Source organism: Streptacidiphilus cavernicola (assembly GCF_042510955.1).
GTDB lineage: Bacteria > Actinomycetota > Actinomycetes > Streptomycetales > Streptomycetaceae > Streptacidiphilus > Streptacidiphilus cavernicola.
Window position 1 is genome coordinate 169,448 of record NZ_JBHFAB010000009.1, and the last position, 57,131, is coordinate 226,578.

General features: G+C 71.8%; 49 protein-coding genes, 1 tRNA gene, 4 pseudogenes and 1 riboswitch (2 of these 55 running past the window's edge). Of the genes and pseudogenes, 31 read left to right on the forward strand and 23 right to left on the reverse strand.

Annotated elements, in window-relative coordinates; all coding sequences use genetic code 11:
- On the reverse strand, positions 1-404 hold the 5' portion of the coding sequence (locus ACEZDE_RS14865) for a 4'-phosphopantetheinyl transferase family protein (RefSeq protein WP_380536465.1). The gene continues 520 nt to the left of window position 1, outside the view; 404 of the gene's 924 nt are visible here — the first part of the coding sequence; its start codon is at positions 402-404; the stop codon falls past the left edge of the window.
- 144 nt (positions 405-548) lie between these two features.
- Between ACEZDE_RS14865 and ACEZDE_RS14870 the strand changes: the two genes are divergently transcribed.
- From ACEZDE_RS14870 to ACEZDE_RS14890, 5 genes are all read left to right on the forward strand, one after another.
- Positions 549-1,361 (forward strand): TetR/AcrR family transcriptional regulator, encoded by an 813-nt coding sequence (locus tag ACEZDE_RS14870; RefSeq protein ID WP_380536467.1) that lies wholly within the window; start codon positions 549-551, stop codon positions 1,359-1,361.
- Positions 1,358-3,091: an acyl-CoA dehydrogenase family protein gene (locus ACEZDE_RS14875; RefSeq protein WP_380536470.1), complete on the forward strand. Its 1,734-nt coding sequence runs from the start codon at positions 1,358-1,360 to the stop codon at positions 3,089-3,091. The genes ACEZDE_RS14870 and ACEZDE_RS14875 overlap by 4 nt, the downstream gene beginning before the upstream one ends.
- 43 nt (positions 3,092-3,134) lie before the next feature.
- Positions 3,135-4,037: a hypothetical protein gene (locus tag ACEZDE_RS14880; RefSeq protein WP_380536472.1), complete on the forward strand. Its 903-nt coding sequence runs from the start codon at positions 3,135-3,137 to the stop codon at positions 4,035-4,037.
- Between the two features lie 243 nt (positions 4,038-4,280).
- On the forward strand, positions 4,281-5,933 hold the full coding sequence (locus ACEZDE_RS14885; protein ID WP_380536474.1) for a PKD domain-containing protein: 1,653 nt from the start codon (positions 4,281-4,283) through the stop codon (positions 5,931-5,933).
- A gap of 134 nt (positions 5,934-6,067) precedes the next feature.
- Entirely contained in the window at positions 6,068-6,919 is an 852-nt protein-coding gene (locus tag ACEZDE_RS14890) for a MerR family transcriptional regulator (protein WP_380536646.1), read from the forward strand.
- A gap of 49 nt (positions 6,920-6,968) precedes the next feature.
- Here ACEZDE_RS14890 and ACEZDE_RS14895 read toward each other — a convergent pair whose 3' ends face one another.
- Positions 6,969-9,515: a hypothetical protein gene (locus ACEZDE_RS14895; RefSeq protein WP_380536476.1), complete on the reverse strand. Its 2,547-nt coding sequence runs from the start codon at positions 9,513-9,515 to the stop codon at positions 6,969-6,971.
- Between the two features lie 307 nt (positions 9,516-9,822).
- On the opposite strand from ACEZDE_RS14895, the gene ACEZDE_RS14900 reads away from it, so the two are divergent.
- The 3 genes and pseudogenes from ACEZDE_RS14900 (at position 9,823) to ACEZDE_RS33760 (ending at position 11,858) form a co-directional block, all read left to right on the forward strand.
- Complete coding sequence (locus ACEZDE_RS14900; protein WP_380536478.1) at positions 9,823-11,007, forward strand: HNH endonuclease; 1,185 nt, start codon at positions 9,823-9,825, stop codon at positions 11,005-11,007.
- Between the two features lie 349 nt (positions 11,008-11,356).
- Positions 11,357-11,548: pseudogene (locus ACEZDE_RS14905) on the forward strand (IS5/IS1182 family transposase); the annotation flags it as partial.
- Positions 11,488-11,858: pseudogene (locus ACEZDE_RS33760) on the forward strand (DUF7919 family protein). The pseudogenes ACEZDE_RS14905 and ACEZDE_RS33760, both read left to right, overlap by 61 nt.
- Positions 11,859-12,221: 363 nt before the next feature.
- On the opposite strand, the gene ACEZDE_RS14910 reads toward ACEZDE_RS33760, so the two are convergent.
- From ACEZDE_RS14910 to ACEZDE_RS14920, 3 genes are all read right to left on the reverse strand, one after another.
- Positions 12,222-13,130: a YDG/SRA domain-containing protein gene (locus ACEZDE_RS14910; protein ID WP_380536482.1), complete on the reverse strand. Its 909-nt coding sequence runs from the start codon at positions 13,128-13,130 to the stop codon at positions 12,222-12,224.
- 334 nt (positions 13,131-13,464) lie between these two features.
- A tRNA-Ser gene (locus ACEZDE_RS14915) sits at positions 13,465-13,553 on the reverse strand.
- Between the two features lie 175 nt (positions 13,554-13,728).
- The gene (locus ACEZDE_RS14920) at positions 13,729-15,612 is read right to left on the reverse strand and encodes a S1C family serine protease (protein WP_380536486.1); all 1,884 of its coding nucleotides are present in this window, start codon (positions 15,610-15,612) and stop codon (positions 13,729-13,731) included.
- A 271-nt stretch (positions 15,613-15,883) separates the two neighbouring features.
- Positions 15,884-15,997, forward strand: a riboswitch (TPP riboswitch).
- Between ACEZDE_RS14920 and ACEZDE_RS14925 the strand changes: the two genes are divergently transcribed.
- The 4 genes from ACEZDE_RS14925 (at position 15,993) to ACEZDE_RS14940 (ending at position 20,236) form a co-directional block, all read left to right on the forward strand.
- Entirely contained in the window at positions 15,993-17,396 is a 1,404-nt protein-coding gene (locus tag ACEZDE_RS14925; RefSeq protein ID WP_380536489.1) for a purine-cytosine permease family protein, read from the forward strand. It overlaps the preceding riboswitch by 5 nt.
- A 78-nt stretch (positions 17,397-17,474) precedes the next feature.
- Complete coding sequence (locus tag ACEZDE_RS14930) at positions 17,475-18,293, forward strand: glycerophosphodiester phosphodiesterase (protein WP_380536491.1); 819 nt, start codon at positions 17,475-17,477, stop codon at positions 18,291-18,293.
- A gap of 360 nt (positions 18,294-18,653) precedes the next feature.
- The gene (locus tag ACEZDE_RS14935) at positions 18,654-19,157 is read left to right on the forward strand and encodes an ATP-binding protein (protein WP_380536494.1); all 504 of its coding nucleotides are present in this window, start codon (positions 18,654-18,656) and stop codon (positions 19,155-19,157) included.
- A gap of 92 nt (positions 19,158-19,249) precedes the next feature.
- Positions 19,250-20,236: a DUF5926 family protein gene (locus ACEZDE_RS14940; protein WP_380536497.1), complete on the forward strand. Its 987-nt coding sequence runs from the start codon at positions 19,250-19,252 to the stop codon at positions 20,234-20,236.
- Positions 20,237-20,465: 229 nt separating this feature from the next.
- Here the strand turns inward: ACEZDE_RS14940 and ACEZDE_RS14945 are convergent, their stop codons facing one another.
- A complete protein-coding gene (locus ACEZDE_RS14945) occupies positions 20,466-21,146 on the reverse strand; it encodes a bifunctional DNA primase/polymerase (protein ID WP_380536500.1) in 681 nt (226 codons plus the stop codon).
- A gap of 357 nt (positions 21,147-21,503) precedes the next feature.
- Between ACEZDE_RS14945 and ACEZDE_RS14950 the strand changes: the two genes are divergently transcribed.
- The 4 genes from ACEZDE_RS14950 (at position 21,504) to ACEZDE_RS14965 (ending at position 26,836) form a co-directional block, all read left to right on the forward strand.
- Positions 21,504-22,289 carry a glycosyltransferase gene (locus ACEZDE_RS14950; RefSeq protein WP_380536502.1) on the forward strand — a complete coding sequence of 262 codons (786 nt, stop codon included), beginning with the start codon at positions 21,504-21,506 and terminating at the stop codon, positions 22,287-22,289.
- Positions 22,290-22,564: 275 nt separating this feature from the next.
- Positions 22,565-24,019 carry a PP2C family protein-serine/threonine phosphatase gene (locus ACEZDE_RS14955; protein ID WP_380536505.1) on the forward strand — a complete coding sequence of 485 codons (1,455 nt, stop codon included), beginning with the start codon at positions 22,565-22,567 and terminating at the stop codon, positions 24,017-24,019.
- A gap of 307 nt (positions 24,020-24,326) precedes the next feature.
- A complete protein-coding gene (locus ACEZDE_RS14960; protein WP_380536648.1) occupies positions 24,327-25,751 on the forward strand; it encodes an aminopeptidase P family protein in 1,425 nt (474 codons plus the stop codon).
- 86 nt (positions 25,752-25,837) lie between these two features.
- A complete protein-coding gene (locus ACEZDE_RS14965) occupies positions 25,838-26,836 on the forward strand; it encodes a helix-turn-helix domain-containing protein (RefSeq protein ID WP_380536506.1) in 999 nt (332 codons plus the stop codon).
- Between the two features lie 19 nt (positions 26,837-26,855).
- Here ACEZDE_RS14965 and ACEZDE_RS14970 read toward each other — a convergent pair whose 3' ends face one another.
- Both ACEZDE_RS14970 and ACEZDE_RS14975 read right to left on the reverse strand, forming a co-directional pair.
- Positions 26,856-27,641 carry a MerR family transcriptional regulator gene (locus ACEZDE_RS14970; protein ID WP_380536509.1) on the reverse strand — a complete coding sequence of 262 codons (786 nt, stop codon included), beginning with the start codon at positions 27,639-27,641 and terminating at the stop codon, positions 26,856-26,858.
- A 76-nt stretch (positions 27,642-27,717) separates the two neighbouring features.
- The gene (locus ACEZDE_RS14975; protein WP_449341708.1) at positions 27,718-28,317 is read right to left on the reverse strand and encodes an ATP-binding protein; all 600 of its coding nucleotides are present in this window, start codon (positions 28,315-28,317) and stop codon (positions 27,718-27,720) included.
- 362 nt (positions 28,318-28,679) lie between these two features.
- Between ACEZDE_RS14975 and ACEZDE_RS14980 the strand changes: the two genes are divergently transcribed.
- The 8 genes from ACEZDE_RS14980 (at position 28,680) to pheA (ending at position 39,164) form a co-directional block, all read left to right on the forward strand.
- Positions 28,680-29,570: a hypothetical protein gene (locus ACEZDE_RS14980; RefSeq protein ID WP_380536514.1), complete on the forward strand. Its 891-nt coding sequence runs from the start codon at positions 28,680-28,682 to the stop codon at positions 29,568-29,570.
- A 92-nt stretch (positions 29,571-29,662) separates the two neighbouring features.
- On the forward strand, positions 29,663-30,457 hold the full coding sequence (locus ACEZDE_RS14985) for a YcnI family copper-binding membrane protein (protein ID WP_380536516.1): 795 nt from the start codon (positions 29,663-29,665) through the stop codon (positions 30,455-30,457).
- A 158-nt stretch (positions 30,458-30,615) separates the two neighbouring features.
- Positions 30,616-31,293 (forward strand): SCO family protein, encoded by a 678-nt coding sequence (locus ACEZDE_RS14990; RefSeq protein ID WP_380536518.1) that lies wholly within the window; start codon positions 30,616-30,618, stop codon positions 31,291-31,293.
- Positions 31,290-31,763, forward strand: a complete 474-nt coding sequence (locus tag ACEZDE_RS14995) for a copper chaperone PCu(A)C (RefSeq protein WP_380536519.1) — start codon at positions 31,290-31,292, stop codon at positions 31,761-31,763. Before ACEZDE_RS14990 ends, ACEZDE_RS14995 begins: the two co-directional genes overlap by 4 nt.
- Positions 31,764-31,771: 8 nt before the next feature.
- Positions 31,772-33,790, forward strand: coding sequence for a copper resistance CopC/CopD family protein (locus ACEZDE_RS15000; protein WP_380536522.1), 2,019 nt, complete (start codon positions 31,772-31,774; stop codon positions 33,788-33,790).
- Positions 33,790-35,187, forward strand: coding sequence for an iron uptake transporter deferrochelatase/peroxidase subunit (gene efeB / locus ACEZDE_RS15005; protein ID WP_380536525.1), 1,398 nt, complete (start codon positions 33,790-33,792; stop codon positions 35,185-35,187). Before ACEZDE_RS15000 ends, efeB begins: the two co-directional genes overlap by 1 nt.
- Positions 35,188-35,303: 116 nt before the next feature.
- The gene (locus tag ACEZDE_RS15010) at positions 35,304-38,129 is read left to right on the forward strand and encodes a PKD domain-containing protein (RefSeq protein WP_380536526.1); all 2,826 of its coding nucleotides are present in this window, start codon (positions 35,304-35,306) and stop codon (positions 38,127-38,129) included.
- A gap of 102 nt (positions 38,130-38,231) precedes the next feature.
- Positions 38,232-39,164: a prephenate dehydratase gene (gene pheA / locus ACEZDE_RS15015; RefSeq protein WP_380536529.1), complete on the forward strand. Its 933-nt coding sequence runs from the start codon at positions 38,232-38,234 to the stop codon at positions 39,162-39,164.
- Between the two features lie 55 nt (positions 39,165-39,219).
- Here the strand turns inward: pheA and ACEZDE_RS15020 are convergent, their stop codons facing one another.
- Positions 39,220-39,561, reverse strand: coding sequence for a hypothetical protein (locus tag ACEZDE_RS15020; RefSeq protein ID WP_380536532.1), 342 nt, complete (start codon positions 39,559-39,561; stop codon positions 39,220-39,222).
- 148 nt (positions 39,562-39,709) lie between these two features.
- Positions 39,710-40,561: a polysaccharide deacetylase family protein gene (locus ACEZDE_RS15025; RefSeq protein ID WP_380536535.1), complete on the reverse strand. Its 852-nt coding sequence runs from the start codon at positions 40,559-40,561 to the stop codon at positions 39,710-39,712.
- Positions 40,562-40,756: 195 nt separating this feature from the next.
- On the opposite strand from ACEZDE_RS15025, the gene serS reads away from it, so the two are divergent.
- From serS to ACEZDE_RS15040, 3 genes are all read left to right on the forward strand, one after another.
- The gene (gene serS, locus ACEZDE_RS15030; protein WP_380536538.1) at positions 40,757-42,034 is read left to right on the forward strand and encodes a serine--tRNA ligase; all 1,278 of its coding nucleotides are present in this window, start codon (positions 40,757-40,759) and stop codon (positions 42,032-42,034) included.
- Positions 42,031-42,864, forward strand: a complete 834-nt coding sequence (locus ACEZDE_RS15035; RefSeq protein WP_380536541.1) for an HAD family hydrolase — start codon at positions 42,031-42,033, stop codon at positions 42,862-42,864. Before serS ends, ACEZDE_RS15035 begins: the two co-directional genes overlap by 4 nt.
- A 116-nt stretch (positions 42,865-42,980) precedes the next feature.
- A complete protein-coding gene (locus tag ACEZDE_RS15040) occupies positions 42,981-43,748 on the forward strand; it encodes an SDR family oxidoreductase (protein ID WP_380536545.1) in 768 nt (255 codons plus the stop codon).
- Here ACEZDE_RS15040 and ACEZDE_RS15045 read toward each other — a convergent pair.
- Positions 43,745-45,043: an ion channel protein gene (locus tag ACEZDE_RS15045; RefSeq protein WP_380536547.1), complete on the reverse strand. Its 1,299-nt coding sequence runs from the start codon at positions 45,041-45,043 to the stop codon at positions 43,745-43,747. The two genes, ACEZDE_RS15040 and ACEZDE_RS15045, sit on opposite strands and share 4 nt — an antisense overlap.
- A gap of 113 nt (positions 45,044-45,156) precedes the next feature.
- On the opposite strand from ACEZDE_RS15045, the gene ACEZDE_RS15050 reads away from it, so the two are divergent.
- Positions 45,157-45,867, forward strand: coding sequence for a FadR/GntR family transcriptional regulator (locus ACEZDE_RS15050; RefSeq protein ID WP_380536550.1), 711 nt, complete (start codon positions 45,157-45,159; stop codon positions 45,865-45,867).
- 85 nt (positions 45,868-45,952) lie between these two features.
- The gene (locus tag ACEZDE_RS15055; RefSeq protein ID WP_380536553.1) at positions 45,953-47,314 is read left to right on the forward strand and encodes a CynX/NimT family MFS transporter; all 1,362 of its coding nucleotides are present in this window, start codon (positions 45,953-45,955) and stop codon (positions 47,312-47,314) included.
- Positions 47,315-47,492: 178 nt separating this feature from the next.
- On the opposite strand, the gene ACEZDE_RS15060 is transcribed toward ACEZDE_RS15055, so the two are convergent.
- From ACEZDE_RS15060 to ACEZDE_RS15100, 9 genes and pseudogenes are all read right to left on the reverse strand, one after another.
- Positions 47,493-48,173 (reverse strand): ABC transporter permease subunit, encoded by a 681-nt coding sequence (locus tag ACEZDE_RS15060; RefSeq protein WP_380536651.1) that lies wholly within the window; start codon positions 48,171-48,173, stop codon positions 47,493-47,495.
- 100 nt (positions 48,174-48,273) lie between these two features.
- A pseudogene (locus ACEZDE_RS15065) lies at positions 48,274-49,125 on the reverse strand (ABC transporter ATP-binding protein); the annotation flags it as partial.
- A gap of 75 nt (positions 49,126-49,200) precedes the next feature.
- The gene (locus ACEZDE_RS15070) at positions 49,201-50,130 is read right to left on the reverse strand and encodes an ABC transporter permease (protein ID WP_380536559.1); all 930 of its coding nucleotides are present in this window, start codon (positions 50,128-50,130) and stop codon (positions 49,201-49,203) included.
- Positions 50,123-51,070: an ABC transporter ATP-binding protein gene (locus ACEZDE_RS15075; RefSeq protein ID WP_380536561.1), complete on the reverse strand. Its 948-nt coding sequence runs from the start codon at positions 51,068-51,070 to the stop codon at positions 50,123-50,125. Before ACEZDE_RS15075 ends, ACEZDE_RS15070 begins: the two co-directional genes overlap by 8 nt.
- 118 nt (positions 51,071-51,188) lie before the next feature.
- Positions 51,189-52,163 carry a hypothetical protein gene (locus ACEZDE_RS15080; protein ID WP_380536563.1) on the reverse strand — a complete coding sequence of 325 codons (975 nt, stop codon included), beginning with the start codon at positions 52,161-52,163 and terminating at the stop codon, positions 51,189-51,191.
- A complete protein-coding gene (locus ACEZDE_RS15085) occupies positions 52,160-52,984 on the reverse strand; it encodes a hypothetical protein (protein WP_380536564.1) in 825 nt (274 codons plus the stop codon). The genes ACEZDE_RS15080 and ACEZDE_RS15085 overlap by 4 nt, the downstream gene beginning before the upstream one ends.
- A complete protein-coding gene (locus ACEZDE_RS15090) occupies positions 52,981-53,934 on the reverse strand; it encodes a hypothetical protein (RefSeq protein WP_380536566.1) in 954 nt (317 codons plus the stop codon). Before ACEZDE_RS15090 ends, ACEZDE_RS15085 begins: the two co-directional genes overlap by 4 nt.
- A gap of 89 nt (positions 53,935-54,023) precedes the next feature.
- Complete coding sequence (locus ACEZDE_RS15095; protein ID WP_380536568.1) at positions 54,024-54,920, reverse strand: hypothetical protein; 897 nt, start codon at positions 54,918-54,920, stop codon at positions 54,024-54,026.
- A 364-nt stretch (positions 54,921-55,284) separates the two neighbouring features.
- Positions 55,285-55,512, reverse strand: coding sequence for a hypothetical protein (locus ACEZDE_RS15100; protein WP_380536570.1), 228 nt, complete (start codon positions 55,510-55,512; stop codon positions 55,285-55,287).
- 154 nt (positions 55,513-55,666) lie between these two features.
- Between ACEZDE_RS15100 and ACEZDE_RS15105 the strand changes: the two genes are divergently transcribed.
- A complete protein-coding gene (locus ACEZDE_RS15105) occupies positions 55,667-55,834 on the forward strand; it encodes a DUF6790 family protein (protein WP_380536572.1) in 168 nt (55 codons plus the stop codon).
- Between the two features lie 57 nt (positions 55,835-55,891).
- Here ACEZDE_RS15105 and ACEZDE_RS15110 read toward each other — a convergent pair whose 3' ends face one another.
- Together ACEZDE_RS15110 and ACEZDE_RS15115 are read right to left on the reverse strand one after the other, a co-directional pair.
- Positions 55,892-56,284 (reverse strand): type II toxin-antitoxin system VapC family toxin, encoded by a 393-nt coding sequence (locus ACEZDE_RS15110; RefSeq protein WP_380536574.1) that lies wholly within the window; start codon positions 56,282-56,284, stop codon positions 55,892-55,894.
- Positions 56,281-56,562 carry a hypothetical protein gene (locus tag ACEZDE_RS15115; protein WP_380536576.1) on the reverse strand — a complete coding sequence of 94 codons (282 nt, stop codon included), beginning with the start codon at positions 56,560-56,562 and terminating at the stop codon, positions 56,281-56,283. The genes ACEZDE_RS15110 and ACEZDE_RS15115 overlap by 4 nt, the downstream gene beginning before the upstream one ends.
- A gap of 276 nt (positions 56,563-56,838) precedes the next feature.
- Between ACEZDE_RS15115 and ACEZDE_RS15120 the strand changes: the two are divergent.
- Positions 56,839-57,081, forward strand: a pseudogene (locus tag ACEZDE_RS15120) (LLM class flavin-dependent oxidoreductase); the annotation flags it as partial.
- Between the two features lie 47 nt (positions 57,082-57,128).
- Here the strand turns inward: ACEZDE_RS15120 and ACEZDE_RS15125 are convergent.
- Positions 57,129-57,131, reverse strand: partial view of a DNA-binding protein gene (locus ACEZDE_RS15125; RefSeq protein WP_380536578.1) — the final stretch only. 399 nt of this gene lie beyond the right edge of the window; 3 of the gene's 402 nt are visible here — the last part of the coding sequence; its start codon lies beyond the right edge, outside the window; the stop codon is at positions 57,129-57,131.

Below are 57,131 nucleotides of genomic sequence, written 5' to 3' on the forward strand. Positions count from 1 at the left end.
AGCTCCCGGGCGGGCATCCCGGTCGCCGAGCCGAGCAGGCGGCGCAGCGCGATGTGCGCCGCGGCGTAGCGGACCCGGTCGGAGTCACGGACGAAGGCGTCGGTGCGGGCCCGCTCGTCCTGGTCCAACTCGCCCACGGCCAGCGCCCCGACCGCCACCTCCGGCACCCGCAGCAACCACAGCCCCGCCCCGCCGACGGGGGGGCTCCCGGCCCGGTCAGCGGCGGCGCGGACGGGCGGGGCGGGAGGGGCGGCCAGGGCGGGAGGAGCGGGAGGAGCGGCCAGGGCAGACGGAGCGGCCGGAGCAGACCGGTCGAGCCCGTCGGGGTGCTCGGGCTGGTCGGGCTGGTCGGGGCTGGGCACGGTCTCCTCCTCCTGCTCCTCCTGGGCGATCGCTCCGCCCATCGTCCCGCACCCGCCCGCCGAGCGGCACCACCGGGCCCGCCGGGCCCGCACCTCGCCCCAGCACCTACCCGCCCGGTGGTTGCGTGGCTCGATCGCGGGTGGTTCAGTGGACAGAGGAAGACATGAATCGGGGTTCAGATCATCATGGCCTACCGACCCACCGCCCGCACCGAGGCTGCCCGCGCGGCCCAGCGCGAACGGCTGCTCGAAGCCGCCCGCGGGCTCCTCGCCGAGGGCGGCTATGCCGCCACCGGTGTGGTGGTGGTGGCCGAACGGGCCGGGGTGGCCACCGGCAGCGTCTACCGCCACTTCGCCTCCCGGCAGGAACTCCTCGCCGCCGTGTTCCAGCACGTCGCCGGGCACGAACTGGACGCCGTACGGGAAGCCGTCCGGGAAGCGGTACGCGCGCAGCGCGGGGCGGCCGAGCAACTGCGGGTCCTGGTCGAGGTGTTCTCCCACCGGGCGCTGCGCGCACCGCGCACCGCGTGGGCGCTGCTCGCAGAGCCGGTCGACCCGCTGGTGCAGACCGAACGGCTGGCCTACCGTCGCGGCTACCTCGCGCTGGCCAGGGAGGCTATCGCCGAAGGCGTGGCGACCGGCGAACTGCCGCCCCAGGAACCGTCGTTGTCCGCCGCCGCCGTGGTCGGCGCAATCGGCGAAGCACTGCTCGGGCCACTGTCCCCGGTCGGAGCACTCTCCCCGGCCGAGCCGCCGCACCCGTCTGCGGCACCGTCCCCGTCCACCGCGGCCGACCAGGCCGCCACGTCCCCCAAAACGCCGCGGGACCCGGCGGCGGAAACCCTGGCCGTGCAGGCCCTGGTGGCGCTGTGCCTCCGCGCCGTCGGCGCAACCGCCGTTGCCGTAACCGCCACTGCCGCAGCCGCCATTGCCGCAAACGCTGTCGAACCGCACACACCTCTCCGGCCCACCACCACCCGAGACAGGACAGCCCCGTGACCCCGACCGCCCCCAGCGCCTCCTCCCCGTCCCCGGCCAAGCCCCCGTCCGCGCCGCTGGGCGCCCCCGCCCCCGCCCCGCACCTCACCCACACCGTGGCCAACCAGGCCGCCCCCCGGGTCGACCTGGACGAATACGCCGCCAACCAGCCGCTGCTGGAAGCGGTCCGGGCGTACGGCGGCGGCTGGCGCGAGCCCGAGCTGCACGAGGTCGGCCGACTCGTCGGTTCGGCCCGCTTCCAGCAGTGGACCGAGCAGGCCCACACCGTCCTCCCGGTGCTGCGCAGCCACGACCGCTGGGGAAACAGGGTCGACGAGGTCGACTTCCACCCCGCCTACCACGAGGTGATCGCCGCGGCCGTGCGCCACGGCGCGCACGCCTCGGCCTGGGCCGACCCGCGGCCCGGCGCCACGGTGGCCCGTGCCGCGGTGTTCATGCTGTTCGGGCAGATCGAGCCGGGCCACGCCTGCCCGGTGTCGATGTCGCACGCGGTCGTCCCGGTCCTGCAGCGGGATCCGGAGGTGGGCCGGGACTGGCTGCCCGGCCTGCTCAGCCGCCGCTACGACCCGTCGCTGACCGCCCCTGCCGGAAAGCCGGGGCTGCTCTTCGGGATGGGGATGACCGAGAAGCAGGGCGGCTCCGACGTCCGCGCCAACACCACCCGCGCGGTCGCCGTGCCGTCCGACCCGTCCGGGCGGGCGCACCTGCTGACCGGGCACAAGTGGTTCTTCTCGGCGCCGCAGTCGGACGCCTTCCTGGTGCTCGCCCAGGCCGAGGCCGGGCTGACCTGCTTCCTGCTGCCGAGGGTGCTGCCGGACGGCACCCGCAACACGGTCCGGATCCAGCGGCTGAAGAACAAGCTGGGCAACAAGTCGAACGCCTCCTCCGAGGTCGAGTTCGACGGCGCCTGGGCGCAGCGGGTCGGCGAGCCGGGACGCGGCGTGCCGACCATCATCGAGATGGTCAACCACACCCGCCTCGACTGCGTGCTGGGCAGTACCGCGGGCATGCGCCAGTCGGTGTCCGAGGCGGTCTGGCACGCCGGGCACCGCAGCGCGTTCGGGGCCCGGCTGGTGGACCAGCCGGCGATGACCGCGGTGCTGGCCGACCTGGCGCTGGAGGCCGAGGCCGCCACCTGGACCTCGATCCGGCTGGCCCACGCCTACGAGGCCGACGCCGGCGAGGAGGAGCAGCTGTTCCGGCGGCTGGCCACCGCGGTGTCCAAGTACTGGATCTGCAAGCGCGGTCCGCACCACGCCTACGAGGCACTGGAGTGCCTCGGCGGCAACGGCTACACCGAGGACTGGCCGCTGGCCCGCCGCTACCGCGAGCAGCCGGTGATGGCGGTCTGGGAGGGCTCCGGCAACGTCATCGCCCTGGACGTGCTGCGCGGCATCGCCAGGACCCCGCGGTCGCTGGACGCGTTCTGGGCCGAGCTGGACTCCACCGCCGGCCTCGACCCGGTGCTGGACGCCCATCTGGCCCGGGTGCGCAAGGAGTTGGCGGCGGACCTGCGCGATCCCGAGGCCGCGCAGACCCGGGCCCGCGCCACCGTCGAGGGCATGGCGCTGGCGCTCCAGGCGTCGCTGATGCTCCGGCACGCACCCGCCCCGGCCGCCGAGGCCTTCGTCCGCGCCCGCCTCGGCGAAGACCGCGGCCACCAGTACGGCATCCTCCCCCGCGGCACCGACGCCGCAGCGATCGTGACCCGGCACGCGGACGCCCGCTGACGGCGGCAGCGGCGGCGCAGAGGGCTTCACAGCCGGTCAGACGGTGCCCAACCAGGTCATCGTCCCGATCGGCGACAAGGGCCAGGTCAACCTCTACAACGGCAGCAGCGGCACGGTCGACCTGATCGCCGACATCGCCGGCTACTTCACCCAGAGCGCCGCCAGCGGCTACAGCCCGCTCGCGCCGTACCGGGTCGTCGACACCCGCAGCGGCGTCGGCGCACCGAAGCGGCAGCTGGCCGCGGGGGCGTCCGTCGCCGTCCAGATCGCGGGCAACGACAAGAAGAAGCTGCCGAGCAGCGGCATCACCGCCGTCGCGCTGAACGTCACCGCCACCGGCTCGCCGAGCTCGGGCTTCCTGACCGCCTACCCGGACGGCAAGTCGCTGCCGACCGCGTCCAACGTCAACTTCAGCAAGGGCCAGACCATCGCCAACTCGGTGATCGTGCCGGTCGGCAGCGACGGCAGGATCCGCATCTACAACGGCGGCAAGAAGCCGGTCAGCGTCGTCATCGACGCCGTCGGCTACTACAGCGCCGCCAGCCGGAGCGCCTACCTGCCGATGTACCCGACCCGGTACCTGGACACCCGGGCCAAGACCTGGAAGTACGGGCCGCTGGAGGGCGGCGGCTACATCGACATGCCGCTCTCCTCCGACTACCCGGACGTCACCGGCTGGGTGCTCAACGCCACGGTGACCTCCACCAAGTCCAGCGGGTACCTCACCGTCTCCCCCGACCCCAACAGCTACCAGGCCTACCAGGGCGGTTGGGAGGTCTGGCCGACCAAACCCGGTTCCTCGTCGCTGAACTGGCTCCGCGGGCAGACCGTCCCGAACCTGGTCCAGGCGAGCACCGGCAGCACCGGGATCGTCGACTTCTGGAACACCGGCAAGGGCACGGTCAACCTCGTGGTCGACGCCTTCGGCTACTACCAGAACGACTGACAGTGTTCCGCTGAAATTCACCGGCGCCGACCCGGGGGAAGGGTCGGCGCCGGTCCTCTGCGACAAATCGCCCAATCTCCGGCGGAACTAGCACCAAAACAGATAGTTCTTCTACGAACGACATGCGGCCCCCGGTCCACGGTGCTCCGCCGCCTATGTATTCTGTGCAGGCTGTGCAATCCGCTCATCATCCTAAATTACTGAAAGACTGGGGGACTTGTGTCCTACCGCCGTCTCGCGACGATGACTGCCGCCGCCGCGGTCAGCGTCGCCTTGGTGCCGGGTCTGGCCTTCGCCGCCGCACCACACGCTGCCACCGCCGGCGCCGCCAAGGTGCTCCCCGCGACCGCCACTCCCAAGGTCGGTTTCGCCTCCGCGGGCGCCAGGACGTTCAGCAGCCCAGCCGCCAAGTCGGTCCGGGTGCGCACCGCCTCCGGCCGCGGCTCCGCAGCCGCCCCGCAGACCGTCGACCCCACCCTGGCGGTGGCCGTCGACGCGGCGAACACCACCGGTTACGGTGTCGCCCTCGACGTGAACGTCACCAGCGCCACCGGGATCGCCCTCACCGCCACCTACGACTGGGGCGACGGCACCACCCCCGGCACCGGTACGCTCAACGGCCCCGGCGCGCTCCAGCCGACCCACGAGTACGCGAAGCTCGGCACGTACACGATCACCGTGACCGTCACCGACGGCCAGGGCGACACCGTGAGCAACGGCGTCGACTTCATCACCCTCGGCTCGGACTACACCGCCTACGGGCCGACCCGACTGCTGGACACCCGCGCCGGCACCGGTGCCGCCAAGGCCAAGGTCGCCGCGCACGGCACCGTCCACCTCCAGGTCGGCGGCAAGGGGACGATCCCGGCCGGAGCGACCGCCGCGGTCCTCAACGTCACCGTGACCGACGCGGTGGCGCCCGGCTTCATCACCGCCTACGACCACGGTGACACCCGGCCGACCACGTCGAACGTCAACTTCGTCAAGGGTCAGACCGTCCCGAACCAGGTCATCGTGCCGATCGGCGCGAACGGCCAGGTCGACCTCTACAACGGCAGCAGCGGCTCGGTGGACCTGATCGCCGACATCGCGGGCTACTTCACCCAGTCGGCGTCCAGCGGCTACACCCCGCTCGCCCCGTACCGCATCGTCGACACCCGCAGCGGTGTCGGCGCGCCCAAGAAGCAGCTCGCCGGAAAGGCCTCCGTCGCGGCGCAGGTCGCCGGGAACGACAAGGGCAAGCTGCCGACCAGCGGCATCACCGCGGTGGCCCTCAACGTCACCGTGACGGGCTCGCTGAGCTCCGGCTTCCTCACCGTGTACCCGGACGGCAAGTCGCTGCCGACCGCGTCCAACGTGAACTTCACCAAGGGCCAGACCATCGCCAACTCGGTGATCGCGCCGGTCGGCAGCGACGGCAAGATCCGCATCTACAACGGCAGCGGCAAGGCCGCCAGCGTGATCGTGGACGTCGTCGGCTACTACAGCACCGCCAGCAAGAGCGTCTACGTGCCGGTCCCGCCGAAGCGCCTGATCGACACCCGGGCGAAGGGTGAGGGCGGCCCGCTGTCCGCCTACTCGTACCTCCCGCTGTCGTTCAGCGACGGCGAGCCCGACATCACCGCGTTCGCGCTCAACACGACGGTCACCACCACCAAGGCGAGCGGCTACCTCGCCGTCGCGCCGGACCCGAACACCCAGGCCCAATACGACAACCGCACGGCCAAGCCCGTGGCACTGCCCGCCGGCTCCACCCTGAACTGGCTCCGCGGACAGACCGTCCCGAACCTGGTCCAGGCGAGCACCGGCAAGAACGGCATCATCGACTTCTTCAACGCCAGCAGTGGCAGCTCCAACCTGATCATCGACATCTTCGGCTTCTACGGCAACGACTGACGCTCCGCCCGAACACCCAGAGCCGGTGCCGGCCCGCGATTCTCGCGGGCCGACACCGGCTCTGTCGGTGTGCTGGCATCCGCTGCGGTCTGCTTGACCCTGACACGGTGGGAGGGGTGAGACTCGGCAGCACCATGTTCACCATCGGAGACTTCGCCAGGCACGGACGCGTATCGGTCCGGATGCTCCGGCACTACGACGCCATCGGCCTGCTGCGCCCCGCGCAGGTGGACCGAGCCAGCGGCTACCGCCTCTACCGCGCAGCACAGTTGGCCCGGCTCAACCGGATCGTCGCACTCAAGGGCCTCGGCTTCACGCTGCAGCAGGTACGGACGATCCTGGACGAGGACGTCGGCGCCGAGCAGCTGCGCGGGATGCTGCGGCTGCGCCGTGCCGAGCTGGAGGCCGCGATGGCGGAGGCGGCGTCGGGCCTGCTGCAGGTCGAGGCGCGGCTCCGATCGATCGAGAGCGAGGGCCGCATGCCCCTGGACGACGTCATCGTCAGACCACTGCCCGCCGTCCGGCTGGCCGAACTGAGCGGCACGGCCACGAGCTTCGATCCCGGCCGGATCGGCCCGCTGATCGACGCGCTCTCGGCCGAGCTACGGCTGCGCCTCGCGGACGCGGGCGTCACGCCGACCGGGCCGCGCACCGTCTGGTTCGAGACACCGGGGGAGGAGGAGGATGAGGATCAGGACGGGTTCGGGATCGCGGTTCACGTCGGGTTCCCCGTCCCGGCCGGTGACGGCGGTGGTGGCAGCAGCGACGGTTTCCAGGTCGTGACGCTGCCTGCGGTCGAACGCGCCGCGGTGATCGTCCACCACGGTTTGGCGCACAGCTTTCTGAGTACCAGTCAGCTGATGGTCCGCTGGGTCGAGGCGCACGGCTACCGCTTCGTGGGCCACGCCCGTGAGATCACCCTCGACGAGTCCGACGGCCCCGAGTCGTGGGTCGCCGAACTGCAGGCGCCGATCGTCGCGTCCTGAGCTCGTTCAGGACGCAACGATCGGCGCCACGTTCAGCTTCGGGCAGGGGTTACCGCAGCAGCGCCGTGCCGCCCGGGGTCGCCGCCGTCCGACGGGTCGTCAGCCCGGTGCCGGTCGTCATCGGTGCCGAGTGCGCAGCCCCGGCCCGCGGTGTGGCTGCAGCCGAACCGCCTCCACCGCCGTTGCCGCTGGCAGCGCCGCCTCCGCCGGTGAAGTACCCGTACAGGTCGGCGATCAGGTGGACCGATCCGGCACGGTTGTAGAAGTCGACATAGCCGTCGTCGCCCACCCGCACCAGCGTGGCGTTGGCGATGGTCTCCCCCTTGCCGAAGTTCAGGTTGGAGGCGTTCGGCAGGCCGGAGCCGTCGGGGGCGGCCCCGGCCGGGGCGGCGTCCGGGTAGACGGTGACGAAGCCCGCCGCGGTCGGAGCCGTCGCCGTGGTGTTCAGCAGGAGCGAGCGGATGCCCCAGGCGCCCGGGTCGAGCCCCCAGGTGAGCAGTGAGTCGTTCGCGCCGAGCGGCGCCGGGTGGCTGCCGCTGCGGGTGTCCAGGATCCGCGTCGGCAGCCCGGTGACCAGCACGCCGTCCGTGGTCTGCCCGGTGGCGTCCGGGGTGAAGTAGCCGTCCACGTCCACGTCCACGATCACGGACACGGCGCCGCTGGAGCCGTTGTAGACGTCGACCGAGCAGCTGGTGCCGATGCGGGCGGTCACCGCGTCCGGGATGGTCTGCCCTGCGGTGAAGTTGAGGTTGGAGGCGGTCGGCCTGGCCTGCCCGTGCGGGTACACGGTGAGGAAGCCCGCTGCCTTCGGCCCGGTCGCGGTGACGTTGAGCGCGGCAGCGGTGGCCCCGGCCGGGACGCCCGCCCTGCCGCACAGGTCGACCGCGACGGTGCCGTGCGCCGCGACGGTGCCTGGAGCACCGGGGGTGCCGACCGTGCCGGAACGTGTGTCCAGGGCCCGGACCGGGGCGATGCCGGTGTAGACGGCGCCGGTGGTGTCCGGCAGGTAGTAGCCGGTGAGGTCGACGACCAGGTCCAGCGGCCCGCCGGTGCCGTTGTGGAGGACGACGCCCCCGTTGGCGCCGACGGCGACGGTGACGTTGTTGGCGATGGTCCGCCCGGCCGGGAAGTTGAGGTTGGACGTGCCGGGGTCGGCGCCGCCCGCCGGATAGACCGAGACGAAGCCGCCCTTGCTGGTGTCCGTCGCCGTGACGTTGAGGACGGCGGCCACCGCGCCGGACGGCACCGGGCCAGCGCCGGCGAGCTTCAGGGTCCTGCTGCCGTGGGCGGGGAGCGTGGGCAGTGCGGTGCTGGTGCGGGTGTCCAGGACCCGGCTCGGGGTCAGCGCGACATAGGTGCCGGCCGTGCCGAAGGAGATGTCGACCGGCTTGCCGAGGGACGTCCCGCCGGCGCCGAGCGTGTGCGTGCCGTTGACGTCGGTCACCGTGATCGCGACCGCGTACAGGCCCTCGGCGCAGCCGGTCGGCACGCTCGTGCCGCTCGTGCCGCTCGTGCCGCTCGTGCCGCTCGTGCCGCCGGTGTCGGCCGTGCCGGTCGCGGTGAACGCCAGGCTCAGCGAGACCGCCGCGCTGGTCGTCCCGTCCGGGGCGGAGGTGGCGGAGACGGCGGTGGAGGCGGTGGGGGTGCACCCGCTCGTCGGGCCGTGCGCGCTGACCGCGACCCCGGTCACCGGCGCGCTGTCGGTGACCGTGAAGCCGATCTTCGCGCTGCCGCCGGTGGACGGCACGGAGTGCTGGTAGGTCAGCGAGCCGATGGCGATGTCACTGGCCGGCTTGGGCTGGATCGCGATGGTCTCGGCGGCGGAGCCGGGGTAGGAGACCGCGTACTCGTTGTCGTCCGTCACCAGGACGTTGGTGACGGTGCATCCGCCGACGGCCGTCGTGGGCACGGTGATCGGCACACTCACCCGGTCTCCGGACCAGGTGAGTTGACTGACGTTCGCCCAGCAGTCGCCGGTCAGCTCCGGCTGGACCGCGGTGATGGTGCCGGCCGAGTCGGTGGCCGTCATGCTGAGGTTCACGGTCTGACTGGACGTCCAGTTGTTCACCGTCGTCCGGTCCAGTTGGAAGCCGGACGCCTGGAGCGGGTTCTGCGCGTCGACCAGTTGGGCGGTCGGGATCTGCAGCTGGGTGCCGAGGTCCGCGGTGATCGGCTGGTGGAACACGGAGCCGTCCGGCTGGGTGAGATCGACCGAGGTCATCTGCCAGTCCCCGGGCGCGCTCCCGACCGGGAAGTGAACGTTCACCAGGCAGTTGGTGTCCCCGGCGGCGGCGTTCTGACGGGCGCAGACGTTGACCGGGTCCCCGCTGCCGAAGGTCGCCGAGACGGACTGGGCGGCGTCCGCGACGGAGGTGAAGGTGACGGTGTCGGTCCCGGTCATGGCGCCGGTGCCGCCGACCACGAACCAGTACTGCATGTCCCCGCCGTCCGGCCGCAGGTAGACGCGGGTGTCCGCGGTCCACATGGCGCCGGTGGAGACCAGGCTGAAGTGCGGCCCGTCATCCGCCAACGCCGGGGCGGCAGCGACCGCCCCGGCAGCCACCACCCCGCCGAGCAGGACGAGGACGGCGAGCACGGCCCGAACGGGACGGCTGCGGAGAGCTCTCGATATCAAGGGCGATCGATCCTTCGAAAGAGTCAGGCCGCCCGACCGGCGGCAGCACCCCAGGCACGACCGCGATTCCCGGCAGCCGCCCTGACCCCCGGAAGCCTATCCGCCAGCTGTGACAGCCCGGCACCGTCGGCGACACCCCTGCGATGGCCCGATCACCCAGGCTCAGCAGCCCTGGAAACCGTTCTTCGAACGACCGGTGCCCGCACAACTCCCCAGCCAGGGTGTCAGTGCGGGCGTCTAGGATCCTCCCAAGGATCAGGGAGGCGCATTGTCCGTCAACATCCGCGAGCTAACCGACGCTTCAGCAGTTCTCCGGGCGATTAGCGAGTACGACACGCTCGGCCAACGAAGCTTCCTCAAACACTACGAGTACGGCAAAGCAAGCCAGTACTACCTGCGCCATCAAAATCGTCTCTACGACGCCAAGGCTATTGCTGGCGCCGCCTACGGATACCAGCACCGCTCAGTCGGGGCACCCGCAAAGGGCCAGTTTAGTGGTGGCGAGAGTCACTCCAACGCTGCCCTGCGCCAGCTTGGATTCACCGTGATGGATGGCCGCCCAGAAACCCTCGACGGTGAGAGCGAGTGGCGTCAAGCAGTCTGGGAACACCTAGTCGCCTGCCGCGACGCCAACGGACTAGTGACCCCCGACGACCTCCGCTCAGTGGGTGCCTACGGTGGTCAGCAGGGGATTTGGGTGGACAAGGACCGCACAAAGCGAGTTCACCCCAAGGGCCTCGCCGTAGGCCTGAAACACACCGGCACGGACTACCCCGACGAAGTCAGCGACAAGGGAGCTCTTTACCACTACCCCACCACCGCTCGAAGAGGGCAGGATGAAGCAGAGGTCGCGGCCGCTAAGCTGACAGCGCGGCTCAAGCTGCCAGTCTTCCTGATCTCCGAACGGGCAAACCTACGATCCGTAGACCTCGCCTGGGTAACTGGCTGGGAAGACCAAAGCAAGCTGCTTTTCGTCACCTTCAGCGCAGACGCTCCAACCCACCTGCTCGACAAAGACCACTCGGATGAACAGCCCTTCTCCTTGGAAGGTAACCGCCGCCGGCGAGGCCCCGGAACAGTGATCACTAGGCCTGATCAGGCACGCTTCAAGCTGGCAGTCTTCCAGCGCTACGGACCGGTCTGTGCCCTCTCAGGCGTCGCGGTTCCAGAGATGATCGAAGCTGCGCACCTACGCCCGGACGCCGACAACGGCTCCTCAGACGCGCGTAACGGACTTCCCTTGAATGCAGCACTGCATCGCGCGTTCGATGCCAATCTCTTCGCCATCCACCCCGACACACGAGAGATCCTGGTCAGGCCCAAAGGCCCCAGTCTCGCCCAACTCGGCATCATCAAGACTCACCTGAGTGATCTGGCGAAGCAGCCGCATCGAAGTGCGCTGGCTTGGCGCTACGACCGATGGCTGGAGAAAAACAATCTCAAGGGATCTTAGGTTCATACGGTTCGCGCAGGGACCCGTGGAGACTGACGAGTCACTGATCTGAACTCGAAAACCATCGACCCCCAACCAAATGAACGGCCAGGGGTCTGCTGGCTATAGAGAGCGGTGAATTCGAACCCTCGGCCATGGTTCCCCGTAGCAAGAACTTTCAAGGGAGTGCCGCGGTCGAGGCCCGACGCCTGTCTGAGCTGCCGCGTCGGCAGCCAACGGCCGGCCGTGGTCGCTTGCCTGAACACGCCTGCGACACAGCCTCGCTGGAATAGCTGAGCCCTGAGCTTGGGAATCACCACTGCTAAGGGCTGTCCCGTTAACTGTTGGCCGCAGATGAGATGATCTTGGTGTGGCTGGTGTGATCACGACGTCGGAGCCGTCCTGGATAGGTCCGTTCACGGGGTTGAGCCCGCGCTCGTTCGGCAAGCTGATGACGATGCTGCGCCGGGAAAGGGCTGACGTGCAGCGTCCGGGGCGGCCGTGGTCGCTGCCTTTGGAGGACAGGGTCCTGCTGGTTGCCGCCTACTGGCGGACGACTATTTGACCGGTCCAGTCGAAGCCAGCCTCGGTCGAGCCCTCACCTACCTGCTCCGGTTCCAGGTAAACGAGACACGCGGCGCTCACCGCTGCGTCTTCTGCGGCAGCAGCGCCGTTGAGATGGCCGACGACGACGGCAATCGTTGCCTGCTCGGCGCAGCCGAGATCCATGTGGACGGGGACGACGGCTCGACCTTCGCAGCCCATCCCTGATCGTTCACTACGTCCTGGAGCACGACTACCGTCCTCCGCAGCAGTCCCAGGCGGCGGCACTCGACTATGCGCGCTTCTACGGGTTCCAGTCGAGCACGTGAGCGAATAGGTCGTACCGTGCCGTCAGGTCATCTAAGTGGGAGCGAGCCGCCCTTCCGCTGACTTACGGGACAGCCCTTAGGGGCCGAATCGGCGCGCTGGGCCTGCGACGGTTGCCCGGCGACCCCTACCGCGTGAATCTCCGTTGCTGGCTGCCCCGTCTGGTGCGCGACTGCTGGCGAAGTGAGGGGGTGGGTCACGCCACCATTCCGGCCCCGAGGTGGCTCCCGGGGGCCATCCACTGCCACCCCGCTTGACTCCGCCGCTCTGACGCGAACCTGCAAGTCGCAACGTGGCCACGGTAGATACCGGCACTGACAGATCCCTGGCTTGGAAGAGTGATCCATCAGATCCTGCCTGTTCGCCTACTGCCTCCAGCGCTCGCGGTGCTGTCGTACACAGTCGAGGCTGATGCTGTGCTGAGGGTGGGTCCGCAGGGGGCCTACCTCGATGCCAGCCTTGATGACGGTGAAGTCGTCACTCAAGACGATGGCACCAGCATCGAGCATGACATGGCAGTTCGGGCAGAGGCACAGGACGTTTCCGGTGATGTCAGGTCCGTCGTGGGGACGGCCAAGTGCCTGGATGTGGGCGCCTTCGCTGTAGCTGCCGCCCGGCACCTCGATGCGAAGATCGCAGACCTGGCACCGATTGTCGTGCCATGCCTTAACCTGCCGCTTCACGGCAATGCTGCGCAGTATGCGCTGCATCGTGGTGGTGGCCCGCTCGGGGGTCTCGTTACCTACCGGGGTTCCTCCCGCGTCATCGGCGATCGGGAGTTCAGCGACCGTGTGTATGCTCTCGCGATCCGCGATGATCGGAAACGGAGCGCCTTCGTAGGCCTCCATGCGGAACTGCCAAATTCGGTAACCGTCGATGCCGAGCTTGCTTCCGTAGCTCGTAACGCGGAACAGGCCGTCATACCGGTAGCCCGACTTGGGTGCAAACTTGGAACCCTTGTGTGCGCCACGCAGCACGCGAACGAGCTGTCCTTCCAGGTAGCTCGTGACGAGGGCGGCATTCCCTGTGTCGTCAAGGGTCTGGTCGTTGACCTGGTTCCCGGAGCCATCCTGTCCGCCATGTCCGGTATATACGATTACTTCGCCGTAGTCCTCATCGTCCTTGTAGCCACCAGACAGGACGATGGACTCTGCGCCACTTGCCTTCGTTCCGCAGATTCCCGCCTGAATCGGCCGATGTACGCCGGCCTCATGTGCCAAACGGCGGCTGCTGAACTCCTGACCGACCTCTGCGTTGGGCGCTTCACCAATCATGGTCCTAGCCTCGCATGACGCACTGACAACCCACTCGCAAATATGTTCCCGCGGCTGGGCACCTACAGTTCCCAGTAACCACGATGTTCCCCTACCATCCCTTGACCACGAACGGCGGGACAGCGCCAGCGAGACCGTGGCTATCCCGGAGCCTGAGACCCCCGCCGAAAGCATGGTTCTGAAGGTTCCCGCTTCATGCCCTTCGGGGCCTATCCAGCGGCGCGCAGCCGCCACGCTAAGAGCGGGATGTGGCACACATTCTGAGACAGGAATCGAAAAGGCCCGGTATCGGAGCCTTCTCCTTTACCGGGCCTGACCTGCGTCTACTGACCTGCGGAGAGCGAGGGATTCGAACCCTCGGTCACGGTTCCCCGTGACGACAGTTTTCAAGACTGTTCCCTTAGGCCGCTCGGGCAGCTCTCCAGGCGCGGGGTGTGAGGTCCGCGCTCAGGGATCTTCTCATGAGTCGGGGGGCGTTGGGGAAGCATTCGGCCCCGTACGGCGTGGATGCCGTACGGGGCCGGATGGTTGGCGGGGGCGGACGGGGCTCGGCGGGGCGAGTGCCCGGGTGCCCGAGGCCGGGTGCCCGGCCCGGTGGTTACTGGTCGCCGACGCGGGAGCCCAGGGTGACGCTGGTGGTGTGGCTGGTGCCGCCTCGGGTGTAGGTGACGCTGACCACGTCGCCGGGGTGGTGCGACCAGATCTCGCTGACCAGGGTGGGGCCGCTGTCGATCTGGACGCCGCCGAGCTCGGTGATGATGTCGCCCGGCTTGAGGCCGGCCTTGTCGGCCGGGCCGCCGGGGGTGACCGCGGGGGTGCCCTGGACCGGTGCGGCGGCGATCTTGGCGCCGTCGCCCTGGTAGGTGTCGTCGCGCAGCACGCCGATGATCGGGTACGTCGGCTTGCCGGTCTTGATCAGCTGGTCGGCGACCCACTTGGCCTGGTTGATCGGGATCGCGAAGCCGAGGCCGATGCTGCCGGACTGGCCGCCGCCCGAGCTCTGGCCGGTCGACTGGATCGCCGAGTCGATGCCGATGACCTGCCCGGAGGAGTTCATCAGCGGACCGCCGGAGTTGCCCGGGTTGATCGACGCGTCGGTCTGCAGCGCGTTCATGTAGGACGTCTGCGCGCCGGTCTCGTCGCCGGAGGCGACCGGGCGGTTCTTGGCGCTGATGATGCCGGAGGTGACCGTGCCGGACAGGCCGAACGGGGCGCCGATCGCGATGGTGGTGTCGCCCACCGCCACCTGGTCGGAGTTGCCCAGTGCCAGCGGCACCAGCGGCTTCTTCGGGGTTCCGTCGATCTTGATGACGGCCACGTCGTAGCCGGAGGCGCGGCCGACGATGGTCGCCGGGTAGCTGGAGCCGTCGGAGAACTTCACCGACAGCTTGCCGCCGTTCTCCGAGGGCGCCACCACGTGGTTGTTGGTGAGGATGTGGCCGTCGGTGTCGTAGACGAACCCGGTGCCGGTGCCGGACTCCTGCGAGTTGCTCGCCGAGATGGTCACCACGCTGGGCAGCGCCTTGGCGGCGATCCCGGCGATGCTGTCGGGCGCCCGGCTGAGCGCCTTGGGGTCGACGCTGGTCGACACGGTGGTGCTGCCGGAGGAGCTGTCGTTGTTCTCCAGCGCGGCGCCGATGCCGCCGCCGACGGCGCCCGCGACGATCGCGGTCGCGGCGAGCAGCGCGATCAGGCCGCCGCGGCGCTTCTTGGGCTTCGCGGCCGGGGCGTACGGGTCCGTGCCGGGCGGCGGGTAGGCCGAGCCGGGGTAGCCGGCGTACGGGGGGAGGCCCCCGCCGTGGCCGTCGCCGGCAGCGTCACCGGTGTGGGCGGCACCGCCGTAGCCGGGCTCGCCGGAGCCGCCACCGCCGTAGGGCGGCTGGTGCAGGCTCTGCTGGGCGGGCGACTCGGCGCCGTATGCCGCCGCGGCGGCAGGAGCCGCCATCGCCGGAGCGGCCGGGGGCTGCTGCGGGTAGGCGGGGGCGTCGGCCGGGTACGCGCCCTGGACCGGCGCGTTGGCGGGCGGGAAGGCGGGTGCGGACGGCGCGGCAGGTGCGGTCGGCGCGGCAGGTGCGCCGTACCCCTGGCCCTGGGCCTGCTGCTGACCCTGGGCCTGCTGCTGGGCCGTGGGTGCGTCCTGGGGAGCCGATCCGGTGTAGGCGGTCGATCCGGTCTGGGCACCCTGGGCGCCCTGCCCGCCGTGGCCAGGCGCGACCGGCAGCACCTCCGTACGCGGCTCGGCGGCGGCCTGCGGCTCGGCGGCCTGCGCTGCGGCCTGCGGCGGCGCGGCCACCGGCGGCGGGAAGCCGGCGAGTGCCGGATCGGCCGGCGGCGCGACGGGCTGGACGACGGTGTCGTCCGTGACGCGTGCGTCAGCCGGCACGGCGCGCTCCTGCGCGTAGGGGAGCGGCCCCGCGCCCGTCCCTTCGGCGGGGGCGGGCTGCTGCGCGCCTGCGTTCCCGTCCTCGTGCTCGGTACTCACGAATGACCTCCTCCTGGGGACCTCGGTCCCAAGCATTGCCCGCCCGGTGTCCGGGCATCGTAAGGGTCAGTCATGCGCTACTTCCCCTGACCGAATCTATAGCGCACCCGTGTGAGAGCTTCCTTAGCCACCCCACAGCCTCGCTCATCCTCGGTTCAGGTCAGTTTCATCCCCATCAGCCCTACGCCGCCCGTCCGCGACCCGCCCACCAGCCATCCACGGCGTGGACGCGACCTTGGCCGGACGCCCGCCAAGCCCTACGATGACGCTCGAACTGATACGCGGGAGCTTGGACCGATCCAGGCTGAGAGGGTGCCGAACCGGGGTGCCGACCGCTTGAACCTGACCGGGTAATGCCGGCGTAGGGAGCTGAGAGCACCATGACGTCCGTTTCGCCTTCCCCCGTACCCCCGCCGCCCCCTTCTTCTTCCGCCCCGCTGCTCCATCAGGGGTCGGCGGGCCCCCGGGCCGAGGCGCCGCTGCTGCTGGACACCGCGCCGCCGCGCACCCTCGGCTTCCGCGACCAGGCCGCGTTCTGGACCAACCTGGGCGTCAGCCTGATCGGCTTCCAGAGCGCGGCGACCGTCCTGGTGGTCAACGGCGCGAACCTGTCCGTCCCGGCCGCGCTCACCGCGGTCGTGGTCGGGACGGTGGTCGGCTCGGTGATGCTCGGCATCGCGGCCGTGATCGGGACCAGGTCGGGCGCGCCCGCGATGGCGATCCTGCGCGGACTGTTCGGCACCCGCTTCTCCTACCTGCCGACCGTGCTCAACATCGTGCAGTGCCTGGGCTGGGGCGTGTTCGAGCTGACCGTGATCGCGATGGGCGCGCACACGCTGTTCGGCGGCGGCCCGCACTGGCTGTACGTGCTGGCGGCCGGGCTGCTCACCACCGTGATGACGATCCGTCCGCTCGGCGCGATCGCCGTGCTGCGGAAGTACGTGGCGGTCGCGGTCGGGCTGGCGATGCTGTTCTTCACGGTCGAGCTGCTGCGCCGCGGCGTGCCCGCGCCCGCGCACGGCAGCTGGAAGGGCTTCCTGCCGGCCACCGACGCGGTGATCGCGGTCTCCATCTCCTTCGTCCCGCTGGCCGCGGACTACACCCGGCACGCGCGCAGCACCCGCAGCTCGTTCTGGGGTGCGTTCACCGGCTACACGTTCTCCCAGGTGTGGTGCTACGTGGTCGGCATGGTGGCGCTGCTGCAGGTGGGCAACGACAGCGACCGGATCTTCAGCACCTTCATGGGGATCACCGCGGGCTGGGTGTTCTTCGCGGTGCTGGTGCTGCGCGAGGCGGACCAGTCCTTCGCCAACGTCTACTCGACCGCGATGTCGGTGCAGAACCTGCTGCCGCGGGTGGACCGCCGGGTGCTGACCGTGCTGCTGGGCGCACTGGTCACCGGGCTCGCGCTGCTGGTCACCGACTTCAGCGAGTACGAGGCGTTCCTCGGCCTGATCGGGGCGGTGTTCGTGCCGCTGTCGGCGGTGCTGGCGGTGGACTTCTTCTTCGGCGCGGGACGCCGCGAGGGCGGCTGGGACCTCTCGGAGGGGGCGCCGGCCCGCTGGCTGCCGCTGCTGCCGTGGGCGCTGGGGTTCGCGGTCTACCAGCTGATCTATCCGGCGGAGCTGACCGGCTGGGCGAGCGGGTGGACCACGTTCTGGGCGCACGCGCAGAACGCGCTGCATGTGCATCCGCAGGTGTGGACGTCGGCGTCGCTGTTCTCCTTCGCCGTCCCGGCGCTGGTCACCTGGCTGCTGACGCCGCTGCTGCGGCGGGGACGGTAGCGCCGGCGCGGATCGCGGTCGCCAAGTGTTCACCTGGGGTGACCGGGGTCCGCGGGCCGCGCGGATTATCGTGGTGGCGTGTCCCGTGTACACCCGACCCCGGTCGTCCTGCCGAACCGTGCCGCCACCCAGGTGGTGGCCCACCGCGGCGCCTCCGGCACCTTCGCCGAGCACACCCTGGCCGCCTACAAGCTGGCCGTCGACCAGGGCGCGGACGCGCTGGAGTGCGACGTCCGGCTGACCGCCGACGGCCACCTGGTCTGTGTGCACGACCGCACGGTCGACCGCACCTCCAACGGCCGCGGCGTGGTCTCGACGCTGGAGCTGGCCCAGCTGTCCGAGCTCGACTTCGGCTCCTGGAAGGGCGACCCGGTCGACTGGACCGACACCGAGCACACCGCCGTGCTCACCCTGGAGCGGCTGCTCGAACTCGCCACCGACTGCGGCCGACGGGTCGAGCTGGCCATCGAGACCAAGCACCCCACCCGCTACGCGGGCCTGGTCGAGCGCAAACTCCTGGAACTGCTGCACCGCTTCGATCTGGTCACCCCGAGCAGCGGCGAGCGCTCCCCGGTCCGGATCATGAGCTTCTCGCAGCTCTCGCTGCGCCGGGTGCGGGAGCTGGCCCCGGCCGTCCCCACCGTGTTCCTGACCGAACGGGTCCCGCTGCGCTTCCGCGACGGCAGCCTGCCGCACGGCGCGAAGATCGCCGGACCCGGCATCGAGCTGGTCCGGGAGAACCCCGGCTACGTCGCCGCGCTGCACCGCGCGGGGCACCGGGTGCACGTGTGGACGGTGGACGATCCCGAGGACGTGGAGCTCTGCCTGCGGCTCGGCGTGGAGGCCGTCATCACCAATCATCCGCGCCAGGTACTTGACCAGCTGGGCCGCCAGTAACGACCATACGAAGACCGGGACGACGGCCGGTGGCCGCGGGGCGAACGCGCGGCGACCCCCGACAGGCGCACGCGGGCGTGGATGAATGGCTGGAAAATCCCCCGGATCGTCATTCTTCACCACCCCCGATAAACCCTCAGTAACCAGGTGGCTACGCATAGTGAAATGCGTGCCGGGGGTTCGATTTGTGATGCCGAGAAGGCAGGTTGCGGTCCTTCTATTCTCGTTTCCGCTGTGCTCGCACCGGGCATTCACACCCTGGTTGACAGCTGAGGAGGAGGTCCGGGGGTGGCGCTGGTGGTAGCGCGAGATGTGCCGACTTCTTCGGCGACCATGGCCGTGCCGCATGGTCCTGAAAGCGTGAGCGCTGCACGACGTCGTCTTCGCAAGGACCTCGCCGGACAGCAGGTTCCGGACGTCGTCATCGATGACGCCGTCCTCATACTCTCCGAACTGCTGAGCAACGCGTGCCGCCATGCCCGGCCGCTGGAGCCGGTGCCGGACCTGGTCGAGAGGGACGCGCGGGCCGAGCCGGACCGGCCGGACGAACGCGCGGAACCGGCCGGGTACCGGGACGGCTACGTCGAGGACGGCCGGGTGGTGGTCGGCTGGGAGCTGCACAGCGACGGCCTGCTGACGGTCGAGGTGACCGACGGCGGCGGGCCGACCCGTCCCAGGCGCGGCAGCCCTTCGCTGACCGCCCGCGGCGGGCGCGGGCTCGGCATCGTCGGGCAGCTGGCCAGCGACTGGGGGGTACGGGACGCGCCGGGCGAGGTCACCGTGTGGGCGGTGCTGCCGGTACGCGCCCGGCACGCGCGCCGCGGCGACGCCGAGCACGGGGCGACCCAGATCGCCTTCCCCTGAACTGCCGCCCCGTCAGGCTGGCCGACCGGACGGCCCGGCGGCACTAGGCTCGGGGCGGAAGAGTGAGCCGCCCCCTCGGGAGAATCCGCACCATGGCCAAGAAGCCCGCCAAGAAGGCGCCCGCGCGCGCCCAGTCACCCGCCTCCGCCAGTGGGGAGATCCCGGTCGTCGGCGCGCGTGAGGCGTGCCCCTGCGGCTCGGGCCGCCGCTACAAGGCCTGCCACGGCCGCGAAGCCGCGCACGCCGTGCAGGAACTGGTGCAGCGTCCGTTCGAGGGGCTGACCGGCGAGGGCGACTGGGTCGCGCTGCGCGAGCTGGTCCCGGCGGCGACCGTGCCGCTGACGCTGACCGCCGAGGCACTGGCGGGAGCCACCGGCGAGGTCCCCTCGGTGACCCTGGCGACCGTGCTGCCGATGGCGTGGCCCGCCATGCGCCGGCAGGACGGCAGCGTGCTGCTCGGCCTGCAGACCCACAGCTCCTCCGGCGACATCAGCCGCGACCTGGCGGACGCGCTGGTCCAGGCGCTGGCCATGGAGCCGGGCAACCCCGTCCCGCCGCGCCGTCCGGCCGCCGACTCCGCGCGGCTGCAGGACCTGCTGGACTCCTCGGCGCCGTTCGAGCCGACGGTGCACACCGGGTTCGAGTTCTGGCTGGAGGACGCGGATTCGGCCACCGGCGAGGTCGCCGCCTCGCTGGAGCAGGCGAACGCGGCGGTCATCCCGACCGTCCGGCTGGGCTCGGTCGACACCGCCTACTGGTGCTCGGTCCCGGACCGGAACCACCTGCGCTGGGTGATGCCGCACGCCGAGGAGACGCTGCTGGACGCGCTGGCGCGGCTGGCCGCGGCCGACGAGGCCGGGCTCGGCGAGGGCACCAAGCTGGTCGGCTCGTTCCGGGCGCACGGGCTGACCGTGCCGGTCTGGGACCTCCCCTCGGCGATGACGGCGGACGACTGCGAGAAGCCCGCGGCGGCCTTCCTGGAGCGGCTGGCCGGCGCGCTGGCGCAGACCGCGCCGCTCTCCGCGGACGAGCGCCGGGCCCGCGCCGGACTGGTGAACCGTCAGGTAACCCTGGGATGAGCACGCTCCCATGACGGAGCGTCGACCCCCGGGAACATTCCGCCACTGATATCCGTGATATGCGTCACATAATCCTCTGAAGGGACGCATTCACAGCGTTCTGGGGTGTCTGGGGAATTTGCTTGCCGGGCAAAACTTGTTACGGTTTAAACAGCTCAGTCGCTGGTGCATCCCCCGTCGCCAGCGGCTGAGCCTTCATCATTTCCGGGCCCGTTCGGTGCGCCGGCGCTCAGTACGCCAGCCGCGCGCCGTCCGGCACCGCCGCGCTGGCGGCGACCAGGGCGCCCATCAGTTCGCCCACCGCCGGGAGCCACGGCGCGCCGTCCCCCGCCGGCTCGCGGACCCAGCGCACCGCCCCGGCCCCGGTCCTGGACGGCGGCAGCACCGCGTAGCCGCCGTCGCCGTGGTAGCGCAGGCTGGTCGGCACCCACTCCTGGGCCACCAGCAGCTCGCCCAGCTCCGGCAGCGTGTAGGGCGCGACCAGCAGCACGTACCGGGTCGGGGTGGCGATCACCGGGCCGGTCCTGATCCGCAGCGCGTCGAAGTACTCCAGCACCCGGACCCCGGCCGCGGCCGGGAGGCTCACCGCGGACACCCGGCCGCCGGTCGCGACCAGCACCGGCGCGTCCGGGCGGCGGCCCCACCACCACTCCACCATCCGCGGATCGGTGGTGGCCGCGAGCAGTGACGGATCGTCAGGGTGCGCGCCGGGGGTCGGGCAGTCGGGGCGCGCGCAGCGGCAGCCGTCCCGGTCGGCGGCGGCCCCGGGGAGCACCGGCCAGCCCCAGTCGGCCGCGCAGGCGGTCGCGGTCGCGAGCAGCAGGCCGCGCTCGCGGCGTACGGCGGCCCGGGGGCGCGCCGACAGCCGGGAGCGGAGCAGGGTGACGAGGGTGGTGCGGGTCCCGCGCATGAGCACTCGTTCCTTTCCGTGAGCCAGTCAGGGATCGGTACGTGACCTCGCGCAAAAAGAAGCGCACCACGCCCGCGCGCTGTGCGGAACCCGGCGAGGGGGTGGCGCAGGGTGGCGATTGAACCGCCGTCCTCACCGGGTTGTACCCCGGAAGCCGAGGGATCCCCCAGTATTTCCCGCGCGGATTCCAGCGTCGCGCATCGTCCGGATTGACGCAGCAGAACCGGCCCCGGTTCCACCGTTCGGGTCAGTACGGCTGCCCCTGGGGGCAGTTGCGGGGACGGCCGGGCAGGCCCTCGGGCATGGGCATGTCCGGAACGGTACGCACACGGGCCCCGGTGATCGTACGATCCGGGGATGGATGCGCAGCGGGAGTCCGGAAGCGACGGAGCCGACCGGATGCGGGGTGGCCGGAATACCGCGGCTGCCGCCGCGGACACGGCTTCTGACGCGCCGTCCGGAACCCCCGCGGTCGCCGTGGTGGTGCCGGCGCACAACGAGGCCTCCCGGATCGCGCTGACCGTGCTCGCCGCGCGTCGGCTGCCCGGGGTGGACCTGGTGGTGGTGGTCGACGCCGGGTCCACCGACTCCACCGCGCGGGTCGCCGAGGAGTCCGGGGCGGAGGTGGTCCGGCTCGGCGCCAAGGTCGGCCGGACCGCGGCGCTGCTGCGCGGCATCCGCCTGGTCGCCGACGCGGACCCGGCCGGAGCCGACCCCCGGCACCTGCTGCTGCTGGACGCCGATCTGCAGCAGAGCGCGGCCGAGGCGGTCCGGCTGCTGGAGCCGGTGCTGGCCGGGACGGCGGACCTGGTGCTGGCCGGGGCGGAGCCGGAGGCGGCCCGGACGGCGCGCGGCGCGGCCCGAGCGGCCCGGCGCGGGATCGCGCGGGCCACCGGCTTCGCCACCACCCGTCCGCTCGCCGCGGAGCTGTGTCTGACCAGGGCTGCCTTCACCGCCGCCGAGCCGCTGTCCGAGGGATCGGGGGCCGGTCCCGGTCTGATCATCGACCTGCTGCGGCAGGGCTTCCGGGTGCTCGAAGTCCCCGTCCCGTGGGACCACCGGGCCAGCCGCCGCGGCCTCCGGGCCCGGCTGCGGGAGGCCGCGAGACGGCGCGAGGTGCGCAGAGCACTGGCGTCGCGCTGACTCTGCGTCAGCGAAATCGCAAAACGAACGCCAGAACGATCACAGAGAGCGACGTTTTCGGCGGACGATTCGGGCAATGACACCAATCAACCGGCAGCTCGCAGTTCTGGACATCACCCGATCGGTATGTGTAGAAGTGAGTCATTAATTGCCGTAAGGCATGACATGGGGGTGCACAGTGACTGATTTCAGACAAATGAAGCACACGCCCCTCCTGGCTGCCCCTGTCGGCCATTCACTCTGCGTTACCCCACTTGGTGCGAAGGGCGTACGACATGGCTGAGTCACCCTCACCCCGCGCCGGTCGGACCCTCGACGGTCAGGCCTTCGACGGCCAGCCGCTCGGCTTCCCGGCCCCGACCGCGCCGCAGCCCGCCCCGTCCACACCGGGCCAGCGCGCCGCCGCGCTCGCCGAGCCGCTCGGCGAACCCCGGGTCGAACCCCTCGCCGAACCGCTCGCGGACCTCACCCTGCTCTGCGACCTCACCGAGCGGCTCACCGCCGCCACCGGCCTGGAGGAGGCGCTGCGCGCCGTGCTGCAGGCCGGGGCCGCCATCCTCGGCGCCCCGCGCGGCATGCTGCTGCTCACCTCCAGCTCCGACCCGCACACCCCCGCCCTCGGCACCGTCGACTCCCCCGGCAGCACCATCGGCCTCGGCCTGGACCGTCCCGCCCTCGGCGCACTGGAGACCGTGCCGCGCGACAGCGGCCCGTACGCCGGACTGCTGCACGGCGAGCCGGTGGTGATCGTCCCGGGGCCGATCACCGACGACTCCCGGTTCAGCGACGTCGCCGCCCACCTCGGCATCGGCGCCTCCTACGCGCTGCCGCTGACCGGCCCCGACGCGGGCGGCGAGCCGTTCGGCGCGGCGGTGTGGTTCTACGACGCCCCGACCGTGCCCGGCGAGCACGCGCAGCGGCTGGCCGGCCTCTACTGCTCCGCCGCGTCCCGGCTGATCACCAAGGAGATCGAACGGGACCGGCTCCGCCGCACCGCCGACGCGCTGCGCCGCGGGCTGCTCCCGGACCGGCTGCCGCGGGTCCGCGGACTGCGGCTCGCCGCCCGCTGCCTCCCGGCCGGGCTCGACCTCTCGGCCGGCAGCGACTGGTACGACGCCCTGGCCCTGCCCGACGGCGGGCTCGCGCTCAGCGTCGGCAGCGTCACCGGCGGCGGCCCCGACTGCGCCGCCGCCATGGGCAGGCTCCGGGCTGCGCTGCGCGCCTACGCGGTACTGGAGGGCGAGGACCCGGTGGCCGTGCTCGGCGACCTGGAACTGCTGCTCAAGGCCACCGAGCCGGCCCGCACCGCGACCGCTCTCTACGTCTACCTCGACCCGCGCAGCAGGCAGTTGTCGCTGGCCGGGGCCGGACAGTGCCCGCCGCTGCTGGTCACCTCGTTCGGCGCCAGCTTCGTGGAGACCTCGCTGTCCGCCCCGCTGGGCATGCTGAGCTGCTGGGAGGCCCCCGGGGTGGAGCTCCGCGCCGACCGCGGCGACCTGCTGCTGCTCTACACCGAGGGCCTGGCCCGCCGCTGCGGCAACTCGCTGCACGCCGGGCAGGCCAAGCTGCGGTCGGCCGCGGCGGCGGCCCCGCGCGAGACCCGGCAGGACCCGGAGCGGTTCTGCGCCCACCTGCTCAGCAGCTGCCTGGACGGCTCGGACCAGCAGAGCGCGGCGGGCGGCGGCTCGGGGGCGGACGACATCGTGCTGCTCGCGGCCCGCTTCGAGTAGCCGGTCCGCAAGGCCGCTCCACAGAGCCGCACCGCAAGGCCGGACCGCACAACCCGGCCACGGAGCCGAGCCGCAGCCGTCCGACCTGCGGCGGCGGGGCCGCACCCCTCCCGCTCACCCGTTCGCACGCCCTAGGATTGTAGGGACCGCCCACCCGTCTCACCCCTGACGCGCCGGGGCGGTCCCGTACGACGAGGAGGCGACACAGGTGAACGACGCGACCCGGGACGTGGATCCGACCCAGGCGGCAGCCGACACGGCCGCGGCCGAGGAGACCGACACGGACGCCGAGGCCGGGCAGCCGCCCATCAAGGCCCGGAAGAACGGCCTCTACCCGGCCCTCTCGGACGAGCTGGCCGAGGTCATGAAGTCCGGCTGGGCCGACACCGAGCTGCGCGACCTCGCCCCCGCCGAGCAGTCCGCCTACGCCGCCAAGCGCCGCGCCGCGCTGTCCGCGCGCTTCCCCGGCGACCGGCTGGTGATCCCGGCCGGCGGCCTGAAGACCCGCGCCAACGACACCGAGTACGCGTTCCGCGCCTCCAGCGAGTACGTGCACCTGACCGGCGACCAGACCGAGGACGCGGTGCTGGTGCTGGAGCCGCGCGAGGAGGGCGGACACGACGCCGCCGTCTACCTGCTGCCGCGCTCCGACCGGGAGAACGGCGAGTTCTGGCTCGACGGCCACGGCGAGCTGTGGGTCGGCCGCCGGCACAGCCTGGCCGAGGCCGAGGCCCTGCTCGGGCTGCCGACCAGGGACGTCCGCAAGGTCGTCGCGGAACTGGCGGTCACCGCCGACGAGAAGCCCGCGACCACCCGGGTCGTCCGCTCCTACGATGCCGCACTGGAGTCCGCGCTCGCCGAGCACACCACCCGGCACGGCGACGAGGAGCTGCGGATCTTCCTCAGCGAACTGCGCCTGGTCAAGGACGACTGGGAGGTCGCACAGCTGCAGGCCGCCTGCGACGCCACCGCCAAGGGCTTCACCGACGTGGTGCGCGAGCTGGCGCAGGCGGTGGCCACCTCCGAGCGCTGGATCGAGGGCACCTTCTACCGCCGGGCCCGGGTCGAGGGCAACGACATCGGCTACGGCTCGATCTGCGCCGCCGGACCGCACGCGACCACGCTGCACTGGGTCCGCAACGACGGCGCGGTCCGCCCCGGCGAACTGCTGCTGCTGGACGCGGGCGTGGAGACGCACACCCTCTACACCGCCGACGTGACCCGGACCCTGCCGATCGACGGCCGCTTCAACGACCTGCAGCGCAAGATCTACGACGCGGTGTACGACTCCCAGCAGGCCGGGATCGCCGCGGTGAAGCCGGGGGCGCGCTACCGCGACTTCCACGAGGCCTCGCAGCGGGTGCTGGCCGAGCGGCTGGTGGAGTGGGGCCTGGTCGAGGGCCCGGCCGAACGGGTGCTGGAACTGGCGCTGCAGCGCCGCTGGACCCTGCACGGCACCGGCCACATGCTCGGCCTGGACGTCCACGACTGCGCCCACGCGCGCACCGAGGCGTACGTCGACTGCGTGCTGGAGCCGGGCATGGTGCTGACCGTCGAGCCCGGACTCTACTTCCAGGCCGACGACCTGACCGTGCCGGAGGAGTACCGCGGCATCGGCGTCCGGATCGAGGACGACATCCTGGTCACCGCCGACGGCAACCTCAACCTCTCGGCCGCGCTGCCGCGGAGCTCGACCGAGGTCGAGGCGTGGATGGCGGGGCTGAGCGGCTGACGGCCGGTCAGGCGGCCGGCCCGGCCGGTCGGCCGCCGACCGGGCGGGCTGATGGCGGGATCCTGGTGAAGGCGTAGGATCCCGCCATGCTGACCATCGCCCCGCGCCCGCCGTCCGAGACCGCGCACACCGTCGCGGTGCTGGCCTTCGACGGCATGGCGCCGTTCGAACTCGGGGTGGTGGTCGAGGTGTTCGGGCTGCACCGGCCCGAGGTCGGCGACATCCCCTGGTACGAGCTGCTGGTCTGCGCCGAGCAGCCGGGGCGGGACCTGCGGGTGGTCGGCGGCTTCAGCGTCAAGGCCGAGCACGGCCTGGACGCGCTGGCCCGCGCCGACACCGTGATCGTGCCCGGAGTGGCCGACACCCGCGGCGAGGTGCCGCCCGCGGTGGTGGCCGCGCTGCGGGCGGCGCACGCGCGCGGGGCGCGGCTGGTGTCCATCTGCTCCGGCGCGTTCGCGCTGGCCGCGACCGGGCTGCTGGACGGACGGCGGGCCACCACCCACTGGCGCCACGCCGCGCTGCTGGCGGAACGGTACCCGGAGGTCGAGGTCGACCCGGACGTCCTCTACGTCGACGGCGGCGACGTGCTGACCAGCGCGGGCAGCGCGGCCGGTATCGACCTCTGCCTCTACCTGGTCCGCCGCGACCACGGCGCGACGGTCGCCAACACCGTCGCCCGCCGGTTCGTGGTGCCGACCCACCGCGAGGGCGGGCAGGCCCAGTACATCGAGGCGGCGGTACGGCCGGTGGCCGAGGAGGACGACGGGATCGCCCGCAGCATGGCCTGGGCGCTGGACCGGCTCGCCGAGCCGCTGACCGTCCCGGCGCTGGCCCGCGCCGCGCGCATGTCCGAGCGCTCCTACCTGCGGCACTTCGCCCGCCGCAACGGGACCAGCCCGATCCGCTGGGTCATCGCCCAGCGGATCTCGGCCAGCCTCCCGCTGCTGGAGGCCGGGGACGGCACGGTCGAGGAGGTGGCGGCTGCGGTCGGCTTCGACAGCCCGGCCACCTACCGCCACCACTTCACCCGCGCCCTGCGCACCACCCCGACCGCCTACCGCCGCGCCTTCACCCGCGCGGCCTGAGGCCCCGCGGCCACGGCGGCTACCGCTGCTCCGGCCCCGGCCGGGAGGCAGCTTCGCCGCGATCGGCGTTGGCGAGGACGGCGTCGTGGAACCAGGCCGCGCCGCCCTCCACCTCCTTCTCGTAGGTCGCCTGGAACCGCGGGTCGGCCAGGTACATCTCGGCCAGGCCGCGCTGCATCGCGTAGGAGCAGTCGTAGAAGTTGCGGCTGATGTGCTGCCGGTGCTCCTCGGCGACGTCCATCGCCTGCTCGCTGTCGGCGGGCACCCCGGCCCGCACCCCTTCGGCGATCCGGCGCATGATCGCGTCGCCCTCGGCCTTGATCCGGATCCAGTCGGCCTTGGTCAGCCCGGCCGCCTTCTGCCGGGACTGCTTCCAGGCGCCGGACTCGCCCCAGCGCTGCTCCGCCTCCGCCTCGTACTCCTGGTAGCCCTCGCCGAAGATCTCGAACTTCTCCTCGGGGGTCAGGTCGATGCCCATCTTTCGTGCCTCCATTGCCTGCTCCACAGCCGCCGCCATCTCCTGGAGCCGGGCGATCCGTCCGGTCAGCAGCGCGTGCTGGCGCCGCAGGTGCTCGGACGGACCGACCTCCCGGTCGTCCAGGACCGCGGCGATCTCTTCGAGCGGGAAGCCGAGCTCGCGGTAGAAGAGGACCTGCTGCAGCCGGTCCAGGTCGGCGTCGTCGTACCGGCGGTAGCCGGACGGCGTGCGCGCGCCAGGGGACAGCAGCCCGATCTCGTCGTAGTGGTGCAGCGTGCGCACCGTGATCCGGGCCAGACCGGCGACCTCGCCCACCGAGTAGCTCATGCGTTCTCGCTCCCTTCCGTGCCCCAGCCTGGGTCCTCACGTCGCGTGAGGGTCAAGCGCGGAGCCGGAGGCGTCCTCAGGAGGCGTGCTGGAGCGGGCGGTCGCGGTACTTCAGCACCTTGTCGAAGGAGACCACGGCGCCGCTGCGCGGGTGGTTGCGGAACTGGACGTGGTCCATCAGCGCCCGGATCAGGAACAGCCCGCGACCGCTGGTGGCGTCCAGGTCCGGCAGCTCCGTCCCGGCGTCGGCGGGGATGCCGTCGAACGGGAACAGGTCCTCGAAGGGCAGGTGGTCGTCGCCGAAGAGGTCGCAGTCGTCGAACGGGTCGCAGACCGCGAGCGGGACCACCGGCAGCGACCGGACCGGCAGCGGGGCGGGCCGACGGCGCCGGGCGCGGGCGGTGCAGGGGCCGGTGCGGGCGGGGACCGGCGGGGTGCGGGCGGGGTCGGTCGAGAAACCCGGTCCGTTGTCGGTGATCTCGACCCGCAGGCAGCCGTTCTCGATGGTCGCGGTGACCTGGAAGCCGCTGTCCTCGCCGGTCGCGGCGGAGTGCCGGGCGTGCTCGACGGCGTTGGCGCAGGCCTCGGTGAGGGCGACCCCCACCTCGTGCGAGATGTCCGGGTCGACGCCCGCGGACGCCATGGTCCCCAGCAGGATGTGCCTGGCGAGGGGCACACTGGCCGGCTCACGCCGAAGGTGCAGAGACCACCAGATGTCCACGGCAGGTTCCTCCTGGCTGCGGCTCCACATACCACTACCTATAACCGAGCGTCAGACGAATCAATCGCTCTGACGGAAACTTGTCACCCCGCCGGCGGAAGTGCGGAGGTGGAAGCACCCGGGGGAGCATCAGCGGGAGCGCGCACAGGGGCGCGTGCGCTGGCGTACGCTCCCGTCGCTCCGCGCCTTCCGGGACGGTTACGCCCGACCCAGCCGTTGACCGCTCCCGAGCCGGTGAGAGACTTGCCCCTGCCATGCATCCGTCCCCAGCCGCCCCGGTGCGCACGCCGGGCCGCCCCGCCCCACTGGACCTCCGCGTGTTGAGGGCACTGCCCTTCGCGGTGGTCTGCGTCGTGGTGTCCGCGCTGGGCCACCGGATGGCCGGCGGCGGGGCCGTCCCGCCCTGCGCACTGCTGGTGGGCGGCGCGGCCGTCTGGGTACTGGCGGCGGCGCTGGCCGGACGGGAGCGCTCGCTGGCCTCGATCGTGTCCGGCCTGGCCGTGGGCCAGCTCGGACTGCACCTGCTGTTCCACAGCGCCGTCCTGGGCGGCAGCGGGATGGCGGACATGCCCGGGATGGGCGGCATGACGGGGACGGGCGGCGGCGGCATGGCCGCGATGCCGGGGATGGCCGACATGCCCGGGATGGCGGGCATGGCAGGCATGTCCGGCATGGCCGGGACCGGCGGCGGCCACGGCGGGGCCAGCGCGCTCGCCGCGCTCGCGGCCAAGCTGCTGTGCGGGCCGGGCGGCGCGGCGTCCTCGGGGCTGACGCTGCCTCCGGGCACCACCGCGGCCCAGATCGTCAGCCGGGCCGGGATAGACCCGCACCTGGTCCTGGCCAACCCCCCGCACCTGCCGCTCTGGGCGCACGTCGGCTTCCTCGGGCTGACCCCGCTGATGCTGCTCGGCCACCTCGCCGCCGCGCTGGTGGCCGGTTGGTGGCTGCGCCGCGGCGAGGTCGCGCTGTGGCGGGTGCTGCGGGTCACCGCGCAGGTCACCGAGACCCTCGCCAGGACCTGGACCGCCCCGCTGCGCACCCTGCTCGCGCTCGCCGCGGCGCTGCTGCGCGGACTCCTCGGGACGCTCGGCCCGGAGGCCGCGGCCCGGTTCCGGCGGCTGGACCGCGACCGGCGGACACCCCTGCGCACGGTGCGGCTGCGGCACCAACTGGTCCGGCGCGGCCCGCCACCGGCCCTGGCCGCCTGACCCCGCGTCGCGCACCTCCGGAGAGGAGCGGCGGGACAGGTCGGCCACCCGTGCCCGTCCCCCTGTCCCTCCACCACTGGAGAGCTACTTCCATGCGCCGTACCTTCACCCTGGCCTCACTGGCCGCAGCGGGCGTCCTGCTGCTCGCGGTCCCGGCCTCCGCGCACGTCACCGTCAACCCGAACAGCGCCGCCCAGGGCAGCTACACGGAGGTGAACGTCCGGGTCCCCAACGAGCAGGACAAGGCCGACACCACCAAGATCGAGTTCTTCCTGCCGACCGACCACCCGATCGCCTCGGTCTCCACCGAGAGCGTCCCCGGCTGGACCGTCTCCGTGGTCAAGGCCAAGCTGGCCAAGCCGCTGACCACGGACGACGGGCAGGTCACCGAGGCGGTCTCGGAGATCGTCTGGAGCGGCGGGGCGATCAGGCCCGGCCAGTTCCAGGACTTCGCGCTGTCGCTCGGCCCGCTGCCCAGCGACACCTCCTCGCTCACCTTCAAGGCACTGCAGACCTACAGCGACGGCACGGTCGTGCGCTGGATCCAGCCGAGCGTCCCGGGCCAGCCCGAGCCGGACAACCCGGCGCCGGTGCTCAAGCTCACCGCCCCGGCCGCCACCGCCGACAGCAGCACCGGCGCCAGCGCCGGAGGCGGTACGAACGCCGCCGACGCGGGCGCCGGGGGCGGTGGCAGCAGCGAGGCCACCTCGCCGACGGTGACCACCGCGGCCTCGGTCAGCAGCAACAGCGACACCCTGGCCCGGGTGCTCGGCGGGATCGGCCTGGTGGTCGGCCTGCTCGGCATCGGATTCGGGTACCTCGGCTGGCGCCGCGGCGGCAGCGGGGGCAGCGGCACCGCCGGAACCGTCGGCAACAGCGGTCAGTGACCGTGCGCGGGGGCGGGCGGCGGCGTGACCGCGCCGGACCGCCCGCCCCCGCGCAACCGGCGGCCGTACCCGTACGCCGCAGCCCCGCGGTCAGCGAGCCCGCAGCTTCGCAGCACCGCACCCCCGCACCACCCCCGTCCCAGGAATGGATCACCCCGATGCCGCACCACCTGCGCCGCCGCTCCCTGCTCACCGGCGCCGTCGCCACCTCCGGCGCCCTGCTGCTCACCGCCTGCTCCTCCTCCTCGAACGCCTCGTCCTCCTCCGGCGGCGGGGACGCCGCCGCCCAGGTGGCCGGGCAGGGCGGCGCCAAGTCGCCCTACCAGGGCCTCAACCTGGGCCGCACCTTCGACAAGCCCGACGTGCCGTTCACCGACACCAGCGGCAAGCCGTTCAACATCGCCCGGCAGACCGCGGGCAAAGCGGTGCTGCTCTACTTCGGCTACACCCACTGCCCCGACGTCTGCCCCACCACCATGGGCGACGTCGCGGTGGCGGTCTCCGGGCTGACCAAGGCCGAGCAGGCGGAGGTCCAGGTGGTCTTCGTGACCACCGACCCGGCCCGGGACACCCCGGCCGCGATGCGCACCTGGCTGGACTCCTTCAACCCGGCCTTCATCGGGCTGACCGCCCCGATCGACACCGTCATCGCCGCCGCCAAGTCGGTCGGCGTCGGCGTCACCGCCCCGACCAAGGGCCAGGAGCCGGTGCACGGCGCGCAGGTGCTGGCCTACTCGGCGACCGACGGCAAGGCCCACATCATCTACACCAGCGGCACGATGGCGCCGACCTACCAGCACGACCTGCCGCTGCTGATCAAGGGGGTCGCGGTATGAGGCGGGCCGGTCTGGCCGCCGCGGCGGGCGCGACCGTGCTCGGCGTAGCGGCGCTGGTCGCCTGCGGAGCCGGCTCGTCCGGCAGCGGCGGGGACGGTTCGCCGGCCCGGATCAGCGTCAGCCACGCCTACATACCGCTGCCCGCGTCGCCGGACATGGCCGTCGCCTACTTCGACCTCAGCAACGGCGGCGGCAGCGCGGACCGGCTGCTCGGCGTCAGCAGCCCGTCCGTGCAGAGCGCGGAGCTGAACCAGTCAACCGCCACCTCGATGCACGCCGTCGACGGCGTGGACGTGCCCGCGCACGGCGAGGCGCACCTCGCCAGGGGCGGCACCCACGTGATGCTGATGGGGCTCAGCCCCGCGCCCAGGGTCGGGCAGACGATCGAGCTGAAGCTGACCTTCCAGCACACCGGCACGATCACGGTCCAGGCGACCGTCCAGCCGCTGACCTACCAGCCACCGGAGTGACCGCCGCCATGACGCAGACCGCCACCGCCACCGCCTCCGCCTCCCGCTTCCTCGGCCCGCGCCCGCGCCTGGGGGGCAGCAGCCGCGGCACCGCGCCGCGGGGCCGGTTCCGGGCCGCCGCGCTGCTGACGCTGCTCGCCGCGATGTTCGGGCTGATGCTCGCCGGAGCCACCGGTGCGTCCGCGCACGCCGCGCTGCTGTCCACCGACCCCAAGCAGGGGTCGGTGGTGCAGACCGCGCCGACCCAGATCGTGCTGCACTTCAGCGAGCAGGTCACGCTGGAGCAGGACGCCATGCGGGTGTACGACCCGGCCGGCAAGCGGATCGACACCGGCGGCACCGGGCACGCGGGCAGCGACGACACCACCGCCAGGGTCGCCCTCGTCCCCGGCCTGGCCGAGGGCACCTACACCGTCGCCTGGCGCGCGATCTCCGCCGACACCCACCCGGTGTCCGGCGCGTTCACCTTCTCCTACGGCCACGCCTCCGCCACCACCAGCGTCGCCGGGGAGCAGGCCACCAAGGGCAGCACCCTGGTCGGCGCCCTGTACGGGGCCTCCCGCAGCGTCCAGTACGGCGCGTACGCGCTGCTGGTCGGGCCGGTGGCGCTGGTGCTGCTGTGCTGGCCGGCCGGGGTGCGGCTGCGCGCGGTGCAGCGGCTGATGCTGGGCGGCTGGGCCGGGCTGCTGCTGGCGACCGTGGCGCAGCTGCTACTGCGCGGGCCGTACGAGGCGGCGAAGGGGCTGGGCGGATTCTTCGATCTGACGATGATTCAGCAGACCCTGCACGAGCACCTGGGCACGATGCTGGTGGTGCGGATCCTGCTGCTGGCGGCGGCCGGGGTGTTCCTGTCGCTGCTCGGCGGGCAGGCCGGGGTGGGCCTGCCGGAGACCGAGCGCACCGACCCGGCGGCGGAGCGGCGGCTGCGGGTCACCCTCGGCATCGCCGGGGCGGTCCTCGCCATCGCGCTGGCCTGCACCTGGGCGCTCGCGGACCACGCCTCGGTCGGCATGCAGGTCGACCTCGCGGTCCCGCTGGACGTGGTGCACATCCTCAGCATGGGCTGCTGGCTCGGCGGCCTCGCCGCGGTGCTGCTGGGCCTGCGGACAGCCGCCGCGGACGGCGGGATCGGCCCCGAGCAGGTGCAGCGGTTCTCCACGGTGGCGCTGTGCTCGGTCACCGCGCTGGTCGGCACCGGCGTCTACCAGGCCTGGCGCGGCCTCGGCAGCTGGGACGCCTTCACCGGCACGACGTACGGGCGGCTGCTGCTGGTCAAGATCGGCGCGGTGCTGGTGATACTCGCCGCGGCGTGGATGTCCCGCCGCTGGACCGCGATCCTGCGGACGGAGCCGCGCGGAGGGGACGCCGTAGGCGGGGACGTAGCCGCGGGCGGGGGCGGGGACCCGGGCGCGGGCAGCGTCCCGGCCACCGCCCCCGCGGACCCCGTGCGGGCGGCGCAGCTTGCTCGGCAGCAGGCGGCACGCCGTTCCGTCGCCGTGGCGCGGGCGCGGGAGGCGAGCCCGGCTCGCGGCATGCTGCTGCGTTCCGTCCTGCTGGAGCTGACCTTCGCGGTCATCGTGCTGGTCGTCACCACGCTGCTGACCAACGCCCCGCCCGGACGCTCCGTCACCGCCCAGGCGCAGGGCCGGTCCCAGACCGGGACGTCCACGCAGAGCGGCCCGGTCGACCTGAATCTGGCCTTCGACACCGGTGGCAGCACCGACAACGCCAAGGGCAAGGTCAGCATCGACATCGACCCGGCCCGGGTCGGCACCAACCAGCTGCACGCCTACGTCTACGACAGCAGCGGCAAGCCCGCGGACGAGCCCGAGCTGGATATCCGGGTCATCCTCCCGGCTAAGAGCCTCGGCCCGTTCGACGTCCAGCTCGACAAGCTCGACGTCGGCCACTGGGCCAGCTCCACCCTGCAGTTGCCGATGGCGGGAAGCTGGCAGCTGCAGGTGATCATCCGTTCCGACGACATCGACGAGACCACCGTGACCGCCCCCATGCAGGTGAGCAGCTGATGACGACCACGAACGACCGGGGCGGGTCCCGCCGCAACGCCCGCCCCGACGACGAAGCCGCCGCCACCGACACCCCCGCCGCCACCGGCAACACCGCCCCCAGCGTCTCCCGGCGGCGGCTCCTCGCCACCGCCGGGGCGGCCGGGGCCGCGGGCCTCGCCGTCGGCGCGGGCGCCCTCGCCGCGACCTCCGCCGCCTCCACCCCTGCCTCCACCCCCGGCGGCGCCGCCCCCGGCAACCCCGCCTCCGACAGCGCCGCCGGGGGCGCCCCCGCCCTCACCTCCCTCGGCGCGCACGCGTACCCGTTCCACGGCGCGCACCAGGCCGGGATCGTGCAGCCGATGCAGGCCCGGATGCTGTCCACCGCCTTCGACCTCACCGCGGGCACCGGCCGTCCCGGCCTCACCTCGCTGATGAAGCGCTGGTCGGCCGCCGCCGCGGCGATGGCCGAAGGCCGCACCCCGCCCGGCCTCACCGACGACGACACCGCGCTGGACGCCGGGCCCTCCTCACTGACCGTCACCTTCGGCTTCGGGGCGCCGGTCTTCGCCAAGGCCGGGCTGGCCGCCCGGCTCCCGGCCGCGCTCGCCCCGCTGCCGCCGTTCCCCGAGGACGCGCTGGACCGCCGCCGCAGCGACGGCGACCTCTGGGTGCAGGTCTGCGCCGACGACGCGCTGGTCGCCTTCCACGCGATGCGCACACTGCAACGGCTGGCCGCGGGGGCGGCCACCGTCCGCTGGCAGATGAGCGGCTTCTCCCGCAGCCCCGGCGCGACCGCGCAACCGCGCACCGGGCGGAACCTGATGGGGCAGATCGACGGCACCAACAACCCCAAGCCGACCGACTCCACCTTCGACGCCCGGGTGTTCGTCCCGGCGGAGCCCGACGCCGGGAAGGGTCAGCCGGCCTGGATGGCGGGCGGCAGCTACGCGGTGTTCCGCCGGATCAGGATGCTGCTGGACCACTGGGACCAGCAGACGACGGACCGTCAGGAGCAGGTGATCGGCCGTCACAAGGCCTCCGGCGCACCGCTCTCCGGCGGCGCCGAGACCACCCCGGTCGACCTGGCCAAGCTGACCCCGGACGGGGCGCTGGCGATCCCCGGCGACGCGCACATCCGGGTCGCCACCCCGGACGCCAACCAGGGCGCGGCGATGCTCCGGCGCGGCTACTCCTACCACGACGGCCTCCGCGCCGACGGCTCTCCGGACGCCGGGCTGCTGTTCGTCGCGTTCCAGTCCGACCCGCTGACCGGCTTCGTCCCGGTCCAGCGCAAGCTGGCCCGCGCCGACGCCCTCTCCGTCTTCATCGCCCACGAGTCCAGCGGCCTCTACGCCGTCCCCGGCGGAGCGGCCGACCCGAGCGGCTATGTGGGGCAGGCGCTGCTGGAGGGGTGAGTGAGCACACACTTGCCAAAGTACGTACCCGTAGGGTTATTCTCAGCCAGCCATTTCGGCACACCATCGATCGAGGTCACGGCGCACGCCTTCCTCCGCTCACAGAGGAACACGCCATGCCGCGCCGCCGCACGACGATGACCGCTGCCGCTGCCCTGACGCTGATCGTCGGCGTCCTGAGCACGGCGGGCGCCCACGCGGACGCCCCGTCAGCCACCGACCTCTACGTCAACCACAGTGCCCAGACCTGCGACGACGGCGGCCCCGGTTCCCTGGCAGAGCCCTTCTGCAGCATCCAGGCCGCGGCCGACCTGGTGACCCCGGGCCAGACCGTGCACATCGAGGCCGGCTCAGGGGCCGCGTACTCCGGTTTCACCCTCACCCGGTCCGGCACCACGGCGGCACCGGTGTCCTTCGTCGCCGAACCCGCGAGAGCGCAGATCTCGGTCAACGGCCCGATCACCGTCGACGGGGCCCACGACGTCTCGTTCACCGGGCTCGGCAGCACTGCCAACAGTTCCTTCCCCGGCCAGTCCGCGCTGAAGGTCACCGGCTCCCAGCGAATCGTCGTCAACGCCGCGAGGTTCACCGTCTACGCGGCCGACCCCGCCGCCGCGGTGTCCGTGGACGGCGCCTCGTCGGAGATCACCCTCTCCCGGCTGCGGATCACCCGGGGTGCGGGTTGGGGCATCGACGTCCAGCCGGGGGCGCGTTCGATCGTCGCCACCGGCGACATCATCACCTCGCTGGGGGTGGTCGCCCCCGCCCTGGGCGGAGTGCACGCCGACGGCGTCGCCGGGATCACGGTGACCGGCGACAGCGTCAACGCGCGCTGCGGATCCGCGATCAGCATCACCGGCGCCTCCTCGGGCTCCATCGAGAACGTCGTCGCCGTCGGGGCGGGCCTCGTGACCCAGTCCAGCTGCACTGCCGCGGGCTCCTCGGCCAGCACCGAGATCGAGGTCTCGGCCGCCGCCGCTGCCCAGGTGACCAGCGACTACAACGACGTGTACGCCAGCGGGTACGGCACCGCCTACAACTGGGCCGGCACCACCTACCCGACCCGCGCGGCGCTGCTCGCCGCCACCGGCCAAGGCGCCCACGACATCAGCTCGACGGTCGGCATCGACCCGGCATTCGGGTTCGTCTACCTGGAGGGATCGCCCGCCATCGACTCGGGTGACGCCGACGCCCCGGGCGAACTCCCCACGGACATCGACAACACCGCGCGCGTGGACGACCCGCTGGTGCCCGACACCGGCACCGGATTCGTCGACCGCGGCGCCGTCGAGTTCCCGGACCAGGCCCAGGTGCGGAACTGGACCGTCCCGCAGGCCTACGCCACCGTGCCCGCCGGCATCACCGCGAATGTGACCAACCCCTGGTCCACCCCGGTGACCTACCAGTACGACTTCGGCGACGGCACGGTCACCACCTCGTCGTCGGCCACCGTGACGCACACCTACGCCACCGCGGGCGTCGACCGGGTGACCGTGCACGTCCTCGGCGCCGACGGCGCCACCGTCCTGACCACGAGCGTGGACGACCTGACCGTGGACCCGCTCCCGGCGCTGCAGCCCGGCGTCGGCGCCGACCCGTCCGACCCGGCGAAGCCGGACGTCGTCACCGTCGCCTTCCGCTCCAGCAGTGCGTTCGGGATCAGCGACCACCTGGTCGACTTCGGCGACGGCTCCCCGGCCCAGCACTACGCCGGGAGCACGACCGGAGCCACCCACACCTACCCGCACCCCGGCAGCTACACGGTGAAGGACACCGTCACCGACAAGGGCAGCCGCACCGCTACCGGCACCGCACAGGTCGTCGTCGGCGCGGCCTACGTCCCGCTCGACCCCTCCGTGCGGTTCCTGAACACCGCCACCGGGGTCGGCGCGGCCAAGAAGAAGATCGGTGCGGGCGGCACGGTCCGGCTCAAGATCGCCGGAGTGCACGGCATCCCCAGCAGCGGCGTCAGCGCGGTGACCATGAACGTCACCGACACCGACGCCACCGCCGACGGCTTCGTCACCGCCTACCCGGACGGCAGCCCGCGGCCCGCGGTGTCGCATCTGAACTTCAAGGCCGGGCAGATCAACCCCAACGAGGTGACGGTCCCGGTCGGCAGCGACGGCTACGTCGACCTCTACAACTTCTCGGGCAGCGTCAACCTGCTCGCCGACGTCCAGGGGTACTACACCACCAAGGCCGGCGCCTCGCCGTCGCAGAGCGGCCTGGTCCCGCTGCAGCCGACCCGGGTGCTGGACTCGACGGTCGGGCCCGGTGAGACCCTCCTCCAGGCCATTCCGAGAAGCGTGCTCTCGTCGATCCGCAGGGATCCGATCGCCGTGGTCCTCAACCTGACCGCCACCGCGGGCACCGCGTCCAGCTACGTCGCGGCGGACTCACGGTCCCTCTACACCACGCCGCCGACCACCTCGGTGCTCAACTTCCGGGCCGGGCAGACCACGTCCAACCTGGTGGTGGTCCCGGTCGACCCGCAGGGCCAGGTCTCGCTCTACAACCACTCCGGACGCGTCCGCCTGATCGCCGACGTCCAGGGCTACTACACCGACGACCCCTCGGCGCCGTACGTGCCGGTCACGCCCACCCGGATCCTGGACACCCGCAACGGCACCGGGCTCCCCAGGAGCGCCGCGGTCGGTCCGAACGCGACCGTGCACACCTCCGTCCCGACCGCGCTCGGCGTCCCGGCCGGCGCCGACGTCCTGGTGAACCTCACCGGGACGGGCGCCACCGCCGACACCTTCCTGACGGCCTACGACGATGACGCACAGCTGCCCGGCACGTCCAACCTCAACCTCGTCCCCGGCCAGACCCGCCCGGTACTGACCCTCGCCCCGACCGACTCGCTGGGCAGGCTGTCGGTCCACAACCACTCCGGGAACACCAGTGTCATCGCCGACCTGGAGGGCTACTTCGGCTGACCGCGGGCTGACCACAAGCTGAGACCGGCCCCCTCGGGGGCCCGGTTGTGGTTACCGTGGACCGAGTCAGTCTTGCGCCTGCACCACCCACGGAGGCCCCGGTTGTCCGCCACCCGCTACACCTACCTCGGCCCCGAGGGAACCTTCACCGAGGCTGCCCTCCGCACGCTGCCCGAGGCGGCGACGCGGGAGCTGGTCCCCTCGGTGTCGGTGCCCGCGGCGCTGGACGCGGTGCGCAGCGGCGAGGCCGCGGCGGCGTTGGTGCCGATCGAGAACTCGGTGGAGGGCGGCGTCACCGCGACCCTGGACGAGCTGGCCACCGGCACCCCGCTGATGATCTACCGCGAGGTGCTGCTGCCGATCGCCTTCGCGCTGCTGGTCCGGCCGGGCACGGCGCTGGCGGACGTGAAGACGGTCTCCGGGCACCCGGTCGCCCAGCCGCAGGTGCGCCGCTGGCTGACGGCGAACCTGCCGGAGGCGCACTGGGAGTCGGCCGCCTCCAACGCGGACGCCGCGCGGCTGGTGCAGGAGGGCCGCTTCGACGGAGCCTTCGCCGGGGAGTTCGCCGCGCCGCTGTACGGGCTGGAGCCGCTGGCCACCGACATCCACGACGCGAGCAGCGCGACCACCCGTTTCGTCCTGGTCGGCCGCCCCGGCCGGACCGCCTCGCCGACCGGCGCGGACAAGACCTCGTCGGTGTTCTGGCTGGCCGACGACCACCCCGGCGCGCTGCTCGAACTGCTGCAGGAGTTCGCGGTGCGCGGGGTGAACCTGATGCGGATCGAGTCCCGGCCGACCGGCGAGGGCCTGGGCCAGTACTGCTTCTCGGTGGACGCCGAGGGCCACATCACCGACCGGCGGGTCAGCGAGGCGCTGATGGGCCTGCACCGGATCTGCCCGAAGGTGCGCTTCCTCGGCTCGTACCCGCGGGCGGACAAGGTCGCCCCGACGGTGCGCCCCGGCACCTCGGACGCGGAGTTCAGCAACGCCGCCGACTGGCTGTCGCGCTGCCTGGACGGCCGCGGCGAGAGCTGACGCCGACCGCCGCAGCTCACCTCGCTGGATCACTGTGCTTGATCCCGGCGCTAGATCACTTCTGTCGGATTTCCTTCGCGACGCATTGACGTGCTGTCATCCCCTCCGCCGGAGTTTTCCCCAGGCCGGCGGAGGGCTGTGCGAAGGGTGAGTTATCCACAGGCTGGGGATGAGTCGACAAATCCCTCTGTGTCACCGACTCGTCGCGGATCATCACCGTGTCGGACATATGTGCATTCGGGGTGATCGTTTCCCTGGCAGACCTCCCCGGTTCGCCGAAAGTCACGCGAATGGGGCAGAAGTCCAGGTTTGACGGGCCGCCGGGCCGGTTTCGGCTCTCAAGATCCAGTTCCTCGGAAATCCACAGGTCGACATCTCCAACTGTGGACAAATCCATGATCCTCACACGGTGACTGAGATATCCACAGGCCCGAGGCAGTTATCCCCAGCCTGACCTGCTTCACTTCTGACCATCACAGTCAGCTCAAGCAGCGCCATAACGGTCAGAATAGGACAGATCATGGCAAGCATCGAGGAATGACTGATCACTTAGCGGGGAAATCGAAAGCGTAGCCCGCATGCACCAGTTGAGGGAGTAGCTGCTTCAGCGCCGCGACGGTCTGGCTGCGGTCCCCGCCCCCGTCGTGCATCAGCACGATCGCCCCGTTGCTCAGCTCCCGGTGGACATTGCCGAGGATCTTGGCGACCCCCGGCCGCTTCCAGTCCTCCGAGTCCACCGACCAGGCCAGCGGACGGAGCCCGTGCTCGGCGGCTATCTGCCGGTTCAGCGGGGAGAAGTCGCCGCCGGGCGCCCGGAACCAGCCGACCTCGGTCCCACTGCCGCCCGCGGCCTCGATCATCGCCTGGGCGCCGGCTATCTCGTAGGTCTGCCGCGCGATGCTCCACTTGGACATCGCCTCGTTGTGCGAGACCGAGTGGTCGCACAGCCGGTCACCGGCCGCGCGGATCGCCTTCACCATGGCCAGGTTCGCCCTGGCGTTGGGGCCTATCTCACAGAAGGTCGCGTGCGCGTGGTACTTCGCCAGCACCGCGAGGATCTTCGGGGTCCAGACCGGGCTCGGACCGTCGTCGAAGGTCAGCGCGATCGAACGGTCCTTCGCCCCGGTGTAGTACTCCAGCACCGGGCTGGCCTTGACCGTCCCGCCGGGCGGCACGTTGTCGCCCGAGGTGCTCTTCGGCGGCGCGGGAGAGGTGCTCCCCGGCGCGGCGGAGGAGGACGGGGAGGAGGGGGACGGCGTGAGCGGCGTCACGGAGCCGGAGGCCGAGGAGGAGGCCCCGGCCGCGGCGTGGCCGGGGCCTCCGCAGCCGGTCAGCGCCGCGAGCACGGCGACCGCGGAGCCGGCCAGGACAGTACGGATGATGATGTGACGGCTCAAAGGTCCCCCTCGTTCGGTACGTTCGGGCCTCACCGTAAGTGGGCGATCGGTCAGGTCTACAGGCCTCTCACAGCTTTGACGACGTTCCGGGACGAACATGTGACAAATGCCCCAGGGTGCTTCTCTTCCCCTCCACATCCGGGACCGGGGCTTATCCGGCGGCAGGGCGGGGCCCGTGACCGGTAGGCTCGTCCCGTGATTGACCTTCGCCTGCTCCGTGAGGACCCCGACCGTGTGCGTGCTTCGCAGCGCGCCCGAGGAGAGGACGTCGCCCTGGTCGACGCCCTCCTCAGTGCCGACGAGCGGCGCCGGTCGTCCGGCTCCCGGTTCGACGAGCTGCGCAACGAGCAGAAGCAGATCGGCAACCGGATCCGCGGCGCCCAGGGCGAGGAGAAGGCCGAGCTGCTGCGGCAGGCCTCCGCCCTCGCCGCCGAGGCCAAGGCAGCCGGCGCGGAGCAGTCCGAGGCGGACGCCGAGGCCAAGCGGCTGCAGGGGCTGTTCGCCAACCTGCTGCACCCGGACGCCCCGATCGGCGGCGAGGAGGACTTCGTCACCCTCGAAGAGGTCGGCCTGCCGCGCGACTTCGCCGCGGAGGGCTTCGAGCCGCGCGACCACGTCGAGCTGGGCCGGATCCTCGGCGCGATCGACATCGAGCGCGCCGCCAAGGTGTCCGGCTCGCGCTTCTACTACCTCACCGGCGTCGGCGCGCTGCTGGAACTGGCCCTGGTCAACATGGCCATCGCCCAGGCCACCGAGGCCGGCTTCACCCCGATGCTGACCCCCGCGCTGGTCAAGCCGCGGGCGATGGAGGGCACCGGCTTCCTCGGCCAGGCCGCGGAGAACGTCTTCCGGCTGGAGGAGGACGACTTCTACCTGGTCGGCACCTCCGAAGTGCCGCTCGCCGCCTACCACATGGACGAGATCATCGACGCGGACCGGCTGCCGCTGCGCTACGCCGGCTTCTCGCCGTGCTTCCGCCGCGAGGCCGGGACGTACGGCAAGGACACCCGCGGCATCATCCGGGTGCACCAGTTCGACAAGGTGGAGATGTTCGTCTTCACCACCCCCGAGGACGCCGAGGCCGAGCACCAGCGGCTGCTGGACTGGGAGAAGCAGTTCCTCGACAGCCTCGGGCTGGCCTACCGGGTGATCGACGTGGCGTCCGGCGACCTGGGCTCGTCGGCGACCCGCAAGTTCGACATCGAGGCCTGGATCCCGACCCAGGGCAAGTACCGCGAGCTGACCTCCACCTCCAACTGCACCGAGTACCAGTCGCGCAGACTGGACATCCGGATGCGCGGAGAAGGGGGCAACCGCCCGCTGGCGACGCTGAACGGGACGCTGTGCGCGGTGCCGCGCACCATCGTCGCGATCCTGGAGACGCACCAGCAGGCGGACGGCTCGGTCGTGGTCCCCGAGGCGCTGCGGCCGTATCTCGGCGGACGTTCCGTGCTGGAGCCGGTCGGCAAGTGAGCGCCACCGACGCCACCGCTGAGGGCCGCCCGTACGACCTGATCGCCACCGACCTCGACGGCACGCTGCTGCGCTCCGACCACACCGTGTCGGAGCGCACCCGGCGGGCGCTGGCCGCGGCGACCGACGCCGGGGCCAAGCACGTCGTGGTCACCGGGCGCTCCGCGGCCTGGACCAAGCCGACCCTGGACGCCATCGGCTACACCGGCCTCGCCGTGTGCAGCCAGGGCGGCCAGCTCTACGACGCGGGCGCGCACCGGCAGCTCACCTCGATCACCCTGGACCGCAAGCTGGCCCAGATCGCGCTGAGCAAGATCGAGGCCGAGACCGGCCCGCTGTTCCTCGCCGTCGCCCGCGACGGCCTGGACGGCGAGGTGCTGACCGGCCCCGGCTACGTCGTCCCCGGCTCGGGGGAGGACGACACCCGCGGCATCACCGACCTGGCCGAGCTGTGGGCCGAGCCGGTCACCCGGCTCTTCCTGCAGCACCCGGTGCTCACCGACGACGAACTGACGCATGTGGTGCGGGAGATCGGCGCCCAGCTGGTCGACGTGGTGATGGCGGGGCCCGGCTTCGTCGAGGTGCTGCCGGTCGGGCTGTCCAAGGCCACCGGCCTGGCGCTGGCCGCGTCCCGGCTCGGCGTCACCAGGGCGCGCACCATCGCCTTCGGCGACATGCCCAACGACCTGCCGATGTTCCGCTGGGCCGCGCACAGTGTGGCGATGGCCAACGCGCATCCGCTGCTGCGGCCGGCCGCGGACGAGACCACCCTCGGCAATGACGACGACGGCGTCGCGGTGGTGCTGGAACGGCTGTTCCCGCAGGCCTGACGGCGGGGGGCCGGGTCGGTGGCCGGGTCGGTCTGACGGCCGGGTCGGTCTGACGGCCGGTCCGGTGGCCGGTCGGGGCCGATGCGGGCGGCGGTCGGCCGGATACGCTGCGGTCCATGAGCGCAACGAACGGGTACACGGGCATCGCGGTGGTCACCGGGGCCGGGTCGGGGATCGGCCGGGCGACCGCGCTGGCCCTGCTGGAGGCCGGCTGGGCGGTGGCCCTGGCCGGACGGCGAGCCGAGCCGCTGCAGCAGACCGCGGCGGCGGGCGCGGGCGGCGCGGGTGCGAGCCTGGTGGTGCCGACCGACGTGACCGACCCGGTCGCCGTGGACGCGCTGTTCACCGCCGTGCGTGAGGCGTTCGGACGGCTCGACCTGCTGTTCAACAACGCCGGGGTGTCCGCCATCGCGGCCGCGCCGGAGGAGCTGTCGTTCGAGCAGTGGCGCCGGGTCGTGGACACCAATCTGACCGGTGCGTTCCTCTGCGCCCAGGGCGCCTACCGGCTGATGATGACTCAGCAGCCGCAGGGCGGACGCATCATCAACAACGGCTCGGTGTCGGCGCAGGCGCCCCGTCCCAACAGCGTCGCCTACACCAGCACCAAGCACGCGATCACCGGACTGACCAAGTCCCTCGCCCTGGACGGACGGCGGCACCGGATCGCCTGCGGCCAGATCGACATCGGCAACGCCGCCACCGAGATGACCCGCCGGATGACCACCGGAATCCTCCAGGCCGACGGCCGCACCGCGATCGAGCCGACCATGGACGTGGCCGACGTCGCCCGGACCGTCCTGCACATGGCGTCGCTGCCGCTGGAGGCGAACATCCCGTTCGTCACGGTGATGGCGACCACGATGCCGCTGGTCGGCCGAGGCTAGGACCCGGCCACGGCCTCGGCCGGTGCCGAGGCCGCCCCCTGCTCGACGACCAGCATCGGCGGGCTGCCCACGCACAGCAGCCAGGCCGGGAAGACCAGCACGCAGAGCAGCGGCAGCAGGGTGAGGTCCCCGACCACGACCACGGCCATGAACAGCGAGAGCCACCCCTGCCGGGTCACCCCGACCACCGTCCCCAGCACACCCGCGCCGATGGCGAGGCCCAGCGGCACCCCGGGAACCAGGCCGTGGGCCAGGCAGCCGAGGGCCACCCCGACGAACGCCGCGGGAAAGATCCGTCCGCCGCGGAAGCCGCAGCACGCGGCGACGACCAGGGCCGCCAGCTTGACCAGCATGTAGAGCAGCAGTTGCGCGTTGCTGAACCCGCTCACCCCGGTGACCAGCTCCTTCATCTGGTCCAGGCCCTTGAACAGGGTGATCTGGCCGCCGATCGCACCGAGGGCGCCCAGCAGCAGACCGCCCGCGGTGAGCGCCCAGACCGGGCCGGGAAACGACTGGAACCACCGGTGCAGCCGGGGGAAGGCGTAGGCTCCGGCGATCGCGAGACCGGCCGCGGCCAGGACCACCAGCGTGCCGGAGAGCAGGTCGACCAGTTCGAAGCCCCGGTAGGCGGGGACGGTCAGCGACAGGCTGGGCGCGGCGATCAGTTTGGTGGTGAGCGCGCCCGCGCCGCCGGCGGCCAGCGGTGCGAGCAGTTCGTCCCAGAGGCTGAGCCCGGCCCGGCTGGTGAGCATCTCGCTCAGGATGAGCGCGGCGGCGACCGGGGTGCCGAACAGCGCGCCGACGGTTCCGGCGGCTCCGAGCCCGATCCACAGCCGGGTGTCCTGGCTGCCCAGCATCCGGTTGCCGAACCACCAGGCCAGGGCGATGTTGACGGCGGTGATCGGATTCTCAGGACCGAGGCTCACGCCGCCGCCGAGCGCGAGCACGGTGGCGAGCAGCACCCCCGGCAGGACGTACAGCGGCATCGGCGGGGCGACCAGGCCCTCGGTGGCGGGGTCCGGTCCGGCATGGCCGGGAACGCACCGGACGGTCAGGCCGACGGCGAGGCCGATCACGGTGAGCACGGCCAGGATCCACCAGCGGTCGTCGGGGTCGACGCCGAGCCAGCCCGGGAGGTGCTGCCAGAGCAGGTGGTGGACCAGTTCCTCCAGCCTGCTGACCCCGAGCAGGACGCCCGAGCTGCCCGCGCCGACCAGCAGCGCCCACGGGAGCAGCTTCAGCTGGGTGACGACGAACTGCCGCGGGGTGGGGACCGTTGCCGCTTCCAGTGCCATAGACGGGGACTTTGGCACCTTTGACGTTGTATGTCCGTTGTGCCACGCCGCCCGGGAGAGGTTGTAGGATGACTGGACAAGAGGATGTCGGACGACCGGAGGACCTGGGCCACGTGAGCAGCAACCTGCATGCCGCCGGACGGACCTCGCTGGTCGACGCCGCCATCGAGCAGCTGCGCGCGCAGCTCAGCAGCGGCGCCTGGCAGGTCGGCGACCGCATCCCGACCGAGCACGAGCTGGCCGAGCAGCTGCAGGTCGGCCGGAACACCGTGCGCGAGGCAGTGCGGGTGCTGGTGCACTCCGGGATGCTGCAGTCGCGACAGGGCGAAGGCACCTTCGTCCGCTCCACCAGCGACCCGGCCGCCGTGCTGCACGGGGTGCAGCGGGCCGGGGTGCGGGACGTGCTGGAGGTGCGGGCCGCGCTGGAGACCGAGGCGGCCCGACTCGCCGCGGTCCGGCACACCCCCGACGACCTGGCCCGGATGCGCTCGGCGCTGGACGCAGAGGCGGAGATCCTGCGGACCCAGCCGGAGCGGACCGGGCGCGAGGCGACGGTGGAGCACGACCTGGAGTTCCACACCGCGATGGTCGAGTCCGCCCACAACCCGGCGCTCACCGAGGTCTACCGCTACTTCAGCGCGTCCGTGCGCGAGTCGATGCGCTCCTCCTTCGGCGACCAGGACATGCCCGAGGTCGACCTGGCCTCGCACCACGCACTGGTGGACGCCGTCGCCTCGGGCGACCCCGAGGCCGCCGAGGCCGCCTGCCGACTGCTGCTCGCCGACCCGATGGCGGCCGTGGGCCGACTGCTCGGCACGGACTGACGTCCCGTCATTCTCTGAAGCTCCAGCATCTTCTGATGTTCCGTCATTACTGATCCACCGCACGTATCTCCCCGGAAAGAACCCCATGTCGCGCACCACCCTCGACGCCACGGCCGGCCGCGCCGCCGACGTCGCCAACGCTCCCTCCCTGGCCGCCAGGATCGCCGTCCACCCGGTGACCGCGCTGGTCGGCATCCTGCTGGTGTCGCTGAACATGCGGGCCGCGCTGTCCGCGGTGTCGCCGCTGCTCACCGACGTCAGCGGGACGTACGGTCTCTCGTCGACCGCGGGCGGGCTGCTGACCACGCTGCCGGTGCTGCTGATGGGGGTCACCGCACCGTTCGTGCCCAGGCTGGTCCGCACGCTCGGTCCGGAGCGGGTGGTGCTCGGCGCGCTGGGGCTGCTCGCCGCCGGGGTGGGGCTGCGGGTGCTGCCGGGCGCTCCGGCGCTGTTCGGCGGGAGCATGGTGATCGGCTCGGCCATCGCGCTGCTCAACGTGACCCTGCCGGGGCTGGTCAAGCGGGACTTCCCGGACCGCGCGGCGGCGATGACCGGCGTCTACTCCACCGCGATGATCGTCGGGGCGACGCTGGCCGCGGCACTGTCGGTGCCGATGGAGCATGCCTTCGGCGGGTGGCGCGGGTCGATGGCGTCCTGGGCGGTGCTGGCGCTGTTCGCGGGGGCGGCGTGGCTGCCGCAGGTGCGGCGGCTGCCGCGGCGGCTGGGGAGCGGGGCGGCGGCGGGTGCGGGTGCCGGGGCGGGTGCGGAGGCGGCGGCAGGCGCGGGTGCGACGGCGGGTGCGGGTGCCGGGGCGGCGGGTGCGGGTGCGGCGGCCGGGGCGGGTACCGGGGCGGCGGCGGGTGCGGTGGTTGGGGTGTGGCGGCATCCGATGGCGTGGCAGCTGGCGGTTTACATGGGGATGATGTCGCTGCTCTCCTACACCCTGATCGCCTGGATGCCGACGATCCTCACCGACCAGGGTATGGACCGCGGGACGGCGGGCGCGGTGTTCGCGTTCTGCAACCTGGTCCAGGTCGGCGGGGCGTTCCTGGTGCCGCTGCTGGCCGGGCGGATGACCAGTCAGCGGGCGCTGGTCGCGGTGATGGTCGGCTGCAACGTCGCCGGGATCACCGGACTGATCCTGGCACCGGTCGGCGGGGCCTGGCTGTGGGCGGCACTGCTCGGTGTCGCCCAGGGCGGCGGGTTCGGGCTGGCACTGGCCATGATCGTGCTGCGCTCGGGTGGGGCGACGGTGGCTTCGCAGCTGTCCGGGATGTCGCAGATGGTCGGCTACTTCATCGCGGCGTGCGGGCCGGTCGGGTTCGGGGCGCTGCACCAGCTGACCGACGGATGGGGGTTGCCGCTGGCGCTGCTGCTGGGGTGCTGCGGGATTGCCCTGGTCGCGGGGTTGGGCGCGGGGCGGGCGCGGACCCTGCGGGCGGGGTAGCCGGCGTACGGGGGCCGGGGGTGAGGCAGGGCGGGCGGTGCGCGTTCGTCGTGGTTGCTGTTCGCGCAGTTCCCCGCGCCCCCAGGTGTCTGCAACTGGCTCAGTTGCACACGTCAGGGGCGCGGGGAACTGCGCGAACGGGCACCCCGGCGAACGTGCACCCGCCGCGCCCTCCTGGCTACTCCTCCCCCGCCAGCGTCAGCCGGGTCAGCCGGAAGGCTGCGAACGCGGCGGTGCCCAGGGCGACCACGATCAGCAGCGGCACCGCCGTCGGCAGGTGCACAGCGGAGCTGATCACCCCGGGGTCGGCGATCTTCCCGGCCACGGCCAGCGCCCACTGCTGGACGCTGAGGTCCTTCACGCCGCTGACGAAGTTGCCCAGGATGCTCTCCCAGAGCAGCGAGTAGATCAGGCCGACCACCACCGCGTGCCGGGTGATCACCCCGAACAGCAGGAAGATCGCACTGTAGGCGATCCCGGCGATCAGCGCGGCGACCCCGTACGCCAGGGCCAGGCTCTCGAAGTTGCCGAACAGGATCACCCCGGCCAGGTACGTCGGGACGGCCGCGAAGACGACGGTGCAGCCGACGGCGACGGCAAGCTTGGTGGTGATGATCTTCCAGCGCGGCAGCGGCTTCGCCAGCAGGTAGATGATCGAGCCGTCGTCGATCTCCGGGCCGATGGCCCCGGTGCCGGCGATCAGGCCGAGCAGCGGCACCAGCGTGCCCAGGGCCAGCGTGCCCAGCACGCTGATGGTGGTGGACTCGTCCTGGCCGACGGTGGCCCGGATGATGATCGACAGGACCAGCAGCAGCGCGGGCACCGCGAGCAGCAGCAGACCGCGGCGGCGGCCGAGCATGCCGCGTACGGTCAGCCGGGCGACGGTGGTGTTCACTGGTTCACCTTCTTGACCTTCGTGGCCTTCGGAGCCTTCGTGGAAAGAGAAGCGGCGGCGTCGGTCATGACGTCACCAGGTAGGAGAAGACGCTCTCCAGCGACTCGTCCGCGGGCGAGACGGTGAGCAGCCGGATTCCGGCCTCCTTGGCGACCCGGGGGACCAGCTCCGTGAAGCGGTAGTAGTCGATCGCCTGGATCTGGAGCGCCTTCTCCTTCCAGTCCAGCTCGATGCCGGCCGTGGACGAGTCCGCGATCAGCGCCGCGGCCAGGGCCCGGTCGTCGCTGGAGCGCACCAGGTAGCGGTGCGGACGGTCGGTCATCAGCTGCCGGATCTTGCGGAAGTCGCCGGAGGCCGCGTGCCGTCCGGCGACGACGACCTCGATGTGCCGGGCGAGCTGCTCGACCTCCTCCAGGATGTGCGAGGAGAAGAGGACGGTGCGGCCGTCCGCGCCGAACCGGCGCAGCAGCTCCATCAGGTGCATCCGCTGCCGCGGGTCCATGCCGTTGAAGGGCTCGTCGAGCAGCAGCACGGCCGGGTCGTGGACCAGGGCCGAGGCCATCTTGACGCGCTGCTTCATGCCCTTGGAGTACGTGGTGACCTTGCGGTCCTGGGCGTACTCCATCTCCACGGTGGCGATGGCGCGGGCCGCCGCCGCCCCGGGGTCGGCCAGGCCGTGCAGCTCGGCGTTGGCGAGGACGAACTCGGCGCCGGTCATGAAGTCGTACATGGCCTCGCGCTCGGGGACGAGCCCGATCTGCCGGTAGGCCTGCTGGTTCTTCCAGACCGGGACGCCGTCCATGGTGACCGAGCCGGAGGACGGCGGCAGGAAGCCGCTCATCATGTGGATCAGGGTGGACTTCCCGGCCCCGTTGGGGCCGAGCAGACCGGTGACGCCCGGCTCGATGGTCATGCTGACGTCGTTCACGGCGACGACGTTGCCGAACCAGCGGGACACCCGGTCGATGCTGACGGTGGTCATGACGGCCTCTCAGATCTTCCGGTAGCGGCGGACCAGCAGTCCGAACGTGGCGGCTGCGATCACGACGACCTCGATCAGGAAGACGACGCCGCCGGCTGCCGACGGGACCTTCACCTCGTCGCCGGTCACGGGCAGGTTGAACAACCAGTTCACGGTGGTCTGGATCAACGCGTTCGGGCTGATCACCGAGGCCCAGCCGGCGGCCTGTGCGTGGCCGTTGACGTGCAGGACGCCCCAGATGATGCCGGACACGGCCTCGGAGATCAGGAACAGCGCGATGATGGCCGCCACTCCGAACCCGCGGCGCGGCGTGGTCGCGGCGATGACCAGCGAGATCCCGGTGTAGAGCAGGGCGTAGAGCACGGAGGCCAGCAGCCCGTAGGCGAAGAACTCCAGGTTGTGCAGGAAGGGCATCGAGGCCAGCATCGAGCCGATCCACAGGATCAGCATCGGGACGCTGGTCAGCAGGAAGATCGCCGCGAACATCGCCCCGAACTTGGCCTTCACGTAGTCGCCCGAGGTCAGCGGCCGGGAGAAGTACAGCGGCAGAGTCATGAAGCGCAGGTCCCGGGACAGCGCCACCGGCGCCTGGGCGGCGACGAAGACGGCGATCACGAACTGCATCACCGAAAGGTAGTGCGGGTAGTTGACCGCGTCCGGGAAGTGGTTCTGCTTGATGTAGACCACCACGGCGACGATGATCAGCGCCGGTACGCACATCACCGCGGCCAGCGCCATCGGCAGGATCTTCGACTTGGTGGAGCGTCCGAGGCCGAAGCTGCCGCGCAGGCTGAGCGCGAACAGCGAGCGGGTCGCGTAGGAGCGGCCGAGCCGCGGGCCGTCGTAGTGGCGGTAGCCGATGTCGTGGATGACGTCGGCGCGGGCGTTCGAAACCGCCGGAGGCGTGGGGGCGGGCGGGGTCTGCAGGGGCTCAGACATGGGCGGACTCCTCCTCCCGGCTGTGGAATACCTCGGAGATGTGGTGCCGGCGCTGTTCCATCCGGACCAGCCCGAGGCCGAGGTCGGCGACGGCGTCGCGGACCACGTCGTAGGTCTCGTCGCCGCCCAGCTCGACCAGCAGCACCCGGCTGCCGTCGGAGGGCGCGACGGTCAGCCCGCCGCCGGTCAGCCGCTCCCGCAGGGCGGCGTCCGCGTCGAAGGCCGGGTCGGACCTGCGGTCGGTCACCTCGACCGCGAGCAGCTGGGTGAACTGGGTGAAGTCCGCGGTGGAGGAGGAGCGCAGCAGCCGTCCGCCGTCGATCACCACCACGTGGTCGCAGGTCCGCTCCAGCTCTCCGAGCAGGTGCGAGGTGACCAGGACCGAGATCCCGAAGTCGCTGTGCACGCGTCGGATCAGGTCCAGCATGTCGTCGCGGCCGACCGGGTCCAGGCCGTTGGTCGGCTCGTCCAGCAGCACCAGCTGCGGGTCGTGCACCAGCGCCTGGGCCAGCTTGACCCGCTGCTTCATCCCGGTCGAGTAGCCGCCGATCGGGCGGTACCGCTCCTCGTAGAGGCCGACGTGGCGCAGCGTGTCCGCGGTGCGCTCACGGGCGGCGGCGGCCGGGAGGCCGGACATCCGCGCCATGTGCACCACGAACTCGGTTGCCGAGACGTCCGGTGGCAGGCAGTCGTGTTCGGGCATGTAGCCGACCCGCTCGCGAATGGCATCGCCCTGGGTGGCGACGTCCATACCGAGCACGCTGGCGGTGCCCTCGGTGGCCGGGGCGAGCCCCAGCAGGATCTTGATGAGTGTGGACTTGCCTGCGCCGTTCGCTCCTACCAGGCCGACCACTCCGGGCTGCACATCGACGGTAAGCCGATCCAGCGCGGTGACCCGGGGGAACCTCTTGGTGAGGTTGTCCGTGATGATGACAGACACGGGATGACCGTAGCGGGATGGTGGTCGTCAGCGCATCAGGCTTGGGCAGCACGATTCCCCCATCTTCAGGGGTACGCGGGAGGGGCCGTCCCCTAGGGGACGGCCCTCGGGTGCGGCCTCAGCCCTGCAGCAGCTCCGCCTGCAGGGTCAGCACCTGGCGGAAGTTCAGCTCCGGCACCGCCTTGGGGCTGCTCATCACGATGACCGCCTCGATGTCGCCGATGTTGAGGTACGCCATCCGCACGGCGGGCCGGCCCTTGGCCGCCTTCTGCGAGAGGGTGGTGAGCTGGTTGTTATAGGTCAGGCCGGAGATGTCGACCGAGGGATCGGTGTCCAGCCCGGTCGCCACGACCGGCCGGGTGTTCGCCAGGTCGTCCAGGTAGACGAAGGACGCGCTGTTGTCGTCGCGGAATCCCAGCAGGTAGATCTGGGTGCGGACGCCGTCGGCACCGGTCCAGGCCCGTGCGGTGATGTGCCGGATGCCGTACTCGTTGAGCTCGGCGCCGAGTTGGGTGTTGTTCCCCATCGCCTTGAGGTAGGAGGCGGTCGGGTACCAGCCGCTCGGGTCCAGCGCGACGCTCTTGTCCGAGGTCGCGCCCACAGGCGCGGGCAGCAGCAGCTTCCGCAGGTCGGCGGCGTGGTCCGGGTGGCCGGTGGTGTTCTGGCCCTGGCTCGGGGTGATCGCCTTCGGCGGCAGCGCCGGCAGCGCGAGCCGGGGGAAGGTGTAGCGGCTGTCGGCGGGGGTCTTGAGTCCCGGGATGTCGGTCCGCCGGGGCGTCGTCACCGCGACGGCGGTGCCCACGCCGACCGCCGCGCAGACCACCGTGGCGACGGTCCAGCGCAGCGCGGTCCGCACCCAGGTACGGGGACGGCGGGACGCGGGCGGCGGGATGAGCTGGGCCGGGACGGCCCAGGTGTTCGCCGGGTCGTAGGGGGCGGGAGCGGCGGGCGGTGTGGTCGCCGGGGTTTCGGGGTCGGGCTGGGCGGCGGCCGGTGCGGTCGCCTGGGCCTCCTGGGCGGCGGGCGGTGTGGCGGCGGCGGGCGGTGGTGTGGCGGCGACGGCCGCCTGCTCGGCGAGGGGCTGCTCGCTCATGTCTGGGCTCCCGGGATGGCGAGGCGGGTGAGCTGCTGCGAGAGCAGGGTGACGGCCGCGCTGCTCTCCAGCGGGGCCACCCCCTCGACGTGCAGCCACACGTACATGTCACCCACCGAGGCGTCGCAGTCCATGTAGTCCAGCTTGTCGCCGGACACCAGGGGCGGCAGGTAGCAGTGGGTCTTGGGGAAGCCGGGCACTGCCGGGCCCGGCCGGAACGCGCCGGTGGCGTCGGCCAGGTCCTTGCCCGCCTTGGCGTCGGCCTTCGCCGCGTTCTGGTTCTCCTGGCGCAGCGCGACCTCGACCGTCATCGAGTTGTCCACCAGGTAGGTGCGCACCGCGTAGCCCTTGATGTAGCTGGCCTGGAAGTCCTGCTGCATCAGCTTGCGGTCGGCCGTCGAGAGATAGGAGATGGTCTGGTCGTAGAAGGCCTTGTACTGCGCCGTGGTCAGCACCGCGTCATTGCCGAAGCCGGCGTCGTCGGGGCCGGCCGTCATCCCGTTGGGGATCGGCAGCAGGAGGTCGCCGAGCGACCCGAAGTGGTTGCCGTTCGACAGCGCGCCGTAGGTCGGCGGCTTCGCCGGGGCCGGCTTCGTGGCGGCGACCACCCGGTGCTTCGGCTTGTCCACCGTCTGCAGCACGCCGTAGCCGACACCGCCGCCGACCACGACCGCGGACAGCACCGCGGCGGTGCCGAGGGCGACCAGTCGGCCGCGGCCGGGCTTCCGCGCGGGGGGCGGGGTCGTGGCCGGGGCCGCGGACGTCGGTTCGGGGAGCGCCGCTTCCGGTGCCGGGGTCGGCGGCGGGAATTCGGGAGTCACAGTCGCTCCAGCTGGCTCTGAATGAGGGTCAGCAGCGTCTTCGCGCTGACCGGGTGGGCGGAGTCGACGAAGACCTCCACGGCGATGTCGCCGTGCTGGGCGTATCCGCGGCCCTCGTAGTAGGGGTTGGAGCCGCCGAGCTTCTTGGCCCCGGGGTAGACCTCGCCGCCGTTGTAGTGCGGCACGTCGACCGGCTTGCCGCCGGTGTCGTCCTGGGCGTAGCTCTGCTCGTTCGTCACCTCGCTCTGGGCTCCGTTGGCGTAGCCGTGGGCGTACTGGACCAGGTACACCGTGGTGTTCTCGGCGCCCTTGTACCAACTGGCCACCGCCGCACGGCGGAAGTGCGAATCCGCCTGGTCCTTGAACTCGACGCCGGGTTTGGTGTAGTTCTCGGCGTAGTCCGCGAGGCTCTCCCAGAAGTGGGTGCTGTCCTGGTCCGGGAGGGGCTTCATCCCGGCCGGGGCGGGCACCAGCAGCTTGGTCAAGTCGCCGTCGGTCTTCACCTGGTCGTCCTGGCTCGCCGGGAGCGCGGGCGCGGCGACCCGCTTGGCCGGGTACTTCGGCTGGGCGACGGCGAGCGGGGGCAGCGGGGTCGGCTTGCGCGCCGACTGCACGGCGTAGCCGGCACCGCCGCCGCCGAGGACACCGAGGACCACGGCTCCGACCATGATCAGCGCGGTGCGGCCACGGGGGCGCTTCTTGGGGGCGGGGGCGGCGGCGGAGTCCGGGTCCGTGGCGGCGGCCGGGTCCTGGGCCGGGTCCGCGACAGGGTCCAGGTCCGCGACGGAGTACGCGTCCGCGGCGGGGGCGGGCTCGGCGGCGACCTGGCCCTCAGCGGCGGTCGGGTTCGGGATGGCCGGGGCCGGGGCCGGGACGGCAAGCTCAGATGCCGGTGCCGGTGCCGGGACGGCGGGCTCGGGGGCCGGCGGGTCGGCTGCTTCGGTGGTCAACGTTCCTCCACGGGACGTCTCGGGCGAGAGAAGGGCTGGCTGGGGCGGGGAGCAGCAGTCGGTGTCGGCAGGGTCCGGCACCGACCCGCTCAGTGACCGGTCGTCAGATGCTTCTTCTCCCGCTGCATCAGCGCCGACAGCACCGAGTGGGGCAGCTTGCCGGTCCCGTCGACGGTGATCTCGTACTCGACGTCGCCCACATGCGCGACGCCCAACAGCTCGCCGTCGCCCTCCGGGTCGGACGGGTCGAAGGCGATGCCCCTGGCCCCGGAGACGGACGGAATGGAGAACGACTTGCCCTTTCCGAAGCTCAGCCCGGTGACCCAGTCGCTCGCGTAACCGGAGCCGCTGAAGTGCATCAGCTGGGTCTCGACCGTGTACGTCCCGTCGTTGGTGCGGTAGGTCCGGGTCGCGCCGCCGGAGCAGCCGTACTCGTTGAGGATCCGCTTGCTGGTGCTCGGGTTGCCGAGCTTCTTGGCGAGGGCGCTCACCGACAGCTTGTCGCCGTCCTGGTTGCCGTAGGCGACGGCGTCGGACGGCACCGGCAGCAGGAAGAACCGCAGGTCGCCGTGGTGCGTGGAGCCGCCGCCGGAGACGGTGCCCTTGACCGTGGACGTGGGCGACGGCGCGACCGTCGGTGTCGGCAGCGGCGCGGCCGTGGTCGGCGCGGCCGAGGGGGTCGCCGACGCGGTGGCGACGGGGGCGCTGTCGGCGACGGTCGAGGTGTCGCCGTCCTTGCCGACCGCGACCACCGCGGTGGCCGTCCCGGCGGCGATGACCAGCCACCCGGCGACGGCGAGGGAGAGGTACATCCCCTTACGCGAACGCGGCGCCCGCGGCCCGCCGTCGCCGTCGACCGGCAACGGCTGGTACCCGGCCGGAGGCGGCGGCACCGGCGGGTAGTACGGAGCGGGGGTGGGGGCGGGGACAGCGGCCGGGGCGGTGGCCGGAGCCGGGACCGCCGCCGGAACCGGCGGCAGCGCCACGGTCGGCGGCTCGTCAGGAACCGCGCCGGGAATGGCGTCCTGCGGGGTTCCGGGATGCTTCGAGAGATTCGGTCCGGATATCAGTGAATTTTCGCCCCCGCTCTCCGCCGAACCCTCCGTCAGATCAGGACCCGTTGTGTCCTCGCCCACCGACTACCCTCACACCTCTGCTCGCGGCACGGCGTCTGACGTGCACGATCAGCGATTATCACCAACTAACCGAAGTCACAACAACTTCTTTATATGATCGGTACCAACTCCATCGGCGAGCAGCGGGAAAAAATCCCTTTGCACACTTAAGGCCGTTTTGCCAGAGCGCCGCCGACGCAGCAGACCCGCCCGGACCCGGCCCACCCCCACCCCTTCACCCCTTGCGGGATTTCGCCGTCCGCCGTGGCTCTTCGGGTGTCAGCAGCGCGGCGAGCCGTCGGGTGTCGGAGAGGTAGCGGTCATAGGGGAAGCCGGCCTGCTGGAGGGCGATGCGCAGTTCCTCCTCCAGGGGCTTGCCCTCGGCCAGGAAGGCGCCCCGCCCCGCGGGGGTCAGGGTGACCAGGCGCCGGCGCCGGTGGGCGGGGTCGACGCTGATCGCCACGCACCCCTCCGTCTCCAGTGGGCGCAGGGAGCGGCTGACGGCGGGGCCGGACAGGCCCAGGGTTTCCGTGGTGCGTCCGCGTCGCCCCGCGAGCGCCTCACCAGCGGGCTGGCAGCAGCCGCGTTCTTGTAGCGGGCTGGCAGCAGCCGCGTTCTTGTGGGGAGCCACGATCGGCCACGTCTTCCATTGGTTCGCCAACGGCGACCACGCCGCCGGGAACACAGGCGGCATCCTCATCCCGGCCGTCATGATCGCCCTCGCCGCCCGAGACATCCACCACACAGGCCGGGACCGCGGCCACACCACCGACCCTGCCGCCTGACCACGCTGGCAACCTGCGACGACGCGGAGTTGGACCCGGGGACGCCACGGCCGCGGATCAGACCTGTTCGACGGCGATGCGCGCGTGACACAGCTGGCGCAGGTCCTCGACGTCGCTGGTCACGACCGTCACGTCCCCGTGCTCCAAGTGGGCCGTAGCGGCAAGCATCGCGTCGATGGCGTACTTGTGGCCGTGAAGCCCTTCAGCTGCGAGCAGTTTGCTCGCAGTGCGCGCGATCTCCTCGGTGACCGGGCGCACCTTGGTCAGCGAGACAGCATGGTCGAACGCCGCCTGTGGCAGCTTGGGATCACGCGCTTCCACCAGCGTTGCCGCGCTCGTCACAACCAGCAGGTCCAGGGTGCGGGCGACGTCCAGCCACACAGTCATGTCCCGGTGTCGGCGGGAGAGTTTGGAGAGCGCCTCGCTGTCGAGAACGAGGGTGCCGCTCACGCGGCATCCGCTCCAGTGGCATCTCCGCGGTGGGCAGCGTGATGGGCGCGGATGCGCTCGGCCCGAGCGGCAACCTCGGCCGCATCGACTGGCCCGTGTTCGGCTTCGGCGGCGGCGATGTACTCGTCGATGGCTTCGCGTTGGAGCTGCCGTTGCACGGCCTCTTCGATGTAGGAGGAGACTCCCTGCTTCCCAGCGCGTGCGCGGATCGCCTCCAGCGTCTCGGCGCGCAGAGAGACGCTGGTAACCTGGGTCTTGCCAGGGCGCTGTTTGTCCATGTGCAGAGTGTAATACATGACCTATCAAGATGAAGTCCGATCCGTGGGCTGGTCGGGCAGACCAGCCACCGCTCTGCCCTCGTCCAGCACTTCGTCCTCCTGCTGAACAAGCTCGACGCCTCCGGTTTCACCGCCCCGATCCGACCGCACCGACATGGTCGTCACGGACTACACGGAATACACCACGGTCACCCTCGACCCCGAGGTCTGGCATCTCCTGGTTGATGGAGCGTCTGGTCATGCGAGTGGGGCGGCCAGCCGCGTAGGGTCAGCGGCATGCGTCTGAGTACTGTGATTCTGCCGATCCATCGCTGGTCCGAGGGGCAGAAGGTGTGGCGGCGGGCCGAGGAGCTGGGGTTCCACGCCGCGTACACCTACGACCACCTGTCCTGGCGGTCGTTCCGGGATGAGCCCTGGTTCGGGGCGGTGCCGACGCTGACCGCCGCGGCAACGGCGACCGAGCGGATCCGACTTGGCACCCTCGTCACGTCTGCCTATCCTCGTTCACCCATCACGGTCTGACCTGCGGGAACGCCTGCCTAGAGGGTTCTGGTTCCCACTCGGGTTCA

What these genes read in the sequence shown, in the direction of transcription:
- ACEZDE_RS15060 (WP_380536651.1), bottom strand. Translation starts at nt 48,173, where the DNA reads ATGCTCGGCCGCCGCCGCGGTCTGCTGCTGCTCGCGGTGCCCGCGCTG.
- ACEZDE_RS15000 (WP_380536522.1), top strand. Translation starts at nt 31,772, where the DNA reads ATGACGCAGACCGCCACCGCCACCGCCTCCGCCTCCCGCTTCCTCGGC.
- ACEZDE_RS14965 (WP_380536506.1), top strand. Translation starts at nt 25,838, where the DNA reads ATGCTGACCATCGCCCCGCGCCCGCCGTCCGAGACCGCGCACACCGTC.
- ACEZDE_RS15070 (WP_380536559.1), bottom strand. Translation starts at nt 50,130, where the DNA reads ATGTCTGAGCCCCTGCAGACCCCGCCCGCCCCCACGCCTCCGGCGGTT.
- ACEZDE_RS15010 (WP_380536526.1), top strand. Translation starts at nt 35,304, where the DNA reads ATGCCGCGCCGCCGCACGACGATGACCGCTGCCGCTGCCCTGACGCTG.
- ACEZDE_RS14985 (WP_380536516.1), top strand. Translation starts at nt 29,663, where the DNA reads ATGCGCCGTACCTTCACCCTGGCCTCACTGGCCGCAGCGGGCGTCCTG.
- ACEZDE_RS14950 (WP_380536502.1), top strand. Translation starts at nt 21,504, where the DNA reads ATGGATGCGCAGCGGGAGTCCGGAAGCGACGGAGCCGACCGGATGCGG.
- ACEZDE_RS14870 (WP_380536467.1), top strand. Translation starts at nt 549, where the DNA reads ATGGCCTACCGACCCACCGCCCGCACCGAGGCTGCCCGCGCGGCCCAG.
- ACEZDE_RS14910 (WP_380536482.1), bottom strand. Translation starts at nt 13,130, where the DNA reads ATGATTGGTGAAGCGCCCAACGCAGAGGTCGGTCAGGAGTTCAGCAGC.
- ACEZDE_RS14890 (WP_380536646.1), top strand. Translation starts at nt 6,068, where the DNA reads ATGTTCACCATCGGAGACTTCGCCAGGCACGGACGCGTATCGGTCCGG.
- ACEZDE_RS15115 (WP_380536576.1), bottom strand. Translation starts at nt 56,562, where the DNA reads ATGGACAAACAGCGCCCTGGCAAGACCCAGGTTACCAGCGTCTCTCTG.
- ACEZDE_RS14940 (WP_380536497.1), top strand. Translation starts at nt 19,250, where the DNA reads ATGGCCAAGAAGCCCGCCAAGAAGGCGCCCGCGCGCGCCCAGTCACCC.
- ACEZDE_RS15045 (WP_380536547.1), bottom strand. Translation starts at nt 45,043, where the DNA reads ATGGCACTGGAAGCGGCAACGGTCCCCACCCCGCGGCAGTTCGTCGTC.
- ACEZDE_RS14885 (WP_380536474.1), top strand. Translation starts at nt 4,281, where the DNA reads ATGACTGCCGCCGCCGCGGTCAGCGTCGCCTTGGTGCCGGGTCTGGCC.
- ACEZDE_RS14995 (WP_380536519.1), top strand. Translation starts at nt 31,290, where the DNA reads ATGAGGCGGGCCGGTCTGGCCGCCGCGGCGGGCGCGACCGTGCTCGGC.
- ACEZDE_RS15080 (WP_380536563.1), bottom strand. Translation starts at nt 52,163, where the DNA reads ATGAGCGAGCAGCCCCTCGCCGAGCAGGCGGCCGTCGCCGCCACACCA.
- ACEZDE_RS15055 (WP_380536553.1), top strand. Translation starts at nt 45,953, where the DNA reads ATGTCGCGCACCACCCTCGACGCCACGGCCGGCCGCGCCGCCGACGTC.
- ACEZDE_RS14955 (WP_380536505.1), top strand. Translation starts at nt 22,565, where the DNA reads ATGGCTGAGTCACCCTCACCCCGCGCCGGTCGGACCCTCGACGGTCAG.
- ACEZDE_RS15020 (WP_380536532.1), bottom strand. Translation starts at nt 39,561, where the DNA reads ATGGATTTGTCCACAGTTGGAGATGTCGACCTGTGGATTTCCGAGGAA.
- efeB (WP_380536525.1), top strand. Translation starts at nt 33,790, where the DNA reads ATGACGACCACGAACGACCGGGGCGGGTCCCGCCGCAACGCCCGCCCC.
- ACEZDE_RS15040 (WP_380536545.1), top strand. Translation starts at nt 42,981, where the DNA reads ATGAGCGCAACGAACGGGTACACGGGCATCGCGGTGGTCACCGGGGCC.
- ACEZDE_RS14925 (WP_380536489.1), top strand. Translation starts at nt 15,993, where the DNA reads ATGACGTCCGTTTCGCCTTCCCCCGTACCCCCGCCGCCCCCTTCTTCT.
- ACEZDE_RS14945 (WP_380536500.1), bottom strand. Translation starts at nt 21,146, where the DNA reads ATGCGCGGGACCCGCACCACCCTCGTCACCCTGCTCCGCTCCCGGCTG.
- ACEZDE_RS14970 (WP_380536509.1), bottom strand. Translation starts at nt 27,641, where the DNA reads ATGAGCTACTCGGTGGGCGAGGTCGCCGGTCTGGCCCGGATCACGGTG.
- ACEZDE_RS14990 (WP_380536518.1), top strand. Translation starts at nt 30,616, where the DNA reads ATGCCGCACCACCTGCGCCGCCGCTCCCTGCTCACCGGCGCCGTCGCC.